The 48004-nt window shown below is 70.3% G+C and carries 47 protein-coding genes and 9 pseudogenes; 29 read left to right on the top strand and 27 right to left on the bottom strand.

The window, feature by feature from the left end; all coding sequences use genetic code 11:
• Nucleotides 1-167: 167 nt before the first annotated feature.
• A complete protein-coding gene (locus tag ACTWQJ_RS03365; RefSeq protein ID WP_443305106.1) occupies nt 168-599 on the bottom strand; it encodes a tannase/feruloyl esterase family alpha/beta hydrolase in 432 nt (143 codons plus the stop codon).
• 131 nt (nt 600-730) lie between these two features.
• The gene (locus tag ACTWQJ_RS03360) at nt 731-1570 is read right to left on the bottom strand and encodes an SDR family oxidoreductase (protein WP_443305105.1); all 840 of its coding nucleotides are present in this window, start codon (nt 1568-1570) and stop codon (nt 731-733) included.
• Nucleotides 1571-1659: 89 nt separating this feature from the next.
• Between ACTWQJ_RS03360 and ACTWQJ_RS03355 the strand changes: the two genes are divergently transcribed.
• A complete protein-coding gene (locus ACTWQJ_RS03355; protein ID WP_443305104.1) occupies nt 1660-2121 on the top strand; it encodes a MarR family winged helix-turn-helix transcriptional regulator in 462 nt (153 codons plus the stop codon).
• A 123-nt stretch (nt 2122-2244) separates the two neighbouring features.
• Here ACTWQJ_RS03355 and ACTWQJ_RS03350 read toward each other — a convergent pair.
• From ACTWQJ_RS03350 to ACTWQJ_RS03325, 6 genes and pseudogenes are all read right to left on the bottom strand, one after another.
• Nucleotides 2245-2421: pseudogene (locus tag ACTWQJ_RS03350) on the bottom strand (transposase); the annotation flags it as partial.
• A 482-nt stretch (nt 2422-2903) separates the two neighbouring features.
• Nucleotides 2904-3989 (bottom strand): annotated as a pseudogene (locus ACTWQJ_RS03345) (integrase core domain-containing protein).
• On the bottom strand, nt 3919-4203 hold the full coding sequence (locus ACTWQJ_RS03340; RefSeq protein WP_443305109.1) for a hypothetical protein: 285 nt from the start codon (nt 4201-4203) through the stop codon (nt 3919-3921). Before ACTWQJ_RS03340 ends, ACTWQJ_RS03345 begins: the two are co-directional and overlap by 71 nt.
• Before the next feature lie 157 nt (nt 4204-4360).
• Nucleotides 4361-5995, bottom strand: coding sequence for a sodium/solute symporter (locus tag ACTWQJ_RS03335; RefSeq protein WP_443305103.1), 1635 nt, complete (start codon nt 5993-5995; stop codon nt 4361-4363).
• Nucleotides 5995-6306, bottom strand: coding sequence for a hypothetical protein (locus tag ACTWQJ_RS03330; protein WP_443305102.1), 312 nt, complete (start codon nt 6304-6306; stop codon nt 5995-5997). The genes ACTWQJ_RS03335 and ACTWQJ_RS03330 overlap by 1 nt, the downstream gene beginning before the upstream one ends.
• 319 nt (nt 6307-6625) lie before the next feature.
• Complete coding sequence (locus tag ACTWQJ_RS03325) at nt 6626-7993, bottom strand: PucR family transcriptional regulator (protein WP_443305101.1); 1368 nt, start codon at nt 7991-7993, stop codon at nt 6626-6628.
• 364 nt (nt 7994-8357) lie between these two features.
• Between ACTWQJ_RS03325 and ACTWQJ_RS03320 the strand changes: the two genes are divergently transcribed.
• From ACTWQJ_RS03320 to ACTWQJ_RS03295, 6 genes and pseudogenes are all read left to right on the top strand, one after another.
• Nucleotides 8358-9239 carry an ABC transporter ATP-binding protein gene (locus tag ACTWQJ_RS03320; protein ID WP_443305100.1) on the top strand — a complete coding sequence of 294 codons (882 nt, stop codon included), beginning with the start codon at nt 8358-8360 and terminating at the stop codon, nt 9237-9239.
• On the top strand, nt 9236-10174 hold the full coding sequence (locus tag ACTWQJ_RS03315) for an ABC transporter ATP-binding protein (RefSeq protein ID WP_443305098.1): 939 nt from the start codon (nt 9236-9238) through the stop codon (nt 10172-10174). Before ACTWQJ_RS03320 ends, ACTWQJ_RS03315 begins: the two co-directional genes overlap by 4 nt.
• Nucleotides 10171-11061, top strand: a complete 891-nt coding sequence (locus ACTWQJ_RS03310; protein ID WP_443305097.1) for a branched-chain amino acid ABC transporter permease — start codon at nt 10171-10173, stop codon at nt 11059-11061. The genes ACTWQJ_RS03315 and ACTWQJ_RS03310 overlap by 4 nt, the downstream gene beginning before the upstream one ends.
• The gene (locus ACTWQJ_RS03305; protein ID WP_443305096.1) at nt 11054-12310 is read left to right on the top strand and encodes a branched-chain amino acid ABC transporter permease; all 1257 of its coding nucleotides are present in this window, start codon (nt 11054-11056) and stop codon (nt 12308-12310) included. The genes ACTWQJ_RS03310 and ACTWQJ_RS03305 overlap by 8 nt, the downstream gene beginning before the upstream one ends.
• A pseudogene (locus ACTWQJ_RS03300) lies at nt 12307-13560 on the top strand (ABC transporter substrate-binding protein). Before ACTWQJ_RS03305 ends, ACTWQJ_RS03300 begins: the two are co-directional and overlap by 4 nt.
• Nucleotides 13561-13952: 392 nt before the next feature.
• Complete coding sequence (locus tag ACTWQJ_RS03295) at nt 13953-14219, top strand: transposase (protein ID WP_443305095.1); 267 nt, start codon at nt 13953-13955, stop codon at nt 14217-14219.
• A gap of 429 nt (nt 14220-14648) precedes the next feature.
• On the opposite strand, the gene ACTWQJ_RS03290 is transcribed toward ACTWQJ_RS03295, so the two are convergent.
• Nucleotides 14649-14825: a helix-turn-helix domain-containing protein gene (locus ACTWQJ_RS03290; protein ID WP_443305094.1), complete on the bottom strand. Its 177-nt coding sequence runs from the start codon at nt 14823-14825 to the stop codon at nt 14649-14651.
• A gap of 6 nt (nt 14826-14831) precedes the next feature.
• Nucleotides 14832-16220 carry an asparaginase gene (locus tag ACTWQJ_RS03285; protein ID WP_443305093.1) on the bottom strand — a complete coding sequence of 463 codons (1389 nt, stop codon included), beginning with the start codon at nt 16218-16220 and terminating at the stop codon, nt 14832-14834.
• A gap of 440 nt (nt 16221-16660) precedes the next feature.
• Between ACTWQJ_RS03285 and ACTWQJ_RS03280 the strand changes: the two genes are divergently transcribed.
• From ACTWQJ_RS03280 to ACTWQJ_RS03270, 3 genes are all read left to right on the top strand, one after another.
• Nucleotides 16661-16969 carry a hypothetical protein gene (locus ACTWQJ_RS03280; protein WP_443305092.1) on the top strand — a complete coding sequence of 103 codons (309 nt, stop codon included), beginning with the start codon at nt 16661-16663 and terminating at the stop codon, nt 16967-16969.
• A 213-nt stretch (nt 16970-17182) separates the two neighbouring features.
• Nucleotides 17183-17809, top strand: a complete 627-nt coding sequence (locus tag ACTWQJ_RS03275) for a phytanoyl-CoA dioxygenase family protein (RefSeq protein ID WP_443305091.1) — start codon at nt 17183-17185, stop codon at nt 17807-17809.
• 29 nt (nt 17810-17838) lie between these two features.
• Complete coding sequence (locus ACTWQJ_RS03270; RefSeq protein WP_443305090.1) at nt 17839-18120, top strand: hypothetical protein; 282 nt, start codon at nt 17839-17841, stop codon at nt 18118-18120.
• Here the strand turns inward: ACTWQJ_RS03270 and ACTWQJ_RS03265 are convergent.
• Nucleotides 18075-18803 carry an MFS transporter gene (locus tag ACTWQJ_RS03265; protein ID WP_443305089.1) on the bottom strand — a complete coding sequence of 243 codons (729 nt, stop codon included), beginning with the start codon at nt 18801-18803 and terminating at the stop codon, nt 18075-18077. The two genes, ACTWQJ_RS03270 and ACTWQJ_RS03265, sit on opposite strands and share 46 nt — an antisense overlap.
• A gap of 229 nt (nt 18804-19032) precedes the next feature.
• On the opposite strand from ACTWQJ_RS03265, the gene ACTWQJ_RS03260 reads away from it, so the two are divergent.
• From ACTWQJ_RS03260 to ACTWQJ_RS03245, 4 genes and pseudogenes are all read left to right on the top strand, one after another.
• Complete coding sequence (locus ACTWQJ_RS03260; RefSeq protein WP_443305088.1) at nt 19033-19383, top strand: hypothetical protein; 351 nt, start codon at nt 19033-19035, stop codon at nt 19381-19383.
• Between the two features lie 526 nt (nt 19384-19909).
• Nucleotides 19910-20284: a hypothetical protein gene (locus tag ACTWQJ_RS03255; protein ID WP_443305087.1), complete on the top strand. Its 375-nt coding sequence runs from the start codon at nt 19910-19912 to the stop codon at nt 20282-20284.
• Entirely contained in the window at nt 20238-20627 is a 390-nt protein-coding gene (locus ACTWQJ_RS03250; RefSeq protein ID WP_443305086.1) for a hypothetical protein, read from the top strand. The genes ACTWQJ_RS03255 and ACTWQJ_RS03250 overlap by 47 nt, the downstream gene beginning before the upstream one ends.
• A pseudogene (locus tag ACTWQJ_RS03245) lies at nt 20624-21282 on the top strand (response regulator transcription factor). The gene ACTWQJ_RS03250 and the pseudogene ACTWQJ_RS03245 overlap by 4 nt, the downstream one beginning before the upstream one ends.
• A gap of 44 nt (nt 21283-21326) precedes the next feature.
• Here the strand turns inward: ACTWQJ_RS03245 and ACTWQJ_RS03240 are convergent.
• Together ACTWQJ_RS03240 and ACTWQJ_RS03235 are read right to left on the bottom strand one after the other, a co-directional pair.
• The gene (locus tag ACTWQJ_RS03240; RefSeq protein ID WP_443305085.1) at nt 21327-21692 is read right to left on the bottom strand and encodes a response regulator; all 366 of its coding nucleotides are present in this window, start codon (nt 21690-21692) and stop codon (nt 21327-21329) included.
• 61 nt (nt 21693-21753) lie between these two features.
• Nucleotides 21754-22140: an Lrp/AsnC ligand binding domain-containing protein gene (locus ACTWQJ_RS03235; RefSeq protein ID WP_443305084.1), complete on the bottom strand. Its 387-nt coding sequence runs from the start codon at nt 22138-22140 to the stop codon at nt 21754-21756.
• A 229-nt stretch (nt 22141-22369) separates the two neighbouring features.
• Between ACTWQJ_RS03235 and ACTWQJ_RS03230 the strand changes: the two genes are divergently transcribed.
• Nucleotides 22370-22612, top strand: a complete 243-nt coding sequence (locus ACTWQJ_RS03230; protein WP_443305083.1) for an RICIN domain-containing protein — start codon at nt 22370-22372, stop codon at nt 22610-22612.
• Nucleotides 22613-22652: 40 nt separating this feature from the next.
• Here the strand turns inward: ACTWQJ_RS03230 and ACTWQJ_RS03225 are convergent, their stop codons facing one another.
• From ACTWQJ_RS03225 to ACTWQJ_RS03205, 5 genes and pseudogenes are all read right to left on the bottom strand, one after another.
• Nucleotides 22653-25658, bottom strand: coding sequence for a S8 family serine peptidase (locus ACTWQJ_RS03225; RefSeq protein WP_443305082.1), 3006 nt, complete (start codon nt 25656-25658; stop codon nt 22653-22655).
• Nucleotides 25659-26032: 374 nt separating this feature from the next.
• The gene (locus ACTWQJ_RS03220; RefSeq protein WP_443305081.1) at nt 26033-26494 is read right to left on the bottom strand and encodes an alpha/beta fold hydrolase; all 462 of its coding nucleotides are present in this window, start codon (nt 26492-26494) and stop codon (nt 26033-26035) included.
• Nucleotides 26495-26553: 59 nt separating this feature from the next.
• The gene (locus tag ACTWQJ_RS03215) at nt 26554-26874 is read right to left on the bottom strand and encodes an alpha/beta fold hydrolase (RefSeq protein WP_443305080.1); all 321 of its coding nucleotides are present in this window, start codon (nt 26872-26874) and stop codon (nt 26554-26556) included.
• Between the two features lie 382 nt (nt 26875-27256).
• On the bottom strand, nt 27257-27862 hold the full coding sequence (locus ACTWQJ_RS03210) for a TetR/AcrR family transcriptional regulator (protein WP_385273102.1): 606 nt from the start codon (nt 27860-27862) through the stop codon (nt 27257-27259).
• Nucleotides 27863-28567: 705 nt separating this feature from the next.
• A pseudogene (locus ACTWQJ_RS03205) lies at nt 28568-28999 on the bottom strand (ATP-binding protein); the annotation flags it as partial.
• 684 nt (nt 29000-29683) lie between these two features.
• Here ACTWQJ_RS03205 and ACTWQJ_RS03200 point away from each other — a divergent pair.
• Nucleotides 29684-30232 (top strand): helix-turn-helix domain-containing protein, encoded by a 549-nt coding sequence (locus ACTWQJ_RS03200; RefSeq protein WP_443305108.1) that lies wholly within the window; start codon nt 29684-29686, stop codon nt 30230-30232.
• Nucleotides 30153-30509 carry a TetR family transcriptional regulator C-terminal domain-containing protein gene (locus tag ACTWQJ_RS03195; protein ID WP_443305079.1) on the top strand — a complete coding sequence of 119 codons (357 nt, stop codon included), beginning with the start codon at nt 30153-30155 and terminating at the stop codon, nt 30507-30509. The genes ACTWQJ_RS03200 and ACTWQJ_RS03195 overlap by 80 nt, the downstream gene beginning before the upstream one ends.
• Nucleotides 30510-30557: 48 nt before the next feature.
• On the opposite strand, the gene ACTWQJ_RS03190 is transcribed toward ACTWQJ_RS03195, so the two are convergent.
• Nucleotides 30558-30983 carry a cupin domain-containing protein gene (locus tag ACTWQJ_RS03190; protein WP_385273042.1) on the bottom strand — a complete coding sequence of 142 codons (426 nt, stop codon included), beginning with the start codon at nt 30981-30983 and terminating at the stop codon, nt 30558-30560.
• A gap of 122 nt (nt 30984-31105) precedes the next feature.
• On the opposite strand from ACTWQJ_RS03190, the pseudogene ACTWQJ_RS03185 reads away from it, so the two are divergent.
• Nucleotides 31106-31513 (top strand): annotated as a pseudogene (locus ACTWQJ_RS03185) (BTAD domain-containing putative transcriptional regulator); the annotation flags it as partial.
• Between the two features lie 29 nt (nt 31514-31542).
• Here ACTWQJ_RS03185 and ACTWQJ_RS03180 read toward each other — a convergent pair.
• The 3 genes and pseudogenes from ACTWQJ_RS03180 to poxB all read right to left on the bottom strand — a co-directional run.
• Nucleotides 31543-31743, bottom strand: a pseudogene (locus ACTWQJ_RS03180) (MFS transporter); the annotation flags it as partial.
• A gap of 13 nt (nt 31744-31756) precedes the next feature.
• A complete protein-coding gene (locus tag ACTWQJ_RS03175; protein WP_443305078.1) occupies nt 31757-32257 on the bottom strand; it encodes a MarR family winged helix-turn-helix transcriptional regulator in 501 nt (166 codons plus the stop codon).
• 116 nt (nt 32258-32373) lie between these two features.
• Nucleotides 32374-34105: pseudogene (poxB, locus tag ACTWQJ_RS03170) on the bottom strand (ubiquinone-dependent pyruvate dehydrogenase).
• A gap of 222 nt (nt 34106-34327) precedes the next feature.
• Here poxB and ACTWQJ_RS03165 point away from each other — a divergent pair.
• Nucleotides 34328-36238 (top strand): glycoside hydrolase family 9 protein, encoded by a 1911-nt coding sequence (locus ACTWQJ_RS03165; RefSeq protein ID WP_443305077.1) that lies wholly within the window; start codon nt 34328-34330, stop codon nt 36236-36238.
• Here the strand turns inward: ACTWQJ_RS03165 and ACTWQJ_RS03160 are convergent.
• Both ACTWQJ_RS03160 and ACTWQJ_RS03155 read right to left on the bottom strand, forming a co-directional pair.
• A complete protein-coding gene (locus ACTWQJ_RS03160) occupies nt 36222-36401 on the bottom strand; it encodes a hypothetical protein (protein WP_443305076.1) in 180 nt (59 codons plus the stop codon). The two genes, ACTWQJ_RS03165 and ACTWQJ_RS03160, sit on opposite strands and share 17 nt — an antisense overlap.
• Before the next feature lie 61 nt (nt 36402-36462).
• Nucleotides 36463-36657: a hypothetical protein gene (locus tag ACTWQJ_RS03155; protein ID WP_443305075.1), complete on the bottom strand. Its 195-nt coding sequence runs from the start codon at nt 36655-36657 to the stop codon at nt 36463-36465.
• Nucleotides 36658-36797: 140 nt separating this feature from the next.
• Between ACTWQJ_RS03155 and ACTWQJ_RS03150 the strand changes: the two genes are divergently transcribed.
• From ACTWQJ_RS03150 to ACTWQJ_RS03125, 6 genes are all read left to right on the top strand, one after another.
• Entirely contained in the window at nt 36798-37286 is a 489-nt protein-coding gene (locus ACTWQJ_RS03150) for a DUF6924 domain-containing protein (protein ID WP_443305074.1), read from the top strand.
• A gap of 93 nt (nt 37287-37379) precedes the next feature.
• Entirely contained in the window at nt 37380-38723 is a 1344-nt protein-coding gene (dacB, locus tag ACTWQJ_RS03145; RefSeq protein ID WP_443305073.1) for a D-alanyl-D-alanine carboxypeptidase/D-alanyl-D-alanine endopeptidase, read from the top strand.
• Nucleotides 38724-38885: 162 nt separating this feature from the next.
• Entirely contained in the window at nt 38886-39926 is a 1041-nt protein-coding gene (locus ACTWQJ_RS03140) for a ricin-type beta-trefoil lectin domain protein (RefSeq protein ID WP_443305072.1), read from the top strand.
• A 49-nt stretch (nt 39927-39975) separates the two neighbouring features.
• Nucleotides 39976-40941, top strand: coding sequence for a helix-turn-helix domain-containing protein (locus ACTWQJ_RS03135; RefSeq protein ID WP_443305071.1), 966 nt, complete (start codon nt 39976-39978; stop codon nt 40939-40941).
• Nucleotides 40942-41078: 137 nt separating this feature from the next.
• A complete protein-coding gene (locus ACTWQJ_RS03130) occupies nt 41079-42233 on the top strand; it encodes an acyl-CoA dehydrogenase family protein (RefSeq protein ID WP_443305070.1) in 1155 nt (384 codons plus the stop codon).
• On the top strand, nt 42217-43179 hold the full coding sequence (locus tag ACTWQJ_RS03125) for an AraC-like ligand-binding domain-containing protein (protein WP_443305069.1): 963 nt from the start codon (nt 42217-42219) through the stop codon (nt 43177-43179). Before ACTWQJ_RS03130 ends, ACTWQJ_RS03125 begins: the two co-directional genes overlap by 17 nt.
• A gap of 3 nt (nt 43180-43182) precedes the next feature.
• Here the strand turns inward: ACTWQJ_RS03125 and ACTWQJ_RS03120 are convergent, their stop codons facing one another.
• Nucleotides 43183-43773, bottom strand: coding sequence for a flavoprotein (locus tag ACTWQJ_RS03120; protein WP_443305068.1), 591 nt, complete (start codon nt 43771-43773; stop codon nt 43183-43185).
• A 574-nt stretch (nt 43774-44347) separates the two neighbouring features.
• On the opposite strand from ACTWQJ_RS03120, the gene ACTWQJ_RS03115 reads away from it, so the two are divergent.
• Entirely contained in the window at nt 44348-44614 is a 267-nt protein-coding gene (locus ACTWQJ_RS03115; RefSeq protein WP_443305066.1) for a hypothetical protein, read from the top strand.
• Between the two features lie 236 nt (nt 44615-44850).
• Nucleotides 44851-45322: pseudogene (locus ACTWQJ_RS03110) on the top strand (Dps family protein).
• Between the two features lie 76 nt (nt 45323-45398).
• On the opposite strand, the gene ACTWQJ_RS03105 reads toward ACTWQJ_RS03110, so the two are convergent.
• Nucleotides 45399-45938 carry a CGNR zinc finger domain-containing protein gene (locus ACTWQJ_RS03105; protein ID WP_385273090.1) on the bottom strand — a complete coding sequence of 180 codons (540 nt, stop codon included), beginning with the start codon at nt 45936-45938 and terminating at the stop codon, nt 45399-45401.
• A gap of 119 nt (nt 45939-46057) precedes the next feature.
• Here ACTWQJ_RS03105 and ACTWQJ_RS03100 point away from each other — a divergent pair, with 119 nt between their 5' ends.
• Nucleotides 46058-46486 (top strand): hypothetical protein, encoded by a 429-nt coding sequence (locus ACTWQJ_RS03100; protein WP_443305065.1) that lies wholly within the window; start codon nt 46058-46060, stop codon nt 46484-46486.
• A gap of 80 nt (nt 46487-46566) precedes the next feature.
• On the opposite strand, the gene ACTWQJ_RS03095 is transcribed toward ACTWQJ_RS03100, so the two are convergent.
• A complete protein-coding gene (locus ACTWQJ_RS03095) occupies nt 46567-47487 on the bottom strand; it encodes an alpha/beta hydrolase (RefSeq protein WP_443305064.1) in 921 nt (306 codons plus the stop codon).
• A gap of 180 nt (nt 47488-47667) precedes the next feature.
• Between ACTWQJ_RS03095 and ACTWQJ_RS03090 the strand changes: the two genes are divergently transcribed.
• On the top strand, nt 47668-48004 hold a 337-nt coding region (locus tag ACTWQJ_RS03090; protein ID WP_443305063.1), incomplete at its 3' end, for a helix-turn-helix domain-containing protein.

The raw sequence follows: 48004 nt of genomic DNA, 5'->3' as shown, positions 1-48004 counted from the left end.
TGATCCCGCCGGACGACACCGTTCCTGCAGCCGGTTGTTGGTGAGGCTGCAGGATCGTCGCACGGACCCGCGTCAGTGCACGTGGCCACGGCTTTGTTGTGCTCGAGCCGGTTGCAGGAACTCGGCGAGATTGCTGACCGGGCTCTGGCCCTGCGGCACGTGGAGGATCACCGATGGCCCACACAGCGATAGCTGTTCGCCGAGGCTGCGTCACCGGTGGTGTAGCGGGGGTACTGCGGGTAGATGCAGATCGGCTTGGTGGCGAGTACCTGGAAGGGCGGCGCATAGTTGTTGGCGGTTGCCACGATCGCGCTGCCCGGCGCCTTGCCGTGGAAGCTCCAGTCTTCGAGGACGCCGAACCAGTCGACGTTGCGTGGCACACCGTTTGCGGTTCCGGCGCTGGTGCCGACGCCGTAGGCCGTCTTGCCGTCGCCATCAAGGGCACTGGGGTCGATGGTTCCGCCGCAGCGGTGGTCAGTGCCCGGCGAGACGTAGAGGCGGACGAATGCGTCGGTCGCCTTCTGCCCCAGCGTCCTCACCACGGACTTGTAGTACTCCATCCCCATGGCCGCGCCCTGGGCGTAGTCGGACCATGGCACCGGGAACGCGGCGCCATCCGCTGCTGACCGGCCAGTCGCTGCCCCTCGCCACCAAGGAGCAACAGGCCATCCACCGACAGGGGCCACAACGAAGCACTCACTGGGCCCGCTCCGGCGCCCCGCCCGCCGGGTCAGGCGATCCAGCTGCCGGTGGCCGCGAGGACGGTCGAGCCGTCGAGGTCGGTGAGCTTGGTGCTGGTGAAGTCACGGGCCCACTGGGAGGTCTGCAGGCGGAACGCGGGACGGTCCGCGGTGAGCGCCTCCAGCACTGACTCGGCAGCTTCGGCCGCAGTCTGCGACTCGGTGGACATGCGGGGAACGGTGCGGTCAATGTACGCCTTGAGAGCTGGGGCGTAGGGTCCGGCGGCGGCGATCTCGGCTTCCAGATCCAGACCGATGTTGTTGACGAACTCGGTGGCCACGCCTCCGGGTTCGACCACGGACACGGTCACGCCGACGGAGGCTGCCACCGGAGCCAGGCTCTCCATGTAGCCCTCGACAGCGAACTTGGCGGCGCAGTACGCCTCGTTGAAGGGCTGGCCGACGACGCCGCCGACACTGGTGACGGTGATCAGTCGGCCGCCGGAGGACCGCAGGTGGGCAAAGGCGGCCTTCGAGACGTTGAGGACGCCGAAGAAGTTGACCTCCATGACCTGGCGCACATCGGCGACGGAGTCGTTCTCCAGCGTGCCGAGGTGTCCGGCCCCCGCATTGTTGATCACGGCGTCCAGCCGGCCGTAGTCGGCCATCACGCCGTCGACAGCTGTTGAGACGGAGCTTTCGTCGGTGACATCGAGCTGCCGGATGTCAAGGTCGACCCCGGCCTGCGCGGCGGCCTTGCGCAGAGCCTCGGCGCGGCTGGGGTCGCGCAGAGTGGCGATGGTGCGCCAGCCGGCCCGGGCGGCGGCGACAGCGGCGGCCAGGCCGATACCGGAGGAGGTACCGGTGATCAGAACAACCTTGGAGGTCATGTCAGGGCTCCCTTGTCGGAGTATTTAAGTGCGTGCACACACACCATAGGAATTGTGTGTGCATACACGCAAGCGGCTATGATCGGCCCATGGCGACGAGGAAGCTCACCCCGGTGGAGATGTCCGAGGCCGACTACGCGTTCTACGGTCTGGTGTGGGCCGGAACCGTACTCACCGAACGCGTCGACCGCGCCCTGACCAAGGCCCACGACCTGCCCGTCTCCTGGTTCGAGGTGCTGCTGTGGCTGGCCAGCAGCCCCGAACCGGTCGCCGCCTCGGTGCTCGGCAACAGCACGATGCTCAGCCGCAGCCAGGTCTCCCGCGTCCTGGACACCCTCCAGGCACGCGGAGTGGTCACCCGTACCCCGTCCAGCACGGACGCACGCTCCGTCGAGGTCACCCTCACCCCAGAGGGCCGCCGCCTGTTCGAGGAGGCCGACGCGACCCGGCGCGCCTGCCTGGCCCCCGTGTTCACGGATGTCCTCGACCAGCAGGAGCTGGAAGCCCTCGGCGCGGTGTGGCGCAAACTCAAGGCCCACAAGGACGCATAGGCGCAATACCGTGACTCTGTTGGTGATGTTGGCGGGGTCATGCGGCGGCGGTGCACAGGGTGCGGAAGTGCGTGGCCCGGCGTCGTGTTCTGGGTGCGGTGTCGATCCAGTCGGCGACGCGGGCGACGTTGCAGGCCATCGCGGTGAGGACGTGCTGTGGGTGCGGGCCAGGCCGCGGTAGCGGGAACGTCGCAGCCCGTGGGCCCGGACGTTCTGCGAGAGGGTGGCCTCGATGCCGGCGCGGATCGCGTAACTGCGCCGCCATTGCTCGGTCTGCTGGTCGAGCCGGTTTCGCGTCTGGATCTCATGCAGCGGCCCGGGGCCAACATCACCAACAGAGTCATACCGGTGACTTTGGGGTCTTGGGGTCGTTGAGTGTGGTGCGGCAAGGCCCGGGCAGTAGCGGCTGCTTTAGGGGGTGGTCAGTGCGTCGAGTTCGGCCAGGTCCACTCGCTCAGCTGTACGTGTGCGGCGCCCGCGTTGCCGGGGAGGCACTTAGGGATCTTGATGCCTGGGATCGGGATGGCGTACTCACCCGGCGCCAGCAGCCAGGCGAGCCGTTCCGACGGCCCGCCGCCGAACCGGACATGCGGTCTATGACCGCATCCGCCTCTCCGGTGCCCCCTCCTCCTGTGCGTTCTGCCGGCAAGAGCGTCCGCTGTAGTGGATGCCGCCCTCGTGACAGGCGCGGCAGACGACCAAGGTCTTGCCACACCGCCCGTCCTCCGCCTGCACCTCACGCCCGACACCGTTGCCCTTGCCGGAAACCTCGTCCGCCCAAGTCACGCGGCATGCTCGTACTCGTGGAGGATGCCGCCCAGGCGTTCATGCCTACGGATGTCGAGGCGGGCGATCTGCCCTGGATCGGTGATCGCCTGGGGCAGGGGTGCAGCGGCCGGGCGTTCGCGATGCCCTGATGCGGCCGATGGGAGTTGTAGAACCGCTCGAACTCCCGCAGGACGTGGTGGAGGTGGTGCTGGTTCCAGATCAACGTGCGGTCCAGCAGCTCACGCCGACACGTCTGCACCCACCTCTCCATAATCGAGTTCATTCGCGGCAGCTGTACGCCGCTGAGCACAGCCTCGATCCCCGCGTCCTTCAAGACGGCATCGAACAGCTCAGGGAACTTCCCATCCCTGTCCCGGATCAAGAACCTTGCCCGGCAACCCGCGTCCTCCAGGCCCATGACGAGATTCTTCGCGGCCTGGACCACCCAGGCCGCGGACGGGTGCGCGGTCGCGCCCAGGATCCGGATCCGGCGGTTGGCGTGCTCGATCACCACGAACACGTACAGCCGCGCCCCGGTCAGGGTGACCGTCTCGAAGAAGTCGCACGCCAGCAGGGCATCGGCCTGGGAGCGCAGGAAGTCGGCCCACGTGCTGGAGCTTCGTTCGGGCGCCGGGTCGATCCCCGCCTCCTTCAAGATCTCCCAGACCGTGGAGGCGGCCACCTTGATCCCCAGCACGAGCAACTCGCCGTGCACCCTCCTGTAGCCCCAGTTGGGATTTTCGCGTGCCAGGCGCAGCACCAGGGCGCGGATCGAGTGGCCGGCCCGAGCGCTTCGGCCGAGACTTGGCCGCGTGGCGACGTGCGACCATGTCGCGGTGCCGTCGCAGAACCGTGTCGGGGCGCACCAGCAGCCGAACCCTGCGCAGCACGTCCCGGGGGAGCTGGTGCAGCAACGCCGCCAGGAACGCCCGATCGACCGGGCCGAACCGCGGCCTGTCCCCGCCCAGTTGCCGCTCCAGCACCGTGATCTGATGACGCAGCGCCAGGATTTCCACGTCCTTGTCCCGGTCACTCATCGGCAGCAAGCGCAGCATGGCGAACGCGTTCGCCACACCCAGGTAGGCCAGTCGCAACAGCACGATCGATCATGTTGCCGCGCCCCTCAGCAACCGCACCAGAGCCCTGGCCCGAGCACCCGAGGGCCGGGGCCCGCGAAACCCGCATACCGCCTCGCACCTGCACGGATGAGGTTTTCGGCAAGGGCACCATCTGGTCCAGGGTTTCGGTGAGCAGGTCTCGTCGGTACTCGCCGAACACCCGGTCGGACAGGAAGACGCCGAGGCATTCGAGCATGCCCGCCTCCGGCACCCAGATGCTCGGGGGTGATCCGCGGCCCGATACGGCCTCTTCGGCGCACAGACGTAGCAATTGACTCCCTTACTCGGCTTGCCGTGGAAGCGGCGGTCAGTGGAGCGTGTGAGGGCGCTCCGCCGGCCGCCGCCTTCGTGCGTCAGTGCGTCAGTGCGTCAGGCTTGACCGGCGCCTCCGCCACCGGGGCCGTATGCCGCTGTCCCGTCACGCTGCCGAGCCAGCCGAGCAGGAACGCGACGGGCAGCGACACCAGGGCGACTGTCTGGAGCGGGAACCAGTCGATGTGCCACTCGGGCACCAGCGCCATCGGGTTGCCCGAGAAGACGGGGCTGCACACCTGGAGTCCGATCGCGGAGCCCAGGCCGCCGTACAGCGTCCACAGCAGTCCCCGGCGTGTGAAGCCGCGCCAGAACAACGCGTACACCAGCGCCGGGAGCAGGCAGGAGGCCGCCACCGCCAGGGAGAGCGTGGACAGGAAGCCCATGTTCCAGCCCTGGACCCACACTGCGCAGCAGATGCTCAGCACCCCGACCAGGGCGGACGCGATACGGGCCGCGGCCACCTCCCGGCCCTCGGTGGTACGCCCGCGGCGCACCACGTTGGTGACGAGATCGTGGGCGACCGCGCCCGCCGCCGCCAGGGTCACGCTCGCGACAACCGCAAGGGTCGTGAGGAACACCGCGCAGGCGACCAGCACGACGAGCCATGCCTCGCCCGTCTGCGCCGACGATCCTCCCGCCAGATCGCCGGTGAGCATCAGCAGGCTGCTGGTGGCTCCGGGATCGGCGGCGAGAATCTTCGGGGCACCGATCACCGCCGCGGCACCGAAGCCCATCACGGTGGTGACGAGGCAGACGGCGCCGACGATCCCGATGGTGTGGCGGACCGTACGTCGGGCGGCGGCCGGGTCGGGCGCGGTGTTGAGCTGGGTGGCGACATGGGGCAGGCACGCCACGCCCAGCACCACGGTGATCATCAGGCCGATGAAGTCGAGCGTGCTCTCGACCGGGCCGCCGGCGGCGAAGCGCAGGCCGGGACGCATATAGCCCTCGGGTCGGCCGCTGCCCCGAGCGGCGGTGTCGATGAGGGAGTCGGCGCTCCAGTGGAAGCGGTGGAGCAGCACCGCGGCCACGGCGAGCGCCATGGCGAGCAGGAACACTGTCTTGATTATCTGGAGCGCGATCATGCCTCGCATCCCGCCGAAGGCCGTGGCGCAGACGACGAGCGTGCCGATCATGACGATGACGGTCTGTTCGGCGCCCGGCCCGGAAAGGCCGAGCAGCATGGCGGTGGTCCGGCCCGCGCCGGAGAGCTGGACGATCAGATACGGGATACAGGCGCTCAGCGTGACGACGGCGGCCGCGATCCGCACGGCGGGCCCCGGGGCGCGCAGGGCGAAGGTGTCGCCGAGGGTGTAGCTGCCGCGCTCGCGCAGCGGGCCCGCCAGCAGGAGCAGGACGCCGAGCGACAGCACGGTGCACAGGGCGGCGAACAGGCCGTCGAAGCCGAAGACCGCGACGGTTCCCGTCGTACCGAGCACGGTCGCGGCGGAGAGATAGACGCCGGAGAGGACGATGGCGCCCTGCACGGGGCGCAGCCTGCGGCCCGCGGTGTAGAAGTCGTTGACCCGGTCGCGCTCGGGGCCGTTGAGCACACAGATGAGCAGCATCGGGACGATGAACGTCAGAAAGCCGACGAGGACCCAGGAGCGGGTGTCCGTGTCCAGGTCGAGGGTGCCGGGTGCCCCTGCGGCGAGCAGCATCTGAGGAAGCATCAGCGCTCCCCCTGCGGCTCGTACGAGGCCTCGCCGTAGGGGGTCTCGTCGTAAGGGGCATCGCCGTAGGGGGCGCGGTCGTAGCGCGCCGCCGTCCACAGCAGGAGCGAACCCTGGGCGAGGAGTGCGACGACGCCGAGGGTGATCTGTCCGGCGACTCGCGTGGCCAGCAGGTCCTCGGCGGTGCAGGCGAGCAGGAGGTGGACCGCGAAGGTCAGTCCGTTGACGAGCGCGAAGAATCTGCCGGGCGGGTGGGGCCGAGGTCTTTGATGGTGCTGGGGGGTGTGCGGATGGGCGTGCTGATGGGCCATGGAGCTCTCCTGGCGGGCAGGGATGCGCGCATCGCCTGGCTCGGGCGATGCCTTGCGCGGGCATTGCCCCTGACGGCATTGCCCCTGATGCGGGCTCACCAGAGCACGTACCGACCAGTCAGTCCATGCGCTTCGGGCACGCCGTTGTCCGCTCCCAACGCCGGAGGGAGGTGACTGTGCTGATGCCCATTCAGCCACCCGCGGGAAGGAAACCGGCCACGGCGGTACGGCCGCTGGGAGAGGTGACGGGCATGCGCGGCGGCCCGAGCCGGGGCACGCATCGCGTGCTCGCGGTGGACATACGTCGCAACCTGCGGCCTCAGCCGTCCACGTCGCGATCCCAGGCGTCCGCGCCGCCGAGGACGGCCGCAGGCCCGAGCAGTTGGAGTGCGTCGAACGCGAGCGTGAGCCGTACGAGGTCGCGGGGGCGGGACAGTTCGAGCCCTGTGATCTGCTCGAAGCGGCGCAGCCGGTTCAGCACCGTGTTGCGGTGGCACAGCATGTGCCGGGCCGCCTGGACCGCCGAGCCGCCCTTCTCGATCCACACCCCGAGCGTGTCGATCAGCGTTTCGCGGTCGGCGGGCTCCAGGTCGTACAGCGGCCGGAGCACCCGCAGGGCGAGTTCGGCGGACAGGTCGGGCCGTGAGATGAGCAGACCGTCGGGCAGACGGGCGTCGAGCCGGGCGACCTCGCCGTCTCCCCGGCAGGTGCGCAGGGCGAGTCCGGCCATGTCCCGCGCCCGGGGCAGGTTCTCCAGACCCTGGACGACCGGGCTGACGCCGATGCGCATGCCGGGACCGGCGTCGAGGGCGGAGACAAGCGCGCCGAGCGGGCGGTCGCCGAGATGGGCGACGAGCACATCGCGCCGGCCCCCGGTGTGGCGCAGGACGCGCATGCCGCGGATCTCCGGGACGGCGTCGGGCGTGCGGCCGAAGGGCGGCGTGGCCCGTATCTCCGCGACCGCGAAGCGTCCGTCGGGCGGCAGGTTGAGGATCGACGCCGCGTCCCGGATGAACGCCGGGTCGTTGCGGCTCTCCAGCACGGCGGCGAGGATCAGGCGCACGCGCTCGTTGTGGCGGCTGGCCACACCCTTGGCGACCTGGCGGTAGGCGTCGGCCAGCAGGACGCAGTCGCGGTCGTTGCTCTTCCACACCAGCTCGGCCACGCGCACAAGGTGGCGCTGGTCGCCGAGGCCGTCCCGCTCCACGGCGCCGATGATCCCGCTCCAGACCTCCGATCCGGCTACCCGGAAGGCGTGCAGCACCTCGTCGAGGGGGCGGCTCTCCTCGGCCCGGCGGATGCCGAGCTCACGGGTGTAGCGCTCGACGTCCACGATCCGGCCCGGGTCGAGGGCGGCCGCCAGGGTGATGCGTACGCCCTTGTACACGGACTGCGGCAGGTCGGGCGGTGCGAGCACCGGGTCGACGTAGTACGGCACCTCGGTGCGGATCCGGTCCACCACGGTGTCGCTGAAGGCCCGGCCGCGCCCGAGCAGGCGCCGGCAGGCGTGGTCGAAGAGCTGGTGCGGCGAGGGCTCGTCGGCGGGCTCGGGCAGGGGCGGCGGCGAGCCGACGGCGGTGGCGCCAGGGGGTGGACCGACGGCGGCGGCACCAGGCCGCGGACCGGCGGTGGTGGTGGCGGTGGTGACGCGGGGGCGGACCGCGCCACGGACGGAACTGGTGTGCATGGACCCTCCAGACGGACGGGGCGTGCGAGAACACCACGGCGGGTCGCCATGTCTTGCGCTGCGCGGGTCGCAGGTGGGTGGCTCCACCGGCCGGCGATCGGCGTGTGCCATGGAGCGCACCCCAAGGAATCCACATGCTAAGCAGTCGGTCATCCCCTGAAGCGAAACGTCCGTCAAATCGTGATGATCCACGCACAGCAGGAGGTACGGATTGTGCCCCCTCACAAGCGGATCACGCCCCGGCTGGGAGCTGACAGCGGCTCGCTCCCAGTCCATGGACGCCCCGCTACCACCGTGCTCTCGTAGCGCTCCAGTCCGGCGCCCGGCACGCGCTCGCTCCACGATGAGCAAGGAGAACGCCCTGATGAGCCCACCAGAGACCGAGGCAGAGACCGAGGCGGGGACCCTTCGGGTCAGCGATCTGCACGTCAGCTACGGACGGTCCGTGCAGGCGCTCCACGGGGTGTCGCTGACCGTACCGCAGGGCCGGATCGTGGCCGTACTCGGCTCCAACGGAGCGGGAAAGTCCACGCTGCTCCGTGCGGTCTCGGGGACCCTCGCACTGCACCGCGGCACGGTCGAGCGCGGCACGGTGCACTTCGACGGCGTACGGCTGAGCGGCGACGCCGCGCGGTCCGTGGCCACCGGGGTGGTGCAGGTGCCCGAGGGCCGGCGGATCTTCGGCGCCCTTTCGGTGGAGGACAACCTCCGGGCCGGGTTCCTGGGGTCGGCATGCCGCTCCCGCGCCGAGCTGCGGGCGGCCCGCGAGCGCGTCTTCGCGCAGTTCCCGGTGCTGGCCGAGCGGCGGCGGCAGGCCGCCGGGCTGATGTCCGGCGGCGAGCAGCAGATGCTCGCGATGGGCCGCGCGCTGATGGCGGCGCCGCGGCTGCTGCTCCTCGACGAGCCCTCGCTGGGGCTCGCGCCGCTGATGGTCCAGCGCATCGCGGAGATCATCCGTCAGATCAACGCCCAGGGGACCTCGATCCTCCTCGTCGAGCAGAACGCCGCTATGGCCCTGGAGCTGTCCGACCGCGCGTCGGTGCTGGACGTCGGCCAGGTGCGGCTGGAGGGGGCATCGGCCGACCTCGCCGCGGCGGACGAGGTGCGACGGCTGTACCTGGGCGAGACGTACGAGACCGGCTGCGACGCGCCCGACGCGGACGGCGACGCCGCGTACGCGACGGCCGCGAGCGCTCCGTCCGTGACGGGACCGGGACTGACCGAGCTTGGCAGGTGGCACGGATGAGCATCGGCACGACGGCCACGACCCCCGAGGCCGCCACGACCCCCCGACCGGACAGAGGACCCGGCCCGGTCCCGGCCCTCACGGTCGAGAACCTGACCGTGCGCTTCTCCGGCCTGGTCGCCCTCGACGACCTGTCCTTCACGGTCGCGCCCGGCACGATCCACGCGCTCATCGGCCCCAACGGCGCGGGCAAGTCGACCTGCTTCAACGTCATCTCGGGCGTCTACCGCGCCACCGCCGGAGCCGTCCGGTACGCGGACAAGGACCTCACCCGCCTCGCACCGCACCGCATCGCTCAGCTCGGCGTGGCCCGCACCTTCCAGAACATCGTGCTCACCCACGGGACCGTCGCCGACAACCTCATGCTCGGCCGCCACCGGCTGACCCGGGCAGGCTTCACGGCGAGCGCGCTGCGGCTGCCCCATACGGTGCGCGAGCAGCGCCGCCACCGGGAGCGCGCGGCCGAGATCGCCGACTTCCTGGGCCTAGGCCCGGCGTTCGACAAGCCGGTCGGCGGGCTCGCGTACGGCGACCGCAAGCGGGTGGAGATGGCACGTGCGCTCTGCATGGAGCCCAGACTGCTGCTGCTCGACGAGCCCGTCGCCGGCATGCACCCCACCGAGCGCTCGGCAATGGCCGAGACGATCGCCCGGGTGCGTGACGCCCTGAACATCTCGATCCTCATCGTCGAGCACGACATGGGGCTGATCATGCGGATCGCCGACTCGGTGACCGTGCTCGACTTCGGCCGCCTCATCGCGGACGGGCCGCCCGAGCGCATCCAGAACGACCCGGCGGTCATCAGCGCGTATCTCGGCACCCCGGTCCAGGACACCGAGCCGGAACCGGAATCTGCCACGGACACGGACACCGGCACGGACACCGCCGAGGCCACCGTCCCGGACACCGAGCGCGACTCGGAGGAAGCATCATGATCAAGCTCACCGAAACCATCCTCAACGGACTGGCGCTCGGCTCCGTCTACGCGCTGATAGCCCTGGGCTTCGTCGTGATCTTCAAGGCGTCCGGCGTCATGAACTTCGCGCACGGCTCCCTGCTGCTCTTCGGCGGCTATGTCACGGCCCGCCTCCACGACGCCATCGGCTTCATCCCCGCCGTCCTCGTCGGCGCCACGCTCGCCGCGGCCCTCGCCGGACTCGTCCAACTGCTGGCCACCCGCGGCCTGCGCGGCGCGGAGATCCACACGCTGACCATCCTCACCATCGGCGTGGACGTCCTGCTCAGCACCGAACTCAACCGGCAGGTCGGCGCCGACTACCTCACCATGGGCGACCCCTGGGGCGCCGATGTGACCCGGCTCGGCAGCATCACCGTCGCCGACGCCCGGATCGCGAGCATCGTCGTCGCGGTCATCGTCATCGGCGCGTTCTTCGCCGCCTTCCGCTGGTCCCGCTGGGGCCTGTCCATGCGGTCCGCCGCCGCCGACCCGGAAGCCGCGGCCCTGATGGGGATACGGCTGAACCGCGTACGGCTCATCGCCTGGTGCGTCGCCGGGGCGCTGGCCGCGCTCGCCGCCGTGTTCCTCGCCGCGTTCCCCGCGCCGGGACTCGACCGTACGACCAGTCAGATCGCCCTGAGCGCCTTCCCCGCGGCGATCCTCGGCGGCATGGACTCGGCCGCCGGCGCGCTCATCGGAAGTCTGGTGATCGGCCTGACCGCGGCGATGGCCGCCGGCTACCAGAACGAACTGAGCGTCCTCGGCGCCGGATTCTCCGATGTGGCCCCCTACCTCGTGATGGTGCTCGTGCTCCTGGTCCGGCCCACCGGTCTCTTCGGATCGAAGGAGCTGACCCGTGTCTGACACCCGCGACACCACTGGCGCCCGTGACACCACTGGCACCGTCGACACTGTGGCGGCTCCCGCCCCCGCGCCCGCCGATTCCCCGTCCGTCCAGGCCCGGTGGTCCGGCAGGCTCGTCCCCCGCGGGCGGCGCGCGGCCGCTCTGGCCGCCGGCGTACTGGTCCTGCTCGCCCTCCCCTTCTACGTCACCTCGTTCTGGCTCCAGACGGGTCTGTTCGCGATGGCCGCCGTCATCGGCGCCATCGGGCTGAACCTGCTCTCCGGGACGACGGGACAGCTCTCCCTCGGCCACGCCTTCTTCCTCGCCGTCGGCGCGTACGGCTATGTGTGGCTGGCGGCCGAGCCGTCCGGCACCGGTTCCAGCAGCCTGTACGGCCTCGGGCTCCCGCCGGTCCTCGCCTTCGTGCTTGCGATCGTGCTCGCCGGCGCGGCAGGCGGCCTGTTCAGCCCCATCTCCGGTCGGCTGCGCGGCATGTACCTGGGCATCGCCACCCTCGCCCTGGTCTTCCTCGGCCATCACATGATGCTCAACGCCCCGCATGTCACCGGCGGCTTCAACGGCCGTTCCGTACCGCCGCTGGACATCCTCGGCTTCTCCTTCACCGACACCTCCCCCGACGGGCTCGTCGTCCTCGGCGTCCCCTTCGGGGGGCTGGAGCGCCTGTGGTACGTCGGCCTGACCCTGATGGCCGTGGCCTGGCTCGCCGCCCGCAACATCCTGCGCGGACGCCCCGGCCGCGCCCTCGGCGCCGTACGCGACAGCGAGGTCGCCGCCGCCGTGATGGGAGTCCATCTCACCCGCTACCGCGCCTCCGCGTTCATCGTCTCCTCCATGTACGCGGGTGCCGCGGGCGCCCTGCTGGCCCTGGTGTTCAAGCGCGTCGTCCCCGACCACTTCGGCCTGCTGCTGTCCATCGACTACCTCGCGATGATCGTCATCGGCGGCCTCGGCTCGGTGGGCGGCGCGGCCTGCGGCGCCGTCTTCGTCGCCCTGATCCCCCACCTGCTCACCAAGTACGCCGACGACCTGCCCCTGCTCACCCCTCCCGGCACCACAGGATCCGGCGTGTCCCCGGGCGACGCGGCTCGCTACCTCTACGGCACCGCGATCGTCCTCGTTCTGATCTTCGCCCCCGGCGGCCTGGCCGGACTGGCCCACAGACGGCCGCGCCGCAAGGGCGACGACTCCCCCCGCACCCGGCGTTTCCCTCTGCGCACCCGCACAGCCCCGAAGGAGCACACCCCGTGAGAAGCACCCGAGTTGCCCCGGCCGCAGCCGTCATCGCCGCACTCGCCCTGAGCGCCACGGCCTGCAGCACCAAGAGCGGTACCGACGCGAACAGCGCCGGCAGCGACGGCATCAAGACCGGCCCCGGAGTGACGGAGAAGACCATCACCCTGGGCGCGCTCACCGACCTCACCGGCCCGTACGCCTCGCTCGGCAAGAGCATCGTCAACGCCCAGCAGCTGTACGCCGACCAGCTCAACGCCTCCGGCGGCATCTGCGGCCGGACCGTCAGGATCACCGTCAAGGACCACGGCTACGACGTCCAGAAGGCGGTGTCCGCGTTCACCGAGACCGAGCCGAACGTGGCCGCCGTGTCCCAGATGGTCGGCTCCCCGGTGGTGTCCTCGCTGTCGCAGGAGCTCGAGTCCAAGCACCTGCTCACGTTCCCGATGGCCTGGGCCTCCACCCTGCTGGGCGGCGAGTACGTCCAGGTGGTCGGCTCCACCTACGACATCGACATGATCAACGGCGTCGACCACGTCGTGCGTACGGCCAAGCTGAAGGCGGGCGACAAGATCGGCCACGTCTACTTCGAGGGTGAGTACGGCGAGAACGCGCTCGCCGGTGCCAAGTACGCGGCGAAGAAGGCGAAGCTGAAGGTCGTCGGGCAGAAGATCAAGCCCACCGACCAGGACCTGACCGCCCAGGTCACCGCGCTCAAGCAGGCCGGCGTCAAGGCGATCCTGATCAGCGCCGGTCCGCGTCAGACGGCCGCCCTGGTCGGCACCGCCGCCGCCGCGGGCTTCACCGTCCCGGTCCTCACCAGCTCGCCGGGCTTCGCCCCGCAGCTGATGGCGACCCCGGTCGGACCCGCCCTTTAGAAGATGCTCCAAGTGGTGAGCCCCGCCCCGGCGTTCGCCGACAACCCCGCCATGCAGAAGCTCGCCAAGGACTACAAGGCGAAGTACCCGAAGGACCTGCTCGACCCGGGTGTCGTCAGCGGCTGGAACGCGATCAGCGTCCTCGGCGAGGACCTCAAGGCGGCCTGCAAGGCGAAGGACCTGACGCGCGAGGGCATAGCCGCTGCCCACCGCAAGCAGTCCCGTCTCACCGTGCTCGGCGTGCCGCTGAACTTCTCGGACCGCACCAAGCCGGCGACGTACCAGTCCTTCATCCACAAGCCGGCGAAGACGGCCCCCGGCGGCCTCACGAACGTCGAACCGGCCCATGAGGTGCCCGCGGCGCGGACCTACGCCCTGCCCAAGGGCTGAACCCGCCCGGCCCAAGGCATGGCCAAGGAGCTGGAGGCGGTCCCGGCCTAGCAGGAGGAACTCGTGGTCGCGGAGCGGGTGCCGGCCAGGCTGCACGCGGAGGCGGCTGCCGGGCAGGCCCGCGGGCCGGGCGGTGCTGCTGGTGCCGCACCGGGAGAAGGACATGGACGAGAAGGCTCTGCCCGAGGAGTACCGGAAGGTTTTCGACGTCGTCCGCTCGGCCGACGAGCCGCTCATGACCCAGGACGTGTGCCGACTGCTCGGGAGCAGTGCGCAGCCGCGGTTCCGTGGCCTGGCGCAGCGCAAGGGCACGCGAGGCCTCGGATCCACATCGTCCTGGACGACGGCCTTCCGCCGGCACCGACGTCTGACCGAAACGGCGGACCGAACGCGTGAAGACCGCCCAGGTGCGCCGGGCGGTCTTCGGCATGCCCGGCAAGGAGGTGGGTTCCGTCGGCGAGGGCGCCAAGCAGCGGACGCCCTCGCCGGCCGAGCTGAAGAACCGCGGTATCCCGGACGTGCTGATCGCCTGCTGCGACGGGCTGAAGGGCCTGCCGAACTCCATCAGCAGCATCTGGGCGCCGGCGGGAGATTCAGTCTGCGTGGTGCACATGGTCCGCAACAGCCTCAAGTACGCTTCCATCAAGCACTGGCCGTAGATCGCCAGAAAATTCCGGAAGATCGACACCACTGTCACCGCGAACGCCGCCGAGGCCTGGTTCGCGCAGTTGGAGGAGATCTGGGGCGTCCGCCAACCCGGGTGGGTCACTCTCTGGCCCCGACGCCCGGTGCGAGGACCGGCTGATGCCATGTGACGTATTGAGCCCGGTCAAGCCCGGCAGCCCCCTGGGCGCCGTGATCACGGCGCGGGTGGCGGCCATCACCCGCACGGTCCTGCGAGGAACCCGCTCTGCCGTGGTGAAGCCCGCGCAGGAACCTCGCTTGTTTCCGGCCAGTCGCTGTGCTCCCAACCTCAAGGGCCTGCGCAGTGTCACGTTCTGCGCGGTCCGTAACAGGCCCACACCACAGGCAGTGGCTCCCACTCGTACGGCAGGTTCAGCCTCCGCGCCCGTGCCGGATGCGGCCCGTCAGGTCAGGCTCGGTGGGGTGATCCCGTAGCGGCGCATCTTGCGATACATCGTGGCGCGGGAGATCCCCAGGTCCCGCGCGGTGCGCTGGACGTTGGAGTTGTGGTCCATCAACCCACGCAGAATGGCGTCGCGTTCCAGCGCCTCGATGGCGGTGAGGACCTTGTGCGAGGACACCCGGCATTAGCGGCGAGCGGCGAACGCGGCCTCGATCTCGGTGCGGGAGCTACCGGCGGCCAGGTGGGCGCTGAGCAGGAGGCGGGCCTTGAACGAGTCAAGGGCGCCGGCGCCGATCAGGCCTCGGGCGAGCAGGTCGCTCTCAGAGCCGGGGAAGGCGTAGGTACTTGCAAGTACCGGACCGGTCCCGATACGGGAGGCAAGGACGACGGGCATGGTGGCGGCCAACGCTTCGAGGCGGTCGCACCAGGAGGCCGGGACGTGGCCGACGCCGAAAGCGGCGATGACGAACCCTTCGACTTTGTCCTGGAGCGCATCGAGAACAACGCCGTCGCTGCCGAGGGTGGCGGTGACCACCTCAACGCGCGGGTACCCGCGGTGAGGGAAGGGCACAGCCTGGTAGCGCTTCGCCTGGCTGCGAATGCGGGGAGCGCCCTCCACAACTTGCCCGATGGGACCGGTGCCCGGAGACGCGAACGCGGCAACACTGGTGGTGTGCATCTTGCGCACCTGCCCGGCGGCATGGATGTCGTCACCCAGGACCACCAGCACACCAAGACCGCGCGCTTCCGGAGCCACGGCTGTCTGTACGGCGGCGAGGAGGTTCGCCGGGCCGTCGGCGCCCGGCAGACTCGGGTTGCGCATGGCGCCGGTGAAGACGACGGGGACGCTGCCCTGGTGGTACAGGTCCGTCAGGAAGGCAGTCTCCTCAAGGGTGTCGGTGCCCTGCGTGACCACGACACCCTGGACACCGTCGGCTTCCGCCTTGGTGATGTGATCGACGAGGGCCACGATGTCCCCGGGGGTCAGCGAGGCGCCCGGAAGCTGGCGGAAGTCCTCGACGGTGATTCTTGCCGCGCTGCTCAACTCCGGCACTGCGGCGATCAGGTCGGCCCCCGTCAGGCTCGGCTTCACGCCACCCTTCTCAGATCCGCTGCGGGTCATGGCGATGGTTCCGCCGAGGGTGATCACTTCGACGGTGCCGTTCGGCCTGGGCGAGGAAGAGGACACGGGCTGCCTTTCAGGGTCGAGGCGCGGGAAGCGAGCTGCACGCCGGGTCCAGAGGCCGGGTGCGAACGTGCCGAGGAACGATAAGGCATCGTCGACGCCCTCGACGGTCAGCAGACGGCTCCGGGACCGGACGAGACCGGCGACGCTCCGCTCCCCCAGGTCCCGGCATCTTGTGGTGACCCAGGTCCAGTCGATGTCCAGGAAGTCGGCCAGCTGTTCCAGCCGGTTCTTCGGGTCAGAGCCGGTAAGAACGTTTGCGTGCTCGGCGTCGCCGAATGCGGTCAAGGACGTACAGACGATGGTCATGCGGGCGTTCTTCGACTCCCATGAGGAAACCTCGGCGGGCAGGCCGTAAGAACTGCTCCAGACCAGGTCCTCCATCATGGTCGAGAACCTGGACGTCCCCGATCCCTCCGTCGTGCAGGGCCGTCATGATGTGTACGGCCGCAGCAGTGCCATCCAGGGAATCCCGCCCGGCCAACTCCCACATGCCGGCCGCCCCCGTCACGGGCACGACGAGGCGGGACGTGGAGGGCCAGCGGTCGGCTATCACCGCCGCAGCCTCATGGGGAGGTTGGCGAAGTTCGGCGGGGGTGCGGACGGGGCTGAACAGGTCGTCGACCGAGTCCCCGAACAGGTGCTGCAGGACTTGGGCTGCTTCTGTCCTCGGCCGTCCGTACCAGGTTCCGGAGGCCCAACGGTCGAATGTAGTGCGCCCAACGCTCGCAGTGGCGAGGCGCCGTCGCTCGGTCCTCTCGGCCAACTCCCGTGCCGCCGCGCTGAAGTGGACGCAGAACTCTTCCCAGCTGTCCCAACCATGCTCCTTGAGCCGAACGTGGAACAACGCGGGGCGGCGCATGGCCGCCGTGGCGGAGCAGGGGCCGACACTCGGTCAGCGCCTGGCGCAGTCGGGCGGCGGGGTCGCCGCCTATGCCCGGCGCCTCGTACGCACCCTCGACTCCCTGTGCGAGCACTACGAAAAGCTGGGCGGCGCGGAGATCTGCCCAGCCTGCGACAAGCAGATCAGGTGCGAGAAGCCCTCCGCGCTGAGCGACTACCTCAGTCCCTCAGGCGCTACAGCGAGATCGACACGTATCCACACCCATTGCGCCAACACGGTACGCCGCCAGTGACGAGCGTCAGCCCACCCGTGAAGAGCCTCCACCCCCCTGTCCTGCGGACCGCAGCGCGGGAGGCAGAGGGCCGGAGACGGAGCGGGCCACCGTACGCGCTCCGAGAGCGAGACCACCCATGCCCGACCCGTCATCCGACGCAACCGCACCGCCTGACAGCGCGCCTGCAGACGACGGCCTGCTGGGAGCCGCCGGGTACAGGCAACTCCACCAATGGGCGTCACCTGCCACAGCGCGGGCTCGCGCCGCCGAACTCGTGACGATCCACCGTCTCTGCGTGAGGTCGTACGCAACCCCCATGCCGATGAGGAGTGGGCTCAGACTCTCGTCCGGGCTCCCCGCCTGGTCAACGCCGTCCGAGACTTGATCGGCCCCGACATCGCGGTCGAGAACACCTTCCTCGTCGTCAAATGGCCCGGCCGCGACTTCGAGGTGCCCTGGCACCAGGACGGCATCAACGACCGACTGGAGCTGGATCCCTTCCACGCGGTGGCCGTCTGGATCGCGCTCACCGATGCCGACGTGACGACTGGCTGCCTGCACGTCGTGCCCGGCTCGCAGCGCGCCGGCTACCTCCCGTACGAACGGGAGGTCGCAACCGGCGCGGCTCGCGGCCGCGCTCTCGGCACGCGCGTCTCCCCCGACACCCGCGGCATGCCCGTACCGGTCGCCGCCGGGAGCGGAGTCCTCATGGACACCCGCCTGGTGCATTGCTCCCACTCCAACCGGGGCACGGGCGCCCGCTTCGGTCTGAGCATCCGCTACGTGGCGCCCGGCGGCATCCGCCGGCGCGACGGCTCAAGCTCCAGCCTCCACCCGATCACGGGCACTGGCTGGTAACTCCCGAAGAGCGAGAGGAGAGCACCACCATGACCATCCTCAACGAGTTCCTGGATCAGGACGCTCCCACGCGGGTCCGCGTCCTTACCGGAGAGGACGCCGACGGTGACCGCCGTGGCGACAAACAGGTGATCGCCCGCAGCGACTGCACGTACTACTGCCCCGACGAGGCGACGGCCCGCCGGTGCATCGAGTCACTGAGGGAGTCCGACGAGCGGCTCCGCTCCCGCCCGGACGAGCTGATGCTCTGGGACTGGGAGTGCGCCTACTTCGACCCGAGAAGGACAACCCCAACGGCGGCGGCACCGTGATCCTCGGCGTGGCCTGGTACGACCGCGGCCTGCGCGAAGATCCCCGCGCCGTGCACCGCGATCGCTGCTCCCGTGGCGGGATGCGCGTGGAGCAAAGACCGGACCCGCAGCCGCACTGCTTCTGCCGACGGCACCGACTCAGCCGCAACTGGTCGCGCGGACCGTCCCAGGACCGCGAGCACCGCGGCGGACACGGCGAAGGTGGCCGCATCCAGCCAGAACAACGCGGCCTGCGGAATGAGCACGAGCAGAGCACCGGCCGCACCAGGGCCCGCCACCCGGGCGATCCGTCCCGTCAGGTCCATCAGCCCGTTGACGGCCTGCACCTCGTCCGAGCGGACCAAGTCCGGGACCAGCGCCCCCAGATTCGGATCGAACACTGCCCCGGCCAGGCCCAAGGCCGCAGCCAGCACGAGCATGCCCGGTGTTCCGAACGCGCTCCAGGCCCACGGCAGCAGCGCCACCAGGACCACCCGCACCGCATCGACGGCAGCCACCCCCGCGGGCGGCACTCCGTCGTCGACGACGGTGACCACCAGGCTCGTTGCGAGGTCGGCGGTCACCTGGACGCGAGCGGCTCGGCCGTGGTCCACGGCCCGCTCGACGGCCTCCGCGACGAGGAGATATACGTGCGTCTCGACCAGCCGGGGCAGCCGTTCGGTCAGGGTGCTCGAGACGGTCATCGGCACCGGACAGCGCCGGGCGAGGGCGGTGAGCGCCGCGGGCAGCCCTCCGACGCGCAGGGCCCCGGGGCACAGGGCGTCGGTGACCTCCCGGACGCCGGCCAGGACCTCCTCGGTGTCGCGTGCCGCGCTGTGCAGCAGGTCGATTGCCTGCGCAGGGGGCCGAGCACAGCTCCTCCCGCGCCATGTTCAGCCCGAGCAGGGCTCTGACCATGCGTTCCTGGACTTCGTGCTGGAGGGTCCTGGCGTAGTGGCGCTCTCGTTCCGCCTGCCGGTGCGCGAGGAGCCGGAACGGCGGTCCCGCGTCCCGGGGCCCACGACCGTCGGGGACCAGCTCGGCGACGAGGGGCCGGAAGACGTACAGGGCCGCGCCGCCCGGCCGGGGCAGCGGCACCCGGGTCCACTCGACCGGCAGAAGCGAACCGTCGACACGTGTGAGCGTGCCCTCGCCCCGCGCGGTGCCGGTCGGCCCGGCGAGTGCGGGCTCCGGTGCCCCGGGCACGGTGGCGAGGCGACCGTCGTGGCCCAGCAGGTCGGACGGACGTATCCGATCATCTCGGCAGCCACGGGGTTCGCGTAGCTCACCATGTGATCGGAGTCCACGGCCCAGACCGGCTGCCGTATGACGTCAAAAACGCTTCCCCATCCATCGGCGATCGACGTCATCGCCTCGCGGACCGGGGCGGAAGGCGATGTCCCGGTTGGACAGGACATGTTGGCCTGGGCGGAAGGCGATGTCCCGGCCGGACAGGACGCGTTGGCCGAGGTGAACGGTGATGTCCGGGCCGGAGACGACGCGTTGGCCGGGGCCGTCATCGCCCGTCGGTTCGACCGGTTGACGCAGCACGCCAGGGAACTGGTGCTGACCGGCTCCGTGCTGGGCGACAGCCTCGGTGTCCGGCACCTGTCCCGGATGCTGGGGCGCAGGGAGTCGGTCCTGCTGCGCCCACTGCGCAAGGTGCTGGCGACGGGGCTGATGTGGGCCGAGCAGGAGCGCCTCACCTTCGCGCACCCGTCGGTGCGTGACGCCGTCGCCGCCACGCTGCCCCCGCCCGTACGGCTGTCCATGCCCCGGCGTTCGGTCGGCCTACGGCTCGTGGAGGGGCATGCCCACGGCGGCGCTCGCGGCCGAGATCGCCGAGCTGGCCGAGCCCGGCGACGAGCGCGCAATCCGCGTCCTGGAGGCGGCCGCCCGGGAGGTCACACCCCTCGCGCTGACGTCGGGCGTCGCGCATCTGCGCCGTGCGATGGAACTGGCCCTGCCCGCCACGCCCCGGCGGATGCGGCTGGCGGCGCGGCTGGTCCCGCTGCTGTGGGAGACCGGCGAACCCGAGGAGGCCCGCACCCTGGCCCGCGAAGTGGTGCGGACACCGCCGGACGCGGTCACCCACGCCCAGATGCCTGGAACTGGCCCGGATGGGCAGCCTGTTCCCGGTGCCCCAGGCCGAGGCGCATCTGCGCCGTGCCCTGCACCACCATGACGTCCCGCTGTCGGTGAAGGACCAGCTCCTGCCGACAACACTGCTGAACCGTTTGCTGGCGGGCGAGACCGACGAGGCCGGCGGGACCGTCGCCGGGACCCTGATGCGCACTCGGAGAACACATCCGCTGAGCGACCTGACGCAGCGCATCCTCAGGTCGATGAGCGCCTGCCACCGGCAGCGCTGGGGCGAGGCCCTCAGGCACAGCGAGCCGGTGCCGGCGAAGGCCGCCGAGCTGAACCCGGCGTACGGCCCCACACTGCCCGAAGTCATCCTGTCGACTGCCTGGAGAGCCGCGCTGCTGGGCCTGGCCGGCGACGGTCAGGCTAGGATGCCGCCATGAGCCAACCACTGCGGGCGGTGCTCGGTGAAGACCAGCCGTTCATGCGCGAAGGCATCGCGGCCATCCTGCGCAAGGCCGGCATCGACGTGGTCGAGGCCGCCGACAACGCGGTGGACCTCGTCCGCGCAGCCGAGGAGCACCGCCCCGACGTGGTGATCACCGACATCCGGATGCCGCCGGAACTGGAGGCCGACGGCCTGCGGGCCGCGCAGAAGATCCGCGCGGCGCGGCCGGAGACCGCCGTCATCGTCCTCTCCCAGTTCCTGGACGCCTCCTACGCGCTCGACCTGGTCGGGGACGACCCGAGCGGGGTGGACTATCTCCTCAAGGAGAAGGTGGCCAGCCCGCAGATCCTCATCGACGCCGTCGAGCGGGTCCTGGCCCGCGACTCGGCCCTCGATCCGGACGTGATCGCGGCGCTACTGGGGCGCAAGCGTCCGGAGGACCCGCTGGCCGCGCTGACGCCGAAGGAGCGGGAGGTCCTGGCGCTGATGGCAGAGGCCACTCCAACACGGGGATCTCTGAGCAGCTCTTCGTGAGCGTCGCCGTCGTGGAGCGGCACGTGACCGGGATCTTCATGAAGCTGGGGCTCAGCCAGGCGGCAACCGGACAGCACCGACGGGTACTTGCGGTGCTGCGCTACCTCGGACAGTAGCGACGCGGGCAGGGGCAAGAGGGCCACTGCCCAGGGGGCTTCCGTCAGGAGGCGGAAGGTGCGAACAGGCCCCGCAGGTCGGCGTCGAACAGCTTGTCCTTGGCGACGAAGGACTTGATTCCCGCTCTCTCCAACTCCTCCTGCGACCAGAACGACTTGTCGGTGGAGGTCAGCACGATCCGCGGCGGGTTGTCCTCTTCGGTCAGCCGACGCGCCACGGTCAGTCCGTCCAGATCGGGCAGGTGCAGATCGAGCAGCAGCCCGTCGGGGTGGTGTGCCCGCACCGCGGCCAGGGCCGAGGCGCCGTCCTGGGACTCCGCCACGACACGCAGGCCCCGTGCCGTCAGCAGCGTCGTGGCGATGCGGCGGAACCCAGGGTCGTCGTCTACGACGACGATGTTGATGGACATGGTCTCAGCATGCCGAACGCTCTCGCGGCCGGACCATAGGGGGAGCCCTACGGTTTGTGTATCACTCATGCAGGGGGGATCCCACACGCACCCTCGGGCCCTGGCTCGGCCGACCGCCCTCCCGGAGCCACTGGTCGGCGGCTCGCTCGATCAGCGCGCGGGTGCGCGGCGGCAACTCCTCGCGCAGCGAGATCACCGTGCTGGTGCGCACGACGTCGGGCACGGCGAGGAGTTCCCCGGAGATGCGGTGCAGATCCGCGATGTCCCGGGCCACGATCTTCAGCAGCAGGTCGACCTCGCCCGTGGTGGAGCGCATCTCGACGACCTCGGGGAACGCCGCGAGGGCGACGAGACCGTGGCCAAGAGCTCCTGGATCGAGTCGACGCTCGCCAACGCGGCGCCGCTCGCCGACGAGGTCCGGGCGCACGCCTCCTTCGAGCTGCTGCACGAGCCGATGCTGTCGACCGTCTGCTACCGGCACGTCGTGCCCGGCGTGGGAAGCCCTACGTCCTCCTCGCCGACGAGCGGCGCGTCGAGCAAGGCCTCCGCGCCTCCCGGCAGGCACGGCACTGCCCCGACGAAGGGCACGACCGGGGCCAAGACGACTGCTCCAGAAGCGGCGCCGGGGGTGAACGGTTCAGCCACGCGTCACGCTCGGGATGTTCACGGACGGAACCATGCGCGCACTGGGCATGTGCGTTCAGCTCGCGAGCTCTTCGGCCTCCGACGGGACGGACCTCGAACTGGCGGACTGCAATGGCTGTTCCGCACAGCGGTTCGTGCTGAACTCCAGCCACGATCTGGTCAGCGGTCTCGCGGACAAGTGCGCGGATGTACGCGACAACGGAACGGCGAACGGCACCCGGCTCCAACTGTGGTCTTGCTCCGGCGGTCTCAACCACAAGTGGTCCACGGCCTGAGCTCCGGCGGGCCGTTGAGCGGCCCACCGGAGCCGACCGGTCAGCCGCCGATGCTGACCAGTGTGCCCGTGCCGTCCGGGTACCCGACGTACGCGGTGGCCGGAGCGGTCGTATTCACACCGGACCACTTGCCGGTGGCGGTGAACGGCACGCCCGGTTCGGTGGCGGGGCGCGTCGGGGACACGGTGAAGGTACCGGTCGTGGGGGCGTCCATCCCCACCAGGTTCGACTGGAGGGTGAACTTCGTGGAGGAAGTGCCCTCCAGGTAGTCGAAGGCGAAGACGGACGCGAGGTACTTGCCAGGGGGCAGGGACGACAGGCTGACGCGCCCCTGGTGCGCGTACGCGCTCAGGTCGCCCATCATCTGCCCGGGCCGCCCGTCCGTCGGTGCCGTCCAGATCAGCAGGGCCACCTTCGCGTCGGGGTTGTCCGTCGTGACGAAGAACTCGCCCGCCTTGCCGCCCTCGGGCACCGTGAACGCGAAGTCCTGCTCACCGTCCGCCGCGGCGGAGACCTCCCCCTGCACCGGCCGGCCCGCGACCGGGGCGTAGCCGGTGAGTGTCACCTTCTCGGTTCCCGGGGTCAGGGAGTAAGAGACGCCGCCCTCGCTCCCGGTGCCGACGACCCGGTCGGGGGCCAGCAGCGCGTACGGGGTCACCGCGATCGGGCTGCGGACCGTGACCTGTCCGCTCCTGGTCCAGGTCAGGAACCCCGTGACCGGCGTGCCGGAGACCGCGGTGGTGCGCGTCAGCTTGATGCTCACCTTCGCGGTCTGGCCGGCGCGGGTGAAGCGCAGCGTGGCGGGTGTGACCTCGGCGCGGAAGCCGGGCAGCTTCACCGAGGCCCGGTACACGCCCGGGCGAACCGCGGTCAGCGTACGGGTGACGGTGCGTGAGCCGAGCAACTTGCCCACGGAGATGGACGGGTAGTTGAGGTTGCTGGGATCGATGGGATCGGTACCGGTCCCGGTGTCGATGCCGAGGCCTTCCTCATATCCGAGCCAGTCGGTGTTCGACGCGTCGTACACCAGGCCGGGGTTGAGCATGGCGGCCGGATCGACCTCACCGGATCCCTGCTCGTACGGGTCGGTGTTCGCACCGCCGGACGCGGTCTTGGTGTCCACGGCGGTCGTCATCATGGCGGACTTCACCGCCATCGGGGACCACGTGGGGTGGACGCCGAAGTAGAGGGCCGCAAGACCGGATATCTGGGGGGCGGCCATCGACGTGCCCGACAGGAAGTCGAAGTCGTGACCGAGGTTGCTGGGCGGCGCGACGGCGGCGAGCACGCCTACGCCGGGGGCGGCGATGTCCGGCTTGATCAGCGCGCCCTGGTTCACGGTCGAGGGGCCGCGGGAGGAGAAGGGCGCGATCTGCGGGTACGGCGCCCCAGAGGAACCGCCTGGCTGGAGCGTCACGGTGGCGCCCGGCGTGGCCGCGTAGTCGCGGACCGTCATGGCTCCCGGGACGTTCAGATGTACGGTGGGCACGGTGTGGATGTCCGCGTCGGTGTCCAGGTCGGTGGTGTTGACCAGGACCATGCCGACGCCGCCCGCCCGTGCCACCTCGGCGGACTTGCTGACCCGGGCGGTGACGCCGCGGTCGCACACCACCACTTTCCCGGCCGTCTTCGCCGGGTCGAGAGAGCCGTCCCGGCACAGCCCTGCCGCCTCGTCCCCGGCCTCGGGGGTCTTCACGTCACCGGCCCGGACCAGCGGCTTCGGCCCGAGCACCGCGCTCACGGTGGTGCTGCCACCGACGAACGTCCGGCCGTCGCCCAGCTTCACGGTGGCCTCGGGGAGCGCCAGCGTGCTCGCCGCGACCGTGGTGGTCCAGGGCGCCGTGTTGTCCAGGGTCCGAGCGTCGGGCCCCTGGTTGCCCGCGGCCGTGGAGACGAAGACCCCCGCCTGGGCCGCGGCCCGGAAGGCCTGCTGGATGGGCGCATCGAGCTGCGACTCCACCAGGCCGCCGGCCGAGAAGTTGATGACGTCCACGCCGTCGGCCACCGCCTGGTCGATCGCCGCGACGATGTCGGAGTCGTAGCCGCCGGAGTCCTGTTCGTCCTTGCCCGTCCACAGCGCCTTGTACGCCGATACGACGGCGCCCGGCGCCACTCCGGAGATCTTCCCGATGTCATGCCCGTCCACGGTCACATGGACGTTCGCGTCGCCCGCCGCGGTGGACGCGGTGTGAGTGCCGTGGCCCCCGCCGTCCCGCGGCGACACGTAGTCGTTGCGCTTCTCCGGAGGCGTCGCGGCCAGCCAGCCGTCGCCGAAGTACCGCGCGCCGACGAGCTTGGTGTTGCAGGCGGCTTCGGTGAACTCCTCACCGGTCTGGCAGTGGCCGCTGAAGGTGCCTCCGTCGGCCTTCTTCATCTTGATCTCGTCGCCCTTGAGAAACGGGCGGTAGGGATCCTTGGACGTGGGGGGCTCGGTGTCAAGGGCGGGCCCGGCGAACGACGCGCTCTCGGGCCAGATGCCGGTGTCGATGACGCCGACCACCACACCCTTTCCGGACTTCGCGGTGCCTCCGAGCTTCGACCACAGGCCGTGCCGTCCCGACAGGCCCAGGAAGTCGGTCGACCTGGAGTCGTCCGTCACCTTGTTCCACCCGTCCGGGCTGACCTTGAGCACACCCGGCTGCCGACTCAGTCTCGCGGCCTGAACAGCCGTCAGGTTCGCCGTGAAACCGTTGGTCACCGTCGTGTAGCGGTTGCGTATCCCGGCCCCGGCCGAGGCGGCGACCTTGTTCTGCCGGCCCTTGAGGTAGTCCCGGTAGCGGTGCGCGTCGCCACTGTTGGGGTCGGCTTTCCCGCCCGGCTCCGGCGCGGTGGCGGCCAGGCCGGCCACGCCACCTTCGTAGAGCGCGACAGGCGCGTCCCTCAAGGTGACGATGTAACGGCCGGCCGGGAGGTGCCCGGACAAGGGGGTGGGGGTCCCCGGGCTGCCTGTGGCCTGCGCCGGTGTGCCGGAACAGACGGTGGCGAGGGAGACAGCGAGAGCCGCCGCACCCGATGCGAGTGTCTTTCTTCGAAGCGTGGAACTCACACGTTCCTCCTGAGGGAGTGAGCCGGAAGGTGTATCAAGCACCTTCGAGTGGTGCTACGCGTGCGGGGCCAAGGAGTGCGACGACAACAGAGCAACGGAGGTGGCAACGTCGTCGCGGCGAAGAAAGTGAACGCTGTTCCTCGGAGAGGTGTCCAGACAGTTCGATGGCGGGTTTGGACGGATGACCAACTGCGCCATGACCGGCGGGCAATACCTGGGCCGCTCCGCAATCACCCAGCCGAGATACATGTGAGTGGTGGGCCCCGAGCCGTCATCCATGCGGGACGTGCGACGGCTGAACCGAAGCCTCCAGCGAACGCGGCGGGCGCGGCATCGACAGGAACAGTGCTTTCGGCGACCGTATCCGGATTGGTTCAGACGAGCCCGGCGATGACGTCGGCCAACCGGTCGGGCATCGACAGGAACGGTGCGTGTGCGGACTCCAGCGTGACCACGTGGGTCCTGTTGTGCGGGAAGGCGCTGTCGGCCTGGGTGATGAACAGGCGCTGGAGGGCCACAGGGATGGTGTTGTCCTGGGTGCACAGCACGTAGGTACGCGGGACCGATCCCCAGCGCTGCGCGGTGAGTGTGATGGGCTGTGTGGCCATGGCGGTCGGTGACTCGCAGCCGAGGAGAGCGATCGCCGCGTCCGCGACGTCCTGGTCGACACCGCCGTAGAACGCGCTGCGGATAGCAGGCCGGAGGTCGTCGGCCGTGGTGTCGACACGCAGTGCGCCGACTGCGGCGGGATCGGCAGCGAGCAGACCCAGCGGCTCCTGCCCTTCAGCCTCCGGCAGTGATGGATAGGTGATGCAAGGGGTGTCGGAAGCGGGCATGTATGCGGTCACGTAGACCAGATGCCCGAAGAGCTCGGGGTGGCGTTCGGCAGCCAGGGTCAGCGAGCGCCGTCCATGCTGTGAGCGACCGCGGTGACTGGTTCGCCACGGCCCGCCCGCCGGGCCTGCTCGGCGAGCACCGTGGCCGCCGTGTCGAGGTCGACGTCCGCGATCGGGGACTTCTCGGACGAGAAGTCCGATGGGACATGAGGACGTCTGGTGCTCGCGGCCAGCCGTCTGGCCTTCAGACCGTGGCCCGGCATGTCGACGGCCACCGACGCCACACCCCGCGCGGCGGGATCGAGCGACACCTCGCTCCAGCACCAGGCGCCGTGAAAGAACCCGTGAACCAGCAGAACAGAACCCTTGAGTACAGCCATGATCGACCCCTGCGAAAGGTGTGATCCTAACTTCTCGTCACTGGCCTTCGATAGGGGCGACCGCGAGGCACACCGAGAAGAGCGGCGCGGTGCCGACGCCGGATCAAGGCCGGGGTCGAGTTCCTCGGATGGTATTCGGCCGACGGCATGTGGCTTGGCCTCACCTGCCACCCGAGCGTGTCCGAGTACAGGTGCCTCCAACCCATGATCGCCCAGGCATCCGAGTCGGGGATGACGTGGTGGATCTCCATGGCGCACTCAGTGCGCTCGCGGAGCGCGGTCCGCGGCGGGCCGGCTGCGAAGGAGGACCCATGCTGTTCGGCGGACTCCTCAGCGAGGCCCTGGCAGCCCGCAAGAGCAAGGCCCGGGGCGTGCGGTCCACTCATACCGCTGTCTGATCAGCGGCCCGTAGCTGGGCAATTGCCCAGTCCAAGGCCGCTTCCAAGTGCGTGATCTGCCCGGTGGAGAGCAGGAGCGCCACTCCCCCCTGCAATCCGGCCAGCAACGCGGCGGCGGCTGTGTCCACATCGAACGCGTCCGGCAGTCGGCCACTGTTCTGGAGCGCCCGCATTCCGTCGGCGATGTGGTTCTGCCACGTCCGCATCAATTCACTGACAACTGCCTGGGTGCCTTGTGAGGCGAAGCCGACCTGTTTGAGCAGTGCTCCGAGGGAACACGTATCGCCCTGCTCCGCATACCGTTCGACGACCGTGTCCCGCCACTGGTACCAGGCCTCCCAGGTATCCAGTTGGCCCAGGTACGGCTGCTGATCGTCCAGGACCCGGTCCGCCTCATAGTGGGCGACCGCGAGCAGGAGCTCCTCCCTGCCCCCGGGAAAGTAGTGGAACAGCTGGCTCTTGCTCGCGTGGGTCCGTTCCCGGATGTCGTCCAGTGTTGCTGTGAGGCCTGTCTCCCGTAGGACTTCGGCAGCCCCGACCACGATTCGAGTGCGCGTGGCCCGTCCCTTGGGTGTCAGAACGTGTGCCATATCACTGTTTCCCTTCACCGCACCAGTGCGCTCCATTCTAGGAGCGGTGGGACACCGGTCGGGACGGCGCGGAGGAGGGTTGCGGGGGGCCTTGCACGGCGTGGTGTGCTTCACATGTGATGCCATGCCGGAATGCCACTCGCGTCCTCGCTTCATCGCATGTGAAGGTCGACCGAGGTGGAGGACCGCCACACGAAGCAGCGGCTGAGGAAAGCGCAGGCGGTGGTCGCTCTCGCTCACCAGCCCGCGCTCCACGACCTCGTCCAGACCGGCCCGCGCCGCGACTTCGCTCCCCAGCACACGCGTGCTCGCGCCGAGAACGTCCTGTGCCACCGGCGACATGCTCAACGCCGCGGTGAGCAGTACACCGCGCGCGTGTGCCGACAGGCCCTCCAGGTTCTCCGCATACGCCTCGGCCAGGCGCGGTGTCGCCGGCAGCATGCCGAGGCCGGCGGCGTCCAGGAGAGCGCTGCCGTTCAGCGACAGCTCGGTGAGCGCGAGCGGGTTTCCTCGCGCCACAGTGAGGACGAGTTCCCTTCCGGCGTGGGCCGTGGCGTGCCCGGAACGTTCGACGAGCGCGCGGGCCTCCTGGTCGGAGAGCGGCTCCAGCGTGACGGCGAGCGCGTCCATCACGAGCCGTTCCTCGGGTCCCCCCCGCTCGGCTACGACCATGCCCACCTCTGTCTCGCCGCAGAGCCGGGCCATCTCGCGTACGGTGTCCCGGCTCGCGGCATCAAGCCGGTCGAGGTCGTCCACGCACACGAAGACCGGCCCAGGTGTCACCGATAGCAGGCGCAGCGCGACCGCGGCCAGGTCTTCGGGTGCCGACCCGACGGCGCCCGTGAACGCCTCTTCCAGCATCGCGCGTTCCGCGGCCGGCAAATCGGTGAGCCGGGCCAGACGGGGGTGGAGCAACGCGTGCAGCGCGGCATGCCGCACTCCTCGCTCGGTCGGAGCCCAGGCAGTGGACAGCACGGGCATGCCCCGCCGCGCCGCTTCCGATTCCGCGAACCGTAGGACGGCCGTCTTGCCGATACCCTCGGCCCCGCTCAGGTGAAGGACGCGCCCGCCGCCGGACAGGCCGGCCAGCAGCGTGGCCACCAGCTCCTGTTCGTGCTCGCGGCCGACCAGGGACATGCCGTCCGACCACACATGTGCGCTCACCTTGTGCCCTCCCCGAGGCCCCTCCAACCAGCAGCGGGTGTGTCCACCAGACGAGGTGCGTTCGCGAAGGACCGATCCGAGCGGCACGGGGGATTGCCCCGGCCCGGATGTGTCTCACCCAAGCGCCGGCACACGACAGCGGTTGCACTCCGCCCGACGCTGAAAAAGATAACGGACATTTTAACACCCGACTTCGTCTCCACCGGGTGGCTGCGAGGCCGGCCGGGCTCACCGACGGGCCTCAGCCGTGCGTACTCCCTGCAGCGGGACCGCTGTCCGGAGCGGCCTCGGCATAAAGACCGCGGATGCTGACGTCCGCTCCGTGCTTGAGGCGGCGGAAAACCCAGTCGATCGGGTGGCACTCGCGTGTGTCGGGGAGTTCCATGACCAGGGGGACGGTGTGCTGAGGGTCCGGCGTGAGGCGCCAGACCGTGCGTGACGCGTCAGTATTTCGCCGACGTAACAGCCGAAGGCGACGAGGGAGTCGGCCATCTCCTGGCCAGTGGCACCGTCGGTCCGGAAGCCGTCGACTATGTCCTCCACCAGGCCGATGCTCCCGGGGCTGTAGTCCAGCTCGGCGTCACTGATGTCGGCCGCGGCCTCGACGATGGCAGCTGCGTGGAGAGGCGCGCTGTCGGGCTCCAGGGGGTAGTTCAAATGCAGCTGCATGTTTGTCCTCGGACCGTTGCCGTCGATGCCGTCGAGGCTAGCCGGAGAACATCCGCCAGGCATGCCCCTGAGCATAAGCATTTGGCACTGACCTGCCCCGACCAACAGACACCATACGGCCACGGTGCGCACATGCTTCGCGCCCTTCGGCCAGGAGATGTTTCTCTCTCCGACCACTGCAGTCGGCAGTCAGTCGACTCTGCACGCGCTGAAGACTCCGAGAAAGGGGCCCACGGTATGGCACGTCCTCGTGCGTTCGACACCGACCTGGCACTGAAAAGGGCCATGGAGCTGTTCTGGAAGCAGGGGTACAGCGCCACGCCACTGCCGCATCTGACAGCCCGGCTGGGAATCGGCGGTGGCAGCCTGTACGCGGCGTTCGGTTCCAAGGAGGGCCTGATATGCACAGGCCCTGAAACGCTACTGCGACGGGCTCGTCGCGGATCTCGAGGGGCAGATGGATTTCGACCCCGACATTCGCACGACGCTGCGCAGTGTGCTGCTCGCGCTGGCCCTGGCCGACGTGTCGGACCCTGAACGCGGCTGTCTGCTGGTCAACGCGACGACAGAGCGCGCCGCCCACGGCAGCACGGTCGAACAGGTGAGGTCGACCATGGCCGCCGTGGAGTCCGTGCTGACCGGGGCGTTGGAACGCGCTCGGGCGCGGGGCGACCTGGGCACCGCACAGAGCCCGGTGGAACTGGCCCGCTTCCTGACCACGTTCATTCAGGGCCTGCATGTCATGGGCAACGCACGCGCGGACCGGTCGTTCCTGGAGTCGGCCGCGTCCACGGCCCTGAAGGTCCTGGACTGAGGCAGCGCGTGGGTCGGGCCCGGCTCGCCGCTGGAGGAAAGGGGAGTCCTAGTAGTTGGTCACCAGGGGCTTCGTCTCGTCGACCACGTACGTGGAGAGCATCATCGTGGTCACCGTGCCGACGTTGCGAGCGTTGTGGATGACACCGTTCGGGATGAAGAACGGGTCACCCGTGCGCAGCCGGAGCGGCGGCCGGTCGTCGAACTCCATCAGGACGTCGCCGCGGACGATGTATCCGACCTCGACACCGGGATGGCTGTGACGGCCCGACTCCTTGTGCCGGGGAATCTGCACGAGCGTCTGCACGGCTTCCCAGCCCTCGGCGGGCGAGGGGTGTTCCTGAAGCAGGGTGCGTGTGACACCTGCAGTCGGATCGGAGTCCGCAGCTGCGGCGGTCGACGACAGAGCGGCTACGCCGAGCGCGCCGGCCGCCGCGGCACCGCTGGTACGGAGAAGAGAGCGGCGATCGATCATCACAGGTCCTTTCGATCGGTAGGCATCGAAGCCGACCAGGCAGGCAGAAAGTTCTTCCAACACAAAACAACCATGTGTCTCAGTAGACACACAAGGGCGTAAGTCGGCCAACCTGAATACGTGTGCACACATGTCGAAGGCCGGCGCCGGGGACCGGCCTCCCCTCGCCGCGGTTGCGCCTGTCGGCCGTCCGCCTGGACCCGGACGAGTTCCGCGTCTGTGTGTCCCGCGCCAGGAACCTGGCGACACAGAGAGATCCGCAGCGGGCGGTGGCGGTGCTGCGTCAGAGGCTCGCGCTGTGGCCCGGCGAGTCCCTGGGAAGGTGTCGACGCGCCGTTCGCCGTCCAGCACCGGGCCATGCTGGAGGAACTGCGGCTGGCGGCCCTGGAGGCGCGCCTGGCCCTGGAGGTGTGTCCTCCTGTGCGCACCGCGAGACCGCTGTGGAGCTGTCCGTCCTGATGGACCGCCATCCGCTGTGGCAGCGGCTGCGCGAGCTGTTCATGCTGGCGCTGTACCGGTCCGGGCGGCGGACCGAGGCGATGGGAGGCGCACGACGCCGGGCCGGCTGCTCGCCGCCGAGATCGCTGATGATCTTCGGCAGCGCGTTGGTGACGACGGTCGAGGACAGGATGGCGGCGAAGAGGCCGAGCAGCACTCCGGACAGGGCGCGCATGATCTGCACGTGTGTCATCGGCGCGTGGGCGGCTTCTCCTCCGTGGTGGGCGTGTGCCCGCACACCTGCTCTTGGGGTGGTTGTCATGAGGTTTCTTTCCTTACGTGGTGACAGCGGGTGTACGGGAGGAGTGGCCGTCCTCGGGCGGCTCGGCGTACGAGTCCTGTTCGGTCCACAGGTCGTCGAAGCTCGCCCGGAGCCGGGACAGGAGCCACGTCAGCCGACGGACGTCCTCGTCGCTCCAGTCGCTCAGCCGCCGGGCGAGCAACTGGGTGGTGCGTTCGGACAGTTCGGCGAGCCGGGTCCGGCCCTCGGGGGTCAGGCGCAGGATGCGCGAGCGCCGGTCCGCGGGATCGGGGCTGCGGTCGATCCAGCCCTGCGCGGCCAGGTGCGCGACGTGGCGGCTGGTGACCGACATGTCGACGGCGAGCAGCTCCGCGAGCCTGCCGATGCGCATGTCGCCGTCGCGGGCGAGCAGCGCCAGCACCATGGCGGATCCGCTGGAGGAGCCGTTCGGAAGGGCCCGGTCCAGCTGCCGTCGCACGGAGCCGACGGCGCTCAGCTGGCGCATCAGCTCCTCGTACTGAGCGTTCTCGGACACATGTTCCTCCAATATCATCACCCAGGGCAACCATGAGGTTGCTCGGTTGCCTTGTGCAAGTGTTTCAGGTGTGCGTCACATACGCTCGCTGAGATATGTGTTTCGGCCTCGGCCGGTCAGTGCAGGATCCGGCGGGCGACATTGGTGGTCACCAGGTCGAGCAGTTCCTCGCCCCGGCCGGACAGGATGGTGCGGATCGCGTAGAGGGTAAAGCCCTTGGCCTGCTCCCCGGTGACCGCGGGAGGCACGGAGAGCTCCTGACGTGCCGTCATTACCTCGACCAGCGCCGGGCCCTCGTGGGCGAAGGCCCCCTTCAGGGCGTCCTCCAGGTCGCCGGGCCGCTCGACCCGACGGGTCCACAGCCCGATCGCGGCGGCGACCTCGGCGAGCTGCGGATTGTCCAGCTCGGTCGCGTAGTTGACGATGCCGGCCGCCTTCATCTCCAGCTCGACGAAGTTCAGCGAGCCGTTGTTGAAGACGACGATCTTGGCGGGCAGGCGGTTCTGCCGGAGGGTGAACAGCTCTCCGAGCAACATGGTGAGCCCGCCGTCGCCCGACAGCGAGACCACCTGACGGCCCGGGTACGCCGCCTGCGCGCCCACGGCGTGCGGCAGCGCGCAGGCCATGGAGCCGTGGTTGAACGAACCGAGCAGCCGCCGGTGCCCGTTGAAGGTCAGATAGCGGGCCGCCCACACCACCGGGGAGCCGACGTCGACGGTGAAGACGGCGTCCCGGTCCGCGAGCCGGTCGATGGTGCGCGCCACGAACTGCGGGTGGATCGGGGTGCGTTCGCGGTCGTTGACGGCGAGCGCGTCCAGCGGCTTTCGGGTGCGGGCGTAGTGGGCGAGGGCCTGGTCGAGATGGTCACGGTGGGTCTTGACGGTCAGCAGCGGCAGCAGCGCGGGCAGGGTGTCGCGCACACTGCCGACCAGGGGCAGGTCGACATGGGTGCGGCGGCCGATCTGCTCACCGCGGATGTCGAGCTGGATCACCTTCGCGTCGCGCGGATAGAACTGCCGGTAGGGGAAGTCGGTGCCCAGCATGAGCAGGGTGTCGGCCCCCTCGATCGCCTTGTAGCCGGAGGCGAAGCCGAGCAGTCCGGTGAGCCCGACGTCGTACGGGTTGTCGTACTCCACGTACTCCTTGCCGCGCAGGGCGTGCACGACCGGGGCCTTGAGGATCTCGGCGAGCCGGACCAGGTCGTCGTGGGCACCGGCCGCGCCCGCACCCGCGAGGATCGTCACCCGCTGTGCGTCGTTCAGCAGCTCGGCGGCCTCGTTCAGGGCCTCGTCATCCGGGCGGACGACGGTCCGAGTCGGTCGTACGACCGTGGGGGCCAGGTCCCGGCCGGTCTTGGCGAGGAAGATCTCGCCGGGTACGACCACGACCGCCACTCCCCTGCGTTCGACGGCCGCCCGCATCGCCATCTCCAGGCTGCGCGGCCCGGACTCGGGGCTGGTGACCACCTCCGCGTAGACGCTGCACTCGGCGAACAGCTCCTGCGGGCGGGTCTCCTGGAAGTAGCCGGAGCCGATCTCACTGCCGGGGATCTGGGCGGCGATGGCGAGGACCGGCACACGGCTGCTGGGCGTCGAAGAGCCCGTTGATCAGGTGCAGGTTGCCCGGACCGCAGCTGCCGACGCACACATTGAGCTCGCCGGTCAGCCCGGCCTCGGCCGCCGCCGCGAACGCGGCGCTCTCCTCGTGCCGCACATGCACCCAGTCGACGCCGCCGTCCCGGTGTATGGCGTCCGTCAGACCGTTGAGCGAGTCACCGGGCAGGCCGTACAGACGGCGCACGCCGGAGGCCTTGAGCGAGGCGATGACGTGGTCGGCGAAGGTGGGCATGCGGGTTGCCTTTCGTCGGTCGTGAGCGCGTCCGGCGGGGCAGGGGCGCCGCCCGGATCACGGCTCGCCGCGTTTGATGAGCGCCTGATCAGTCTCCAGGAACGGACATTGCGTACACATCCGTCGAATGACTGCGTCATCGGCGCCGGGACACCTTCGGCTTCTCGGTCGGACGACTGTCGGATGCCGACCCCACATGCCCCGTAGGACACACTGTGCGCCATGAAACCCTTGTCCCGGTTCGTTCCGGCAGTCACGGTCACGGTCGCCTCGTTCGTGACGGCGGGCGGCCTCGTCTCCTGCTCGGCGGACGACGCCGCCGAGCCCGCGGAGATACGTGTCAACCAGGCCGGATATGTGACCGGTGAGAAGAAGTACGCCTACGTCATGGGAAACGGCGACGACCTGGCCGACGCCGGCTTCACGGTGGTCGACGAGCGCGGGCGCACCGTCCTGCGCGGCAGGCTGGGCCCCTCGACCGGTTCCTGGAACGCCGCCTACGACACCGTCCGCACCGTCGACCTGTCGGCGCTCCGCCGGACCGGCACCTACCGGCTGCGGCTGACGGGCTCGGCGGAAGGCCGGTCACCGCGCTTCCGGGTCGCCTCGGCGGGGCAGTTGACGGACGCGCTGCGCGCGGACAGCGTGCGCTTCTTCCGCACCCAGCGGGACGGCGGCGACGTACTGCCGGAGCAGACCGGCCGCATCGCCTCCCACCTGACCGACGAGCGGGCCGTCGTCTACGCGCCCCCGCGCTACACGGCCGGCGGCGAGCGGACGGCCGCCACCGCGCTGACCGAGGTGGCGGGGCCCGTCGACGTGTCCGGGGGCTGGTTCGACGCCGGTGACTTCCTCAAGTTCACGCACACCACGTCGTACGTCGTCGGGCAGCTGCTGACCGCCGTGCGCGACACACCTCCGGTGCCCGGGCTTCCGGCGGAGGCGGACCACGGGCTGGACTGGCTGGACAGGATGTGGGACGGCCCGGACGGCGTCCTGTACGCCCAGGTGGGCCTCGGCAGCGGCAACGCGCGGTTGCGCGGCGACCACGACATGTGGCGCCTGCCGGAGGAGGACGACGCTCTTTCCGTACGGCCAGGCGACCCCGACTACTTGGTGAAGCACCGCCCCGTGTTCCGCGCCAACACCCCTGGCGACCCCGTCAGTCCCAACCTGGCGGGCCGGGTGGCCGCCGCCTTCGTGCTGGCCGCGCAGGTACGGGCCGAGGAGGACCCGGAGGCGGCGCGGCGGTGGCTCGACAAGGCGGCGGAGGTGTACGCGCGCGCCGACACCGACCCGCACGGGCGCCTGTTCACCACCGTCCCGGCGAGCTACTACCGGGAGGACTCGTGGCGGGACGACATGGAGTGGGCGGCCGTGGAACTCGCCCGCGCCGCCCGCGAGTTGGGTGACGGCCGAAGCGTGCGGTGGCAGCGGGAGGCGGTCGGCTGGGCGAAGGCGTATCTCCAGTCCGGCGAGCGCGGCACCCTGGACGTGTCGGATGTCAGCGCCCTCGCCCACGCGGATCTGCTGTCCTCGCCCGGACTGGAGGGGGACACGAGGAACGCGCTCGAAGCGGATCTCAGGCGGCAGTTGGCGGAGGGCACGCGGCAGGCCGCCCGGGACCCGTTCGGCGCGGGTGCCGTCCTCACCGAGTTCGACGCCGTACCGCGCACTCTCGGGCTGGTGGCCACGGCCGGGCTCTACGCGCGCGTCACGCGTGACCACCGCTTCGACGCCTTCGCCTCCCGGCAGCGCGGCTGGGTCTTCGGTGCCAACCCCTGGGGCACCAGCTTCGTCATCGGCGCGGGTGAGACGTACCCGCACTGCCCGGAGCACCAGGTGGCGAACCTCGCCATGAGCCGCACCGGGCGGGGGGACATCCTGCGGGGTGCCGTGGTCAACGGCCCCAACAAGGCGGAGCTGTTGGGCGACCTAGAGAGGTTCGACAGCATGCGTCCGTGCTCCGCCGAGCCGTCCGGACACCGGTGGTCCGACTTCGACGGGCACGGTGCCGGCTACGTCGACGACGTGGCCGCCTGGCAGACGGTCGAACCGGCGGACGACTTCACGGCGACCGCCCTGCTCGCCCTCTCCCTCACCGCGGACGCGGCGGTCACAGAACTGCGCTGAGAAACGTGACGGCCGCCAGCCGGCGGGTCCTCCTGGTGTACTCCTCGGCCTCCCTGTCCGGCTCCCGCCGGTCGTTGCAGTTGACCCGGCGGAGCAGCTCCTCGATGGCCTCCTGCTCCTTGTCCAGACGGCCCGGGAAGAGGGGGTATTCGTAGGTGTTCATGACCTGTCCTGTCGACGGTGGGTGCTCAGCGACGGCTGCGGTACGGACCTGCACCTGAGTGCTACACCCCCAGGTCGAGGGCCAGGCACGAGAAGGTGCGCCACGCGCCCGTGTCCTCGGGAGAGGTTTTCGCCCCGCCGTTCGGCCCGGACTCCACCACTTCGGTCATGTCCTCGTAGCGGATGCGCTCGGGCAGCTTGCCGAAGCGCACACGCCGTGACGCCGCGGCGGTGTCCATCGTGGCTTCCTGGTTCATGACCAGCCTCCACTTCGTGGATCGTGGACGGGTCCTGTCGGTCGACGGGACTGCTTTTATCTTGCACCCAGTTTCGTCACCAGTCAAGATGGTGACGCATTGATATGTGTGACCTGTACGGCTGGCTAACATGTCCAGGCATGAGAGACCTTCCGCACACCGGACACACCCTGCTGATCCGCACCGACTTCTCCGACGAGGCGGCCTGGCAGAGCCTTCGTACCGTTGTCACCACTCCTGACGAGGAGGACGGCTTCCTCGCGGCGCTGCACATCGTGGACGACCCCGCCTACCGCGACCTGACCGCCGAGCGGCTCGTCGCACTCGCGCCCGCCTCCAGGCTGCTCGGTCCCTCTCGGGCATCATGGCTCCCCGCGGAGCAGGCGCGGTCCGCGGTCACGCGGTCGGCGCCGCTCGGCCGCTCTGCGCCCCGCCGGGGAACCAGCAATTCGCGGCGGCCAACGCCGTCACGGCGGACCATGTCGCCCGCCACAGGGCCCGTCTTCCGGCACGCGGACTTCATCGGCGGCACCCTTCACATGTCACACCGATCAGGACACCTGCGTGAGTCCAGGAACACATGTGCGATGCTCGTTGGCCTCTGCGACCGTACCCGACACCACACATGACGAGTGGTAGGGTGCGCGCCGATCTTCTTCTCACACGTTTCTGTACTCGGACCTTGGGATTCCATGAGTAACTCGGCAGAGGAAACACAGCAGATGAATGCCTTCGTCCCGGGCGGCCGGCGTCGGCACCGCAAGATGAGACAGGGCGGCTCGGGAGTCCGGCGTGCCGTCGTGCTCGCGATCGCGGTGCCCATGGCCTCGGCCGCGCTGGCGGGGCCCTCGGCCTTCGCCGCGTCCGGCAACAGCGCGACGGGCACGGCGGCCGGCGCGACCGAGGGTGTCGACGCCAACGACCAGCAGATGGCCGCGAACCTGGACACCCGGGTGCTCGACCAGCGGCTGGGCTCCGACGTGAGCGGTGTGGTGCTCGACGCGGACTCCGACAGCACCCTGTGGGACCACAACGGCTCCACCGCGCTGATGCCGGCCTCGAACGTCAAGCTGGCCACGTCGACCGCCGTCCTGACGGTGCTCGGCCCGGAGCACCGCTTCACCACCAAGGTGGTCTACGGCGACGGCACCCTCACCCTCCTCGGCGGCGGCGACCGCACCCTCACCAGCGCCGACCTCGCCGAGCTGGCGCAGACCGCGGTCGCCGGACTGCAGAAGGCGGGCCTGACCTCGGTGAAGGTCGCCGTGGACGACAGCCTGTTCCCCGAACCGACCCTCGCCGACGGCTGGAACGAGGGCTACTACCCGGACTCCGTCGCCCCGGTTCGCGCCCTGGTCGTCGACGGACGCGGCGTCCAGGACACCTCCATCGACGCCGGGCAGACCTTCGCCGAGCTGCTCGCCGAGAACGGCATCACCGTCGACGGCGACGTCACACGTCGTACGGCAGCCCGCACCGACGTGCCCGTCGCACGCCACAAGTCGGCCCCGCTGGCGGACATCGTCAAGAAGATGCTCAAGACCAGCGACAACAACATCGCCGAGACCCTGCTGCGGATGACCGCCCTGGGCGCGGGACGCCCCGCCACCTTCGAGGGCGGCACCGAGGTCGTGCGCCAGGTGCTCAGCCACCGCTACGGCGTCTCTCTCGACCACTTCGAGATCCACGACGGCAGCGGCCTGTCCCGGGCCGACCGCATCCCGGCCGCCACCCTCGCCCAGATCCTCGAACTGCTCACGGAGCCCCGTTACGCGCACACCCTGGGCGTCATCCTGGACGGCCTGCCGGTCGCCGGTGAGGCGGGCTCCACCCTCGGCCCGGAGTGGGGCCGGTTCGACGACCCGAACTCCCAGTGCGCGGTCGGCAAGGTGCAGGCGAAGACCGGCACTCTCACCGGTGCCATCGCCCTGAGCGGTCTGACCCGGACCGACGACGGCGAATGGCGGGTGTTCTCCTTCATCGAGAACGGCTCCACGGCCGCTCCGAACGACATCAAGGACGCGATGGACGGCCTCGCCGCGACCGTGAACGGCTGCTGGGCCTAGCCAGGTCCGGCAGCCGGGTACCGCCCACCGAGACGCCGCCCGACCGCGAGGTCGGACGGCGTTCGTGTGCGTGGCACCGGTCCTGCCTCACATACAGCGGGCCCGCCGCCGGGCCCTCCGCGACACTGCCGCCCATGCCCCGGCTCCGCTGGAAAGGAACCCATGAAGCCTCCACACACGCCCCGTTCGCCGGGAGACCTCCCCAAGAGGGTCCCGGGCAGCGCCAGGTCGGTCGGTTCCGGGCCCGCCCAGGACGGCGACACGGCCGGTGCCGCGGAGCCGGCCGCGCCGGGGAGCGTCGGCCGTACGCCGGACGCGGCCGGGAGAGGCGCCTCCCTGCCCCGGCTCGCCCAGATCTCCTCCCTCGGGTTGTGGGGGAACGCCGGCCGCGGTGCCGACGCCCCCGGCGCCGCCACGAACAAACCCGGCGACGACGTCGCACGTACCGGCGACAAGGCCCGGCGCGAGGGATTCCGTGGTGCCCTCGGCGTCGTGGGCATCGTGGGACTGCTCGCGGTGGGCGGCGTCCTGCTGACCCTGGGCCTGGTCGGCGGGCACGACGACGACAGGCGCGACGGGGCGCCGGTCGCCGTCGACTCCGGTGACTACGGCACAGACGTCGTCGACGGGCTCGGCGATGTGCCGGCACCCGCGGTGAGCGCGTCCGGTACCGGCACCGGCAAGGAGCCCGATGGTTCCGCGAAGCCCACGTCCACCTCGCCCAAGAGCAGTGCGTCGAGCGAGGACGCCCCGTCCGACCGACGCGCCACCGCCCCGGCGCAGGAGCCCACCGGAACCGAGACGACCGCCCCGGCCGCGGCGCCGGGTGTGAACGTGTTCAGCCACGCCTCGCAGCGCTGCATCGACATCGCGGGCGGCAAGGCCGTGCAGGGCGCGAAACTGATGATCTGGGACTGCTCGGAATCCGCCTCGCAGCACTGGACGTTCATGGGCGGGACCATGCGCGCGCTCGGCATGTGCGTACAGCTCGCGGGCGGCTCGACGGCCGACGGGGCGGACCTCGAACTGGCCACCTGCAACGGGAGTTCGGCGCAGCGGTTCGTGCTGAACTCCAGCCATGACCTGGTCAACACGCCGGCCAACAAGTGCGCGGACGTACGGGACAACCAGACGGCGAACGGCACTCGGCTCCAGCTGTGGTCCTGCTCCGGCGGTGTCAACCAGAAGTGGTCCACGTCCTGAGCGGATGCCGACCCGACGGAGGTATGTACAGGTGCTTACGGCACTGGGCATGTCCGAGCCCGATGAACGAATCTACCGGTGCTTCCTGGACCAGGGACCTGTGCTCGTCTCGGACCTCGCCGTATCGCTGGGAACATCGGCGGACCATGTTCACCGGTCCGTCGCCCGTCTCACGGAACTCGGACTCCTGCGCGCCACCGGCGGAGGCTGCTACCAGGCGACGAACCCCGAGGCCGCGCTGCTGCCCCTGCTGGCCAGGCGGCAGTTCGAGGTGGAGACGGCGCTGGCCTCGGCGCGGACGGAGATCGACCGGATCGCCGAGCGCTACCGCGACGGAAGGCTGCGGGCCGATCCGCGCAATCTGGTGGAGGTCCTGTCGGAGCGCGAGCTGATCCGGGAACGGGTCGAGGAACTGAGCAACTCCGCGACGAGCCACATGTGGGCCCTCGACCGTCCGCCCTACGTGGGCCGCCCCGATGGCCGACACCACAGCAACGAGGACGAGTTCGTCATCACGGCGGCCTGGCTGGGGCAGGGCATCGAGGTGCGCTCGATCTACTGCCCGCAGTCGATGGAGCGCCCCGGACGGTTCGCCACGCTGCTCAGACTCGCCGAACTGGGCGAGCAGTCCAGACTGCTGCCGTCCCTGCCGTTCAAACTGCACATCATCGACAAGCGAGTCGCCCTGGTCCCGCTGTCCGGCCCGGTCTACGACGACCTCGTCGTCATCCACCCGTCCGGCATGCTCGACGCCCTGGTGGAGCTCTACGAGGCCTACTGGGCCCGCGCCGAGCCGATCTCCGGCGCGGCCCTCGCCGAGGACGACACCTTCGGCGCCGACGACATCCTGCTCCTCGGCATGCTCAAGGCCGGGCTGAAGGACCAGGCCATCGCCCGCCAGCTGGGGTGCAGCACCCGGACCGCCACCCGGCGCATCGCCGCCGTCCTGACCAGGCTGGGAGCCGGCACCCGTTTCCAGGCGGGGGTCAGGGCCGCCGCCCGGGGACTGATCTGAGCCGGCACGCGTGGCCTTCGGCTCTGTTCATCTCCCCATGGCGGTCGCGGCTGCCGCTGAACCTCACAGCGATCGAAACACGTGTCTTCAGCGTATGCGGGTATTCACCCTTGCCGATTCCCCACGTTGGAGAACCCATGAGCACATATGAGTCCGGCCCGTTGCGTCTCCCCGAGCTGCTCTCGGCCTCCGTCAAGGCCGCCGCCGAGGAGATGGAGGCCGGTCGTGATCTGCCCGAGAAGCTGATGCAGGAGCTGCGCGACAGCGGTGCCTTCCGGCTGCTCACCCCGCGCGAGCTGGGGGGTTTCGAGGCACCTCTGGAGACAGTGCTGAAGGTGTACGAGGGCTTCGGACGTCTCGACGCCTCGGTGGCGTGGGTGGTGTGGAACACCAACTGGGGGTTCCTCGCCGCGCTGCTCGGCGAGGCCGGCACCGCCCGGGTCTGGGCGGACGGCCCCGATCCGATCTTCGCAAACGCCGACCAGCCTGGCACTGCGGTGGTGACCGAGGGCGGCTACCGTCTCTCGGGTACCTGGAAGCGCGTCAGCGGCGTCGACCGGGCGGACTGGCTCGTCGTGGTCGCCGTCGTCGCGGAGGACGGCAGCCCCCGACTGACGCAGGCGGGCACACCGGACGTACGGCTCTTCGCCCTGAGCCGGGACCAGCTCTCGGTCCTGGACACCGGGGACGTCAGCGGCATGCTGGGCACCGGCAGCAACACGGTGGTCGTCGACGACGTCCTGGTCCCCGACGAGCTGGTCGCCCGGTTCGACGTGCCGGCTCGTACCCAACGGCCCCTCTACCATGGTTTCATCCCCGCGCTCGTCTTCCCTGGCTGCTCCGCCGTGGTGCTCGGTGTCGCGCAGAGCGCCGTCGACGAGATCGTCGCCCTCGCCACGTCCAAGAGCACGTTCACCGGTGGCACGCTCGCGGAATCCGCTCGCGCCCAGGCGACCGTCGCGCGGTCGGAGGCGGCCCTCCAGGCGGCGCGGCTGCTGTTGCTGTCCGCGGCGGCGACCGTGGACGCCGCCGGGGAGAAGGGCGAGCCCGCAACCCTCGACCAGCGGGCTGCCCTGCATGCCGCGATGTGTCACGCGACAGAGGTCAGTCGTGAGGTGCTCGTGGCCATGTACGAACTCGGCGGCTCTGCCTCGATCGACCGCGGCAACCCCGTCGAGCGGCTCTTCCGCGACGGCATGGTGGCGCTCCAGCACGCCAACCACTTCGCCCCCTTCCTGGAGGCCGCCGGGCGCGTCCGCTTCGGGTTCGATCCCGGTGTCCCCCTCTTCTGACCGGGGCCCGGCGGTGGCCTGTTCACGCACCCGGTGGTCCAGCGCCGACGTCGAGCCCTCCGACACGTTCGCCTACTGGGCCGCCGTCGTCTGCGACACGTTCGTCGGGGTGACGGTGCGTCCGGAGCCGGACGGGGCCTTCGAGGGCCGGATCGAGACGTCCGTCCTGGACGGGGTGGGGTTCGCCGCGCTGACCGCGAGCCCCCAGCAGGTGGCACGGACGCGCCGGCTGATCGCGCGCGACCACGAGGACTTCCTCCTCGCCAACATCCAGCTCCACGGCCGGGCCAGGCTGGAGCAGAACGGACAGGTGGCCGTGCTCACCCCCGGGGCGATGGCCTTCGTCGACAGCGCCCGCCCCTACGCGCTGGATTTCGCGGACGACTTCTCCCAGCTGGTGGTCAAGGTGCCCAGGGCCCGGCTGCCGCACCGCTCCCTGAACCGGGCGACCGCTGTGGAACTGGGCGCCTCGGGCCCCGGCCGGGTGGTCGCCGACTTCCTCGTCGGGCTCGACCGCCTCCAGGGCCACGACCCGGGAGCGGCTGCGGCTCTGCTGCCGCACGCCGTCGACCTGCTGGACGCGGCGCTGGGATGGGCCACGGGCGGCGCGTTGCCCCAGACGTCGGCGACGGCGTTGACGCGGGAGCGTGTCCACCGGTTCGTACGCCGGCACGCCAAGGACTCTCGCCTGGACGCCGCCGCGGTGGCGGCGGGCTGCGGTGTTTCCCGGCGCACGATGTACCGCGCTCTGGCCGAGGGCGGCGAATCGCTCACGCGGCTGATCCGCAGGGTTCGGGTGTCACACGCGCAGCGGCTGGTCCTGGCGCACCCCGAACGCCCGCTCGCCGCCGTGGCCCGCGAGTGCGGGTTCGGCGGCGAGGCACAGCTGTACCGGGCGTTCAGAACGGTCACGGGCATGACGCCCGGCGCCTACCGTTCCCGGTGACGGTCAGACGACCACGGGCCCGCTCTTCGGCATGAACTCCCTGACCACCTCGATGAACTGGGGCGGAGCCGGCGGCATGGGCGCCTTGACGAACTCGCCGAGGCCGACGTCGTAGCGCTGCCCCCACTGCGGGTCGACGACGTGGTGGCCGTCGAGGCGGAGCTGGTCCACGTTGCGCTGGACAGCGGGCTTGGCCCATATCGCGCCGGTCATCACCGGGAAGAAGACCACGGGGAAGTCGGCGGCGGCGATCGTCGCGGTCAGCATGTTCGGCACGGCGCCCGTGGCGGTGGCGGAGAGCATGTTGGCGGTGGCCGGGAGGACGGCCATCATGTCGTGCTCCGCCGCCAGGGTCGCCTGGTTCTCCCGGGCCCAGTCGTCCGGCGTCGTCCCCGTCACCACGCGGTCCGCGAACAGCGCGACGGTGTGCGGCGGAAGGAACGTGGCGGCGGTGTGGGTCATCAGGACGGTGACGGTACCGGTGAACGTGGTGCGCAGCGCGTTGAGGTACGTCGGGAGCGTGGCGACGGCGGCGGAGCCGGTGGCGCCGATGAGCAGGCGCCCACCGAAGGTGGACGGGTTTTCGCTGGTCATGTCTCCACGATGGTCCGCCGCCCCGGCCGGGGTGTGACCAGGTGTGTCACGCGGGCTGACCGTCCGTGCCGTCAGCCGTCCCCGTCCTCCGCGTCGGCCAGCCGGTTGAGCCATTCGTGGAGCAGGACGCGCTCGCCGGGGCTGAGCGCCGCGGTGTCGCCCTGGTCGAGAGCGGCGCGCAGTGCCATGGCGCTGCCGGCGACGGGGGCGGCGCCGCCGACGTCGTGCCCCTGCGGGGGGGCAGCGTGAGGGTGTTGATCACCATCTCGCGAACGGTGTGGGAGGTCCGCAGGTCGCGGGCGTCCTCGGGAAGGCTCATCAGCGTGATGACCGTGCCCACGCCGGCGGAGTGCATGACCTCGGTCGCGCGCTCGACGCTCATCCGCAGCCGTCCGGCGGCGGCGACCCGGGTGATCATGTGCTGCAGGCCATCGATGGCCCGTCGTCCTGGAGGGCATCCGCAAGGGCCGTACGTATGTCGCCGAGTCCTCCGCCGTCACCGTCGCCTTCAGCGCGGCCGGCGGCGGCCAGCATCGCCGAGACGCTTCGGGCGGCCGCGGACACACTCGTCGACGTGCGCCTGGAGGTGTCCGGAGTGCCCAACGGCACGGTGCGGTTCATCACCGACGAGGGCCAGATGCACCAGGAGTCGCTGGGCGCATCCGGCACCGGCACGGTCGTGTGGCGCACCACCGCCTCGCTCGCCGCGTACGTGCGCGCCGAGGTCCGCCACCCCAAGGCGGACGGCACCCCTGGCAAGGGCAACACCATGGCTCCGAACCTGCAGTGGGGCCCGATGGCGGCGCTGACCAACCCGATCCTCCTGCAGATCCGGGACTGACCGCACAAGTCGGCACGGCACACGTGTCGGTGGCCCACCTCGCACACGTGTGCCTGTTACTGTCGTACGATCACGGCCATGCCCGTCGATCCCTTCGGTCCCTGAGCAATCCCCTCGAACGGGTCATTTCCGTGTGTCGCCTCCAGCCGACCGGCAGTCAAACGACTGATCCATGACAGACCGGTGGCTCCGACAATGGGGACGCTGGCGACAATCCGGAAAGGAACCGCACACCCATGACGGTCATCAACAGCCCACTCGGACAAAGAGCGCGAGATCGCGGGCAGCGCCCTGCAGGCGACCCTGGTCGACCTGCTCGACCTGTCCCTGGTGGCCAAGCAGGCGCACTGGAACCTCTACGGGCCGCGCTTCCGCTCCATCCACCTGCAGCTCGACGAGGTGGTCACCACCGCTCGCGACTACGCCGACACGGTGGCCGAACGCGCCGCCGCACTGGGAGTCAGTCCGGACGGGCGGGCCGCCACCATCGCCGCCACCAGTGGGGTGCCCGACTTCGCGGCGGGCTGGACGAAGGACGTCGACGCCGTCGACGCTCTGGTGCGGACGTTCTCCGCCGTCATCGAACGGGTGCGGGAACGCATCGAGGTGACCGGTCCGGCGGACGCGGTGACGCAGGATCTGCTGATCGGCCTGACCGCCGATCTGGAGAAGCAGAGCTGGATGTTCCAGGCCGAGAACCGCGGCTGAGGGGTGCGGGGACGGTTCCGTACGAGGGGCCCGCCCCCGCTGGACACATGTGCGCGGCGCCCCGGGACAGGGGCGCTCACCTTCGGCGGCGTGCCCGCAGGGCGGCTGCCTTGACGCGGTTCCCGCAGGTCCGCATCGCGCACCACTCCCGCCGGCGGCCCCGGGAGCGGTCGAGGTAGACGTGGGTGCAGTCGGGGTGTCCGCACTCGCGCAGTAGGGCCGCTTCCGCGCCGGCGATGATCTCGACCGCTTCGCGGGCGAGCTCGGTGAGGGCCTGGGCGGCCTTGCCGGAACGGCTGGTGCCCGCGGAGCCCAGCCGCATCGCCACCGGCACCCCGGCGGCCTGCCGGTTCACCGCGACGACCGCCCCGACGGGTAGGGGACGGCCGGTGAGACGAGCCCTGACCAGCGAGTGGATCGCCTCCCGCAGCTCCCGCGCCGCGCGCAGGTCCGCCTGGTCGGATCCGGGCCGCTCGTCGAGCAGCCCGGACTCGACGAACCAGGAGTCGAGCAGCCCGGGGGAGCCGATCCGCTCGATCGGAACCGGCGCCCGCCGCTCCTGCAGGGTGCCCACGAAGTCGAGTGTGAGCGTCCCGCACGGAAACACATGTCTCACGTGACCCTCCTGACAGGTGACCGAACACCTCTCCAGAGTAACCACCTTGACGGGTGACGAGACCTCATGGAAATCTTTCGTCACCAGTCAGAACGGTTACTTCTCGGTGAGGACATCCCATGGCAGTCGTACGCTTCCACCTCGTCTCCCAACTCAGCCCCAAGGACGTGCTGGGGGTGCTGACCGACTTCGGTCCCTCCCGCGCCAAGGCCTGGCCCACGATCGACGCCGACCACTTCGAGGTCCACGACCTCGGCGACACCTGGGCCGAGGTCACCGAGGGAACCGCCGCGGCCTGGGAGCGGGTGCGCTACGAGTGGGAACCGGCCGGTGACACGGTCACCATCACCACGCTCGACTCCAAGCTCATCGGAGCCGGCGGCGGCTGGGTCTTCCGGATGGCCCCCGAGGGCGACGGCACCAGGGTCGACGTCGAGCTGACGCGGCAGCCGAGCACGGTCAAGGGCAAGATGCTCGCCGCGCTCCTCCCCCTGGCCGCTCCCGCGTCCCTGCGCAAGTCCTTCGCGGGGCCGCTGCAGGCGAAGTGACGCGCTCGCACATGCCGGAGGGGCCGACAGCGTGAGCTGTCGGCCCCTCCGGCATGTGCCCCGTACGTGACCTCAGTCGGTCACTTGTCGAGGTGGGTGGTGAAGTAGTCGGTGAGCTTGTCGACGGCGGGGTCGATGTATTCGCGCTTGTCGTAGAGGTCGACGTGGCTGGCGCCGGGGATGCGGTGGAGTTCCTTGGGGCCGGTGGCGGCCTGGTGGGCCTCGATGGCCATCCAGGCGGTGACCGCGCGCTCGCCGATGATCTGCAGGATGGGACGGGGGCCGATGAGGGGGACGGCGCGGAAGACGTCGCTGGAGGCCATCTTGTCGATGCTGTCCCAGGTGAGGTACTTCGCGGAGCGCTCGTGGTAGCCGCGGGCGCCGCAGTAGTACTCCCAGCCCTCGATGCCGTGCTCGCCGCCCAGGGCGCCCGCCTGTTCGGCGGTGCCGGGGAACATCGTCAGCACGCCGGGGTCCTCGCCGCGGGCGGCGCGGGTGCGGGCCTGGGCGGCGGCGTCCAGGAGGGCCTGGAAGACGGCCGGGTCCTGGGAGCCGTCGGCGCCGTAGCGGAACTGGCGGGCGGGTTCGGCGGTGCACACGGTCGCCACGGCCTTGACGCGGTGGTCGCCGCCGGTGGCAGCCAGCGAGTAGCCGCCGGAGGCACAGATGCCGAGCAGGCCGATGCGGTCGGCGTCGACCTCGTCGCGGGTGATGAGGTAGGAGACAGCGGCCTTGAAGTCCTCGATGCGCTGGGCGGGGTCTTCCAGTCCGCGGGGCAGGCCGCCGGACTCGCCCTGGTAGGCGGCGTCGAAGGCGAGGGTGACGAATCCGCGCTCGGCCATCAGCTGCGCGTAGGTGCCGGAGGTCTGTTCCTTCACCCCGGTCCCGGGGTGTCCGACCACCAGCGCCGGACGGCGGCCGGCAGTCGGGCTGTCGGGGGTGTAGAGGTGCGCGGCGATCTCGATACCGGCGCTGTCGAAACTGACACGGGTCCTGGCCATGGAAACAACACTCCTGAAAGACGGTGACGGACGATGCCGTGGAGCACCCGGTCCGTGCCGGGCACACATCCACCATCCGCCACCTGCCTCGCCCGCGGGAGAGGCAGGTTTCTGCCTGGGAAAGAACCTGCCCCCTCACACCTGTGCCGCGCCCGGTCCGGCCGCATGACACTGGAGAACATGAAACCGACACCCGACTCCCACCTCGGTGCCTTTCTCAGGGCCCGTCGGGCGCAGCTGGATCCGCGCGAGTGCGGCCTGCCGGAGACGGACTCAGCGCGCCGGGTCACGGGACTGCGCCGCGAGGAGGCCGCCCAGCTCGCCGCGATCAGCGTGGACTACTACACCCGCCTCGAACAGGGCCGCGTCCGCGCCTCCGCCCCCGTCCTCGCCACCCTCGCCCGCGCCCTGCACCTCGACGACGACCAACAGCAATACCTCTACGAACTCGCCGGCCGCACCGACAACCGACCGCACCGCCGCCGACCCGCGCAACGCGTACGCCCCGCCATGCGCC

The organism is Streptomyces sp. KR55 (genome assembly GCF_052245645.1).
GTDB classification, from domain to species: domain Bacteria; phylum Actinomycetota; class Actinomycetes; order Streptomycetales; family Streptomycetaceae; genus Streptomyces; species Streptomyces flavusporus.
The sequence above is the reverse complement of the archived record's forward strand: the minus strand, read 5'-3'. Positions and strand labels throughout refer to the sequence as shown.

What these genes read in the sequence shown, in the direction of transcription:
- ACTWQJ_RS03360 (WP_443305105.1), bottom strand. Translation starts at nt 1,570, where the DNA reads ATGACCTCCAAGGTTGTTCTGATCACCGGTACCTCCTCCGGTATCGGC.
- ACTWQJ_RS03355 (WP_443305104.1), top strand. Translation starts at nt 1,660, where the DNA reads ATGGCGACGAGGAAGCTCACCCCGGTGGAGATGTCCGAGGCCGACTAC.
- ACTWQJ_RS03340 (WP_443305109.1), bottom strand. Translation starts at nt 4,203, where the DNA reads ATGCTCGAATGCCTCGGCGTCTTCCTGTCCGACCGGGTGTTCGGCGAG.
- ACTWQJ_RS03335 (WP_443305103.1), bottom strand. Translation starts at nt 5,995, where the DNA reads ATGCTTCCTCAGATGCTGCTCGCCGCAGGGGCACCCGGCACCCTCGAC.
- ACTWQJ_RS03330 (WP_443305102.1), bottom strand. Translation starts at nt 6,306, where the DNA reads ATGGCCCATCAGCACGCCCATCCGCACACCCCCCAGCACCATCAAAGA.
- ACTWQJ_RS03325 (WP_443305101.1), bottom strand. Translation starts at nt 7,993, where the DNA reads ATGCACACCAGTTCCGTCCGTGGCGCGGTCCGCCCCCGCGTCACCACC.
- ACTWQJ_RS03320 (WP_443305100.1), top strand. Translation starts at nt 8,358, where the DNA reads ATGAGCCCACCAGAGACCGAGGCAGAGACCGAGGCGGGGACCCTTCGG.
- ACTWQJ_RS03315 (WP_443305098.1), top strand. Translation starts at nt 9,236, where the DNA reads ATGAGCATCGGCACGACGGCCACGACCCCCGAGGCCGCCACGACCCCC.
- ACTWQJ_RS03310 (WP_443305097.1), top strand. Translation starts at nt 10,171, where the DNA reads ATGATCAAGCTCACCGAAACCATCCTCAACGGACTGGCGCTCGGCTCC.
- ACTWQJ_RS03285 (WP_443305093.1), bottom strand. Translation starts at nt 16,220, where the DNA reads ATGATGGAGGACCTGGTCTGGAGCAGTTCTTACGGCCTGCCCGCCGAG.
- ACTWQJ_RS03275 (WP_443305091.1), top strand. Translation starts at nt 17,183, where the DNA reads ATGGGCGTCACCTGCCACAGCGCGGGCTCGCGCCGCCGAACTCGTGAC.
- ACTWQJ_RS03270 (WP_443305090.1), top strand. Translation starts at nt 17,839, where the DNA reads ATGACCATCCTCAACGAGTTCCTGGATCAGGACGCTCCCACGCGGGTC.
- ACTWQJ_RS03265 (WP_443305089.1), bottom strand. Translation starts at nt 18,803, where the DNA reads ATGACCGTCTCGAGCACCCTGACCGAACGGCTGCCCCGGCTGGTCGAG.
- ACTWQJ_RS03255 (WP_443305087.1), top strand. Translation starts at nt 19,910, where the DNA reads ATGCCCACGGCGGCGCTCGCGGCCGAGATCGCCGAGCTGGCCGAGCCC.
- ACTWQJ_RS03240 (WP_443305085.1), bottom strand. Translation starts at nt 21,692, where the DNA reads ATGTCCATCAACATCGTCGTCGTAGACGACGACCCTGGGTTCCGCCGC.
- ACTWQJ_RS03230 (WP_443305083.1), top strand. Translation starts at nt 22,370, where the DNA reads ATGCGCGCACTGGGCATGTGCGTTCAGCTCGCGAGCTCTTCGGCCTCC.
- ACTWQJ_RS03220 (WP_443305081.1), bottom strand. Translation starts at nt 26,494, where the DNA reads ATGCCCGCTTCCGACACCCCTTGCATCACCTATCCATCACTGCCGGAG.
- ACTWQJ_RS03215 (WP_443305080.1), bottom strand. Translation starts at nt 26,874, where the DNA reads ATGGCTGTACTCAAGGGTTCTGTTCTGCTGGTTCACGGGTTCTTTCAC.
- ACTWQJ_RS03210 (WP_385273102.1), bottom strand. Translation starts at nt 27,862, where the DNA reads ATGGCACACGTTCTGACACCCAAGGGACGGGCCACGCGCACTCGAATC.
- ACTWQJ_RS03200 (WP_443305108.1), top strand. Translation starts at nt 29,684, where the DNA reads ATGCAGCTGCATGTTTGTCCTCGGACCGTTGCCGTCGATGCCGTCGAG.
- ACTWQJ_RS03195 (WP_443305079.1), top strand. Translation starts at nt 30,153, where the DNA reads ATGGATTTCGACCCCGACATTCGCACGACGCTGCGCAGTGTGCTGCTC.
- ACTWQJ_RS03190 (WP_385273042.1), bottom strand. Translation starts at nt 30,983, where the DNA reads ATGATCGATCGCCGCTCTCTTCTCCGTACCAGCGGTGCCGCGGCGGCC.
- ACTWQJ_RS03165 (WP_443305077.1), top strand. Translation starts at nt 34,328, where the DNA reads ATGAAACCCTTGTCCCGGTTCGTTCCGGCAGTCACGGTCACGGTCGCC.
- ACTWQJ_RS03160 (WP_443305076.1), bottom strand. Translation starts at nt 36,401, where the DNA reads ATGAACACCTACGAATACCCCCTCTTCCCGGGCCGTCTGGACAAGGAG.
- ACTWQJ_RS03155 (WP_443305075.1), bottom strand. Translation starts at nt 36,657, where the DNA reads ATGAACCAGGAAGCCACGATGGACACCGCCGCGGCGTCACGGCGTGTG.
- ACTWQJ_RS03150 (WP_443305074.1), top strand. Translation starts at nt 36,798, where the DNA reads ATGAGAGACCTTCCGCACACCGGACACACCCTGCTGATCCGCACCGAC.
- dacB (WP_443305073.1), top strand. Translation starts at nt 37,380, where the DNA reads ATGAATGCCTTCGTCCCGGGCGGCCGGCGTCGGCACCGCAAGATGAGA.
- ACTWQJ_RS03140 (WP_443305072.1), top strand. Translation starts at nt 38,886, where the DNA reads ATGAAGCCTCCACACACGCCCCGTTCGCCGGGAGACCTCCCCAAGAGG.
- ACTWQJ_RS03135 (WP_443305071.1), top strand. Translation starts at nt 39,976, where the DNA reads ATGTCCGAGCCCGATGAACGAATCTACCGGTGCTTCCTGGACCAGGGA.
- ACTWQJ_RS03130 (WP_443305070.1), top strand. Translation starts at nt 41,079, where the DNA reads ATGAGCACATATGAGTCCGGCCCGTTGCGTCTCCCCGAGCTGCTCTCG.
- ACTWQJ_RS03120 (WP_443305068.1), bottom strand. Translation starts at nt 43,773, where the DNA reads ATGACCAGCGAAAACCCGTCCACCTTCGGTGGGCGCCTGCTCATCGGC.
- ACTWQJ_RS03100 (WP_443305065.1), top strand. Translation starts at nt 46,058, where the DNA reads ATGGCAGTCGTACGCTTCCACCTCGTCTCCCAACTCAGCCCCAAGGAC.
- ACTWQJ_RS03095 (WP_443305064.1), bottom strand. Translation starts at nt 47,487, where the DNA reads ATGGCCAGGACCCGTGTCAGTTTCGACAGCGCCGGTATCGAGATCGCC.